The sequence below is a fragment of the Pseudomonas sp. Eqa60 genome, assembly GCF_018326405.1.
Classification (GTDB): Bacteria; Pseudomonadota; Gammaproteobacteria; order Pseudomonadales; family Pseudomonadaceae; genus Aquipseudomonas; species Aquipseudomonas protegens.
Genome location: NZ_AP024342.1, coordinates 240,344 through 296,211, shown reverse-complemented (window position 1 = coordinate 296,211; position 55,868 = coordinate 240,344). Strand labels below are relative to the sequence as shown.

At 64.9% G+C, this 55,868-nt stretch carries 52 protein-coding genes and 1 pseudogene (2 of these 53 running past the window's edge); 31 read left to right on the top strand and 22 right to left on the bottom strand.

All coding sequences use genetic code 11. From position 1 onward, the window contains the following. A protein-coding gene (locus KI242_RS01325) for a LysR family transcriptional regulator (protein ID WP_011058633.1) crosses the window boundary here: on the bottom strand, positions 1 to 693 show its 5' portion. The gene continues 198 nt to the left of window position 1, outside the view; only the first 693 of its 891 coding nucleotides appear in the window; the start codon lies at positions 691 to 693; the stop codon falls past the left edge of the window. A 132-nt stretch (positions 694 to 825) separates the two neighbouring features. On the opposite strand from KI242_RS01325, the gene KI242_RS01320 reads away from it, so the two are divergent. Together KI242_RS01320 and KI242_RS01315 are read left to right on the top strand one after the other, a co-directional pair. Next, positions 826 to 1,566, top strand: a complete 741-nt coding sequence (locus KI242_RS01320) for an SDR family oxidoreductase (protein ID WP_019094920.1) — start codon at positions 826 to 828, stop codon at positions 1,564 to 1,566. Positions 1,567 to 1,618: 52 nt separating this feature from the next. Then, positions 1,619 to 1,876, top strand: a complete 258-nt coding sequence (locus KI242_RS01315; RefSeq protein ID WP_015633747.1) for a hypothetical protein — start codon at positions 1,619 to 1,621, stop codon at positions 1,874 to 1,876. Positions 1,877 to 1,885: 9 nt separating this feature from the next. On the opposite strand, the gene betT is transcribed toward KI242_RS01315, so the two are convergent. After that, positions 1,886 to 3,847: a choline transporter BetT gene (betT, locus tag KI242_RS01310; protein ID WP_161466434.1), complete on the bottom strand. Its 1,962-nt coding sequence runs from the start codon at positions 3,845 to 3,847 to the stop codon at positions 1,886 to 1,888. Between the two features lie 493 nt (positions 3,848 to 4,340). Beyond that, entirely contained in the window at positions 4,341 to 5,267 is a 927-nt protein-coding gene (gene epsC / locus KI242_RS01305; RefSeq protein WP_011058630.1) for a serine O-acetyltransferase EpsC, read from the bottom strand. 189 nt (positions 5,268 to 5,456) lie between these two features. On the opposite strand from epsC, the gene KI242_RS01300 reads away from it, so the two are divergent. The 11 genes from KI242_RS01300 (at position 5,457) to KI242_RS01250 (ending at position 16,931) form a co-directional block, all read left to right on the top strand. Then, positions 5,457 to 6,452, top strand: a complete 996-nt coding sequence (locus KI242_RS01300) for a D-cysteine desulfhydrase (protein ID WP_011058629.1) — start codon at positions 5,457 to 5,459, stop codon at positions 6,450 to 6,452. Positions 6,453 to 6,791: 339 nt separating this feature from the next. Beyond that, positions 6,792 to 7,589 (top strand): cystine ABC transporter substrate-binding protein, encoded by a 798-nt coding sequence (gene tcyJ, locus KI242_RS01295; RefSeq protein ID WP_011058628.1) that lies wholly within the window; start codon positions 6,792 to 6,794, stop codon positions 7,587 to 7,589. Then, entirely contained in the window at positions 7,589 to 8,254 is a 666-nt protein-coding gene (gene tcyL / locus KI242_RS01290; RefSeq protein WP_015633746.1) for a cystine ABC transporter permease, read from the top strand. The genes tcyJ and tcyL overlap by 1 nt, the downstream gene beginning before the upstream one ends. Positions 8,255 to 8,258: 4 nt before the next feature. Next, positions 8,259 to 9,020, top strand: coding sequence for an L-cystine ABC transporter ATP-binding protein TcyN (gene tcyN / locus KI242_RS01285; protein WP_011058626.1), 762 nt, complete (start codon positions 8,259 to 8,261; stop codon positions 9,018 to 9,020). 591 nt (positions 9,021 to 9,611) lie between these two features. Then, positions 9,612 to 10,853 carry an SfnB family sulfur acquisition oxidoreductase gene (locus KI242_RS01280; RefSeq protein ID WP_053148467.1) on the top strand — a complete coding sequence of 414 codons (1,242 nt, stop codon included), beginning with the start codon at positions 9,612 to 9,614 and terminating at the stop codon, positions 10,851 to 10,853. A gap of 39 nt (positions 10,854 to 10,892) precedes the next feature. After that, positions 10,893 to 12,092 carry an SfnB family sulfur acquisition oxidoreductase gene (locus KI242_RS01275; RefSeq protein WP_103290581.1) on the top strand — a complete coding sequence of 400 codons (1,200 nt, stop codon included), beginning with the start codon at positions 10,893 to 10,895 and terminating at the stop codon, positions 12,090 to 12,092. Then, the gene (locus KI242_RS01270; RefSeq protein ID WP_212805850.1) at positions 12,092 to 13,459 is read left to right on the top strand and encodes an LLM class flavin-dependent oxidoreductase; all 1,368 of its coding nucleotides are present in this window, start codon (positions 12,092 to 12,094) and stop codon (positions 13,457 to 13,459) included. The genes KI242_RS01275 and KI242_RS01270 overlap by 1 nt, the downstream gene beginning before the upstream one ends. A gap of 112 nt (positions 13,460 to 13,571) precedes the next feature. Continuing rightward, positions 13,572 to 14,381, top strand: coding sequence for a MetQ/NlpA family ABC transporter substrate-binding protein (locus KI242_RS01265; protein WP_123473119.1), 810 nt, complete (start codon positions 13,572 to 13,574; stop codon positions 14,379 to 14,381). A gap of 1 nt (position 14,382) precedes the next feature. Beyond that, positions 14,383 to 15,507, top strand: coding sequence for an ATP-binding cassette domain-containing protein (locus KI242_RS01260; protein WP_123473120.1), 1,125 nt, complete (start codon positions 14,383 to 14,385; stop codon positions 15,505 to 15,507). Further along, positions 15,497 to 16,141 (top strand): methionine ABC transporter permease, encoded by a 645-nt coding sequence (locus KI242_RS01255; RefSeq protein WP_047300926.1) that lies wholly within the window; start codon positions 15,497 to 15,499, stop codon positions 16,139 to 16,141. The genes KI242_RS01260 and KI242_RS01255 overlap by 11 nt, the downstream gene beginning before the upstream one ends. 163 nt (positions 16,142 to 16,304) lie before the next feature. Beyond that, positions 16,305 to 16,931 carry a class I SAM-dependent methyltransferase gene (locus tag KI242_RS01250; RefSeq protein WP_212805849.1) on the top strand — a complete coding sequence of 209 codons (627 nt, stop codon included), beginning with the start codon at positions 16,305 to 16,307 and terminating at the stop codon, positions 16,929 to 16,931. A gap of 174 nt (positions 16,932 to 17,105) precedes the next feature. Here the strand turns inward: KI242_RS01250 and KI242_RS01245 are convergent, their stop codons facing one another. The 3 genes from KI242_RS01245 to KI242_RS01235 are packed head-to-tail and all read right to left on the bottom strand — an operon-like array spanning position 17,106 to position 22,350. Further along, positions 17,106 to 20,192 carry an efflux RND transporter permease subunit gene (locus KI242_RS01245; protein WP_015633736.1) on the bottom strand — a complete coding sequence of 1,029 codons (3,087 nt, stop codon included), beginning with the start codon at positions 20,190 to 20,192 and terminating at the stop codon, positions 17,106 to 17,108. Next, on the bottom strand, positions 20,189 to 21,259 hold the full coding sequence (locus KI242_RS01240; protein WP_019095356.1) for an efflux RND transporter periplasmic adaptor subunit: 1,071 nt from the start codon (positions 21,257 to 21,259) through the stop codon (positions 20,189 to 20,191). Before KI242_RS01240 ends, KI242_RS01245 begins: the two co-directional genes overlap by 4 nt. Then, positions 21,256 to 22,350, bottom strand: coding sequence for an efflux RND transporter periplasmic adaptor subunit (locus KI242_RS01235; protein ID WP_212805848.1), 1,095 nt, complete (start codon positions 22,348 to 22,350; stop codon positions 21,256 to 21,258). Before KI242_RS01235 ends, KI242_RS01240 begins: the two co-directional genes overlap by 4 nt. Positions 22,351 to 22,624: 274 nt before the next feature. On the opposite strand from KI242_RS01235, the gene KI242_RS01230 reads away from it, so the two are divergent. Then, complete coding sequence (locus tag KI242_RS01230) at positions 22,625 to 23,821, top strand: AAA family ATPase (RefSeq protein WP_011058615.1); 1,197 nt, start codon at positions 22,625 to 22,627, stop codon at positions 23,819 to 23,821. A gap of 132 nt (positions 23,822 to 23,953) precedes the next feature. Here the strand turns inward: KI242_RS01230 and KI242_RS01225 are convergent, their stop codons facing one another. The 11 genes from KI242_RS01225 to KI242_RS01175 form a co-directional block, all read right to left on the bottom strand. Then, a complete protein-coding gene (locus KI242_RS01225; RefSeq protein WP_011058614.1) occupies positions 23,954 to 24,838 on the bottom strand; it encodes a transporter substrate-binding domain-containing protein in 885 nt (294 codons plus the stop codon). Beyond that, the gene (locus KI242_RS01220) at positions 24,835 to 25,617 is read right to left on the bottom strand and encodes an amino acid ABC transporter ATP-binding protein (RefSeq protein WP_212805847.1); all 783 of its coding nucleotides are present in this window, start codon (positions 25,615 to 25,617) and stop codon (positions 24,835 to 24,837) included. The genes KI242_RS01225 and KI242_RS01220 overlap by 4 nt, the downstream gene beginning before the upstream one ends. Continuing rightward, complete coding sequence (locus tag KI242_RS01215) at positions 25,614 to 26,273, bottom strand: amino acid ABC transporter permease (RefSeq protein ID WP_053148446.1); 660 nt, start codon at positions 26,271 to 26,273, stop codon at positions 25,614 to 25,616. The genes KI242_RS01220 and KI242_RS01215 overlap by 4 nt, the downstream gene beginning before the upstream one ends. Next, positions 26,254 to 26,919: an amino acid ABC transporter permease gene (locus KI242_RS01210; protein ID WP_212805846.1), complete on the bottom strand. Its 666-nt coding sequence runs from the start codon at positions 26,917 to 26,919 to the stop codon at positions 26,254 to 26,256. Before KI242_RS01210 ends, KI242_RS01215 begins: the two co-directional genes overlap by 20 nt. A gap of 471 nt (positions 26,920 to 27,390) precedes the next feature. Further along, entirely contained in the window at positions 27,391 to 28,173 is a 783-nt protein-coding gene (locus tag KI242_RS01205) for a MetQ/NlpA family ABC transporter substrate-binding protein (protein WP_011058610.1), read from the bottom strand. A 302-nt stretch (positions 28,174 to 28,475) separates the two neighbouring features. Further along, complete coding sequence (locus tag KI242_RS01200; protein WP_212805845.1) at positions 28,476 to 29,408, bottom strand: sigma 54-interacting transcriptional regulator; 933 nt, start codon at positions 29,406 to 29,408, stop codon at positions 28,476 to 28,478. Positions 29,409 to 29,465: 57 nt separating this feature from the next. Next, positions 29,466 to 30,047: an alpha/beta hydrolase gene (locus KI242_RS01195; protein ID WP_011058608.1), complete on the bottom strand. Its 582-nt coding sequence runs from the start codon at positions 30,045 to 30,047 to the stop codon at positions 29,466 to 29,468. A gap of 422 nt (positions 30,048 to 30,469) precedes the next feature. Then, positions 30,470 to 30,871, bottom strand: coding sequence for a biopolymer transporter ExbD (locus KI242_RS01190; protein WP_011058607.1), 402 nt, complete (start codon positions 30,869 to 30,871; stop codon positions 30,470 to 30,472). Between the two features lies 1 nt (position 30,872). Beyond that, positions 30,873 to 31,598: a MotA/TolQ/ExbB proton channel family protein gene (locus KI242_RS01185; protein WP_011058606.1), complete on the bottom strand. Its 726-nt coding sequence runs from the start codon at positions 31,596 to 31,598 to the stop codon at positions 30,873 to 30,875. Positions 31,599 to 31,653: 55 nt separating this feature from the next. Next, positions 31,654 to 32,469: an energy transducer TonB gene (locus KI242_RS01180; RefSeq protein WP_123431256.1), complete on the bottom strand. Its 816-nt coding sequence runs from the start codon at positions 32,467 to 32,469 to the stop codon at positions 31,654 to 31,656. A gap of 511 nt (positions 32,470 to 32,980) precedes the next feature. After that, complete coding sequence (locus KI242_RS01175; RefSeq protein ID WP_011058604.1) at positions 32,981 to 33,844, bottom strand: LysR substrate-binding domain-containing protein; 864 nt, start codon at positions 33,842 to 33,844, stop codon at positions 32,981 to 32,983. Between the two features lie 108 nt (positions 33,845 to 33,952). On the opposite strand from KI242_RS01175, the gene KI242_RS01170 reads away from it, so the two are divergent. The 9 genes from KI242_RS01170 to KI242_RS01130 all read left to right on the top strand — a co-directional run bounded on the left by KI242_RS01170 (position 33,953) and on the right by KI242_RS01130 (position 39,874). After that, the gene (locus KI242_RS01170; RefSeq protein ID WP_019095363.1) at positions 33,953 to 34,615 is read left to right on the top strand and encodes an ankyrin repeat domain-containing protein; all 663 of its coding nucleotides are present in this window, start codon (positions 33,953 to 33,955) and stop codon (positions 34,613 to 34,615) included. Between the two features lie 28 nt (positions 34,616 to 34,643). After that, entirely contained in the window at positions 34,644 to 35,105 is a 462-nt protein-coding gene (locus KI242_RS01165) for a nucleoside deaminase (protein ID WP_015633729.1), read from the top strand. Continuing rightward, a complete protein-coding gene (locus KI242_RS01160) occupies positions 35,092 to 36,297 on the top strand; it encodes a CynX/NimT family MFS transporter (RefSeq protein ID WP_053155863.1) in 1,206 nt (401 codons plus the stop codon). The genes KI242_RS01165 and KI242_RS01160 overlap by 14 nt, the downstream gene beginning before the upstream one ends. Before the next feature lie 150 nt (positions 36,298 to 36,447). Beyond that, on the top strand, positions 36,448 to 36,924 hold the full coding sequence (locus tag KI242_RS01155) for a DUF6392 family protein (protein ID WP_015633728.1): 477 nt from the start codon (positions 36,448 to 36,450) through the stop codon (positions 36,922 to 36,924). Between the two features lie 540 nt (positions 36,925 to 37,464). Beyond that, a complete protein-coding gene (locus KI242_RS01150; protein WP_015633727.1) occupies positions 37,465 to 38,043 on the top strand; it encodes a hypothetical protein in 579 nt (192 codons plus the stop codon). Between the two features lie 9 nt (positions 38,044 to 38,052). Further along, a complete protein-coding gene (locus KI242_RS01145; protein ID WP_011058598.1) occupies positions 38,053 to 38,268 on the top strand; it encodes a helix-turn-helix transcriptional regulator in 216 nt (71 codons plus the stop codon). A 75-nt stretch (positions 38,269 to 38,343) separates the two neighbouring features. Continuing rightward, the gene (locus tag KI242_RS01140; protein ID WP_047335383.1) at positions 38,344 to 39,015 is read left to right on the top strand and encodes a hypothetical protein; all 672 of its coding nucleotides are present in this window, start codon (positions 38,344 to 38,346) and stop codon (positions 39,013 to 39,015) included. Between the two features lie 95 nt (positions 39,016 to 39,110). Continuing rightward, positions 39,111 to 39,548, top strand: coding sequence for an SMI1/KNR4 family protein (locus KI242_RS01135; RefSeq protein ID WP_212805844.1), 438 nt, complete (start codon positions 39,111 to 39,113; stop codon positions 39,546 to 39,548). Next, on the top strand, positions 39,545 to 39,874 hold the full coding sequence (locus KI242_RS01130) for a hypothetical protein (RefSeq protein WP_186355307.1): 330 nt from the start codon (positions 39,545 to 39,547) through the stop codon (positions 39,872 to 39,874). Before KI242_RS01135 ends, KI242_RS01130 begins: the two co-directional genes overlap by 4 nt. Positions 39,875 to 39,938: 64 nt before the next feature. Here KI242_RS01130 and KI242_RS01125 read toward each other — a convergent pair whose 3' ends face one another. Together KI242_RS01125 and KI242_RS01120 are read right to left on the bottom strand one after the other, a co-directional pair. Continuing rightward, positions 39,939 to 41,276: an aryl-sulfate sulfotransferase gene (locus KI242_RS01125; RefSeq protein ID WP_212805843.1), complete on the bottom strand. Its 1,338-nt coding sequence runs from the start codon at positions 41,274 to 41,276 to the stop codon at positions 39,939 to 39,941. A 66-nt stretch (positions 41,277 to 41,342) separates the two neighbouring features. Next, entirely contained in the window at positions 41,343 to 43,715 is a 2,373-nt protein-coding gene (locus tag KI242_RS01120) for a TonB-dependent receptor (RefSeq protein WP_212805842.1), read from the bottom strand. A 154-nt stretch (positions 43,716 to 43,869) separates the two neighbouring features. On the opposite strand from KI242_RS01120, the gene KI242_RS01115 reads away from it, so the two are divergent. Both KI242_RS01115 and KI242_RS01110 read left to right on the top strand, forming a co-directional pair. Further along, a complete protein-coding gene (locus tag KI242_RS01115; RefSeq protein WP_047283431.1) occupies positions 43,870 to 44,814 on the top strand; it encodes a LysR family transcriptional regulator in 945 nt (314 codons plus the stop codon). 233 nt (positions 44,815 to 45,047) lie between these two features. Continuing rightward, complete coding sequence (locus KI242_RS01110; RefSeq protein ID WP_015633721.1) at positions 45,048 to 46,664, top strand: alkaline phosphatase family protein; 1,617 nt, start codon at positions 45,048 to 45,050, stop codon at positions 46,662 to 46,664. Between the two features lie 158 nt (positions 46,665 to 46,822). On the opposite strand, the gene KI242_RS01105 is transcribed toward KI242_RS01110, so the two are convergent. Further along, positions 46,823 to 47,728, bottom strand: coding sequence for a TauD/TfdA family dioxygenase (locus KI242_RS01105; protein WP_015633720.1), 906 nt, complete (start codon positions 47,726 to 47,728; stop codon positions 46,823 to 46,825). Between the two features lie 168 nt (positions 47,729 to 47,896). Between KI242_RS01105 and KI242_RS31635 the strand changes: the two are divergent. Next, positions 47,897 to 48,439: pseudogene (locus KI242_RS31635) on the top strand (LysR family transcriptional regulator); the annotation flags it as partial. After that, on the top strand, positions 48,337 to 48,831 hold the full coding sequence (locus KI242_RS31630; RefSeq protein ID WP_348532656.1) for a LysR substrate-binding domain-containing protein: 495 nt from the start codon (positions 48,337 to 48,339) through the stop codon (positions 48,829 to 48,831). The pseudogene KI242_RS31635 and the gene KI242_RS31630, both read left to right, overlap by 103 nt. Positions 48,832 to 48,991: 160 nt before the next feature. Here the strand turns inward: KI242_RS31630 and KI242_RS01095 are convergent, their stop codons facing one another. Beyond that, positions 48,992 to 50,014, bottom strand: coding sequence for an ABC transporter substrate-binding protein (locus tag KI242_RS01095; protein ID WP_041115133.1), 1,023 nt, complete (start codon positions 50,012 to 50,014; stop codon positions 48,992 to 48,994). A gap of 368 nt (positions 50,015 to 50,382) precedes the next feature. On the opposite strand from KI242_RS01095, the gene KI242_RS01090 reads away from it, so the two are divergent. Genes KI242_RS01090 through KI242_RS01080 form a run of 3 tightly spaced genes read left to right on the top strand, consistent with a single transcriptional unit; the run spans position 50,383 to position 54,415 of the window. Further along, on the top strand, positions 50,383 to 51,978 hold the full coding sequence (locus tag KI242_RS01090) for an ABC transporter permease subunit (protein WP_212805841.1): 1,596 nt from the start codon (positions 50,383 to 50,385) through the stop codon (positions 51,976 to 51,978). After that, the gene (locus KI242_RS01085) at positions 51,975 to 52,790 is read left to right on the top strand and encodes an ABC transporter ATP-binding protein (protein ID WP_011058586.1); all 816 of its coding nucleotides are present in this window, start codon (positions 51,975 to 51,977) and stop codon (positions 52,788 to 52,790) included. The genes KI242_RS01090 and KI242_RS01085 overlap by 4 nt, the downstream gene beginning before the upstream one ends. 14 nt (positions 52,791 to 52,804) lie before the next feature. Next, the gene (locus KI242_RS01080; RefSeq protein ID WP_212805840.1) at positions 52,805 to 54,415 is read left to right on the top strand and encodes an arylsulfatase; all 1,611 of its coding nucleotides are present in this window, start codon (positions 52,805 to 52,807) and stop codon (positions 54,413 to 54,415) included. 41 nt (positions 54,416 to 54,456) lie between these two features. Here the strand turns inward: KI242_RS01080 and KI242_RS01075 are convergent, their stop codons facing one another. Continuing rightward, complete coding sequence (locus KI242_RS01075) at positions 54,457 to 55,530, bottom strand: fatty acid desaturase (RefSeq protein ID WP_041751903.1); 1,074 nt, start codon at positions 55,528 to 55,530, stop codon at positions 54,457 to 54,459. A 99-nt stretch (positions 55,531 to 55,629) separates the two neighbouring features. On the opposite strand from KI242_RS01075, the gene KI242_RS01070 reads away from it, so the two are divergent. Beyond that, positions 55,630 to 55,868: the 5' end (the start) of an AraC family transcriptional regulator gene (locus tag KI242_RS01070; protein WP_011058582.1), read on the top strand. 766 nt of this gene lie beyond the right edge of the window; only the first 239 of its 1,005 coding nucleotides appear in the window; it begins with the start codon at positions 55,630 to 55,632; its stop codon lies beyond the right edge, outside the window.

Here is a 55,868-nt window from a genome sequence, read left to right as displayed (position 1 = left end):
CAGGGCCGAGGCGCCGTAGATCTGCGCACCGAACACCGACAAGGCGCCATCGATGGCCACTTCGCGCACCTGCCCCTCGACCAGGAACTCGAAGGGGAACGAGCGGGTGGCGGTACGCGAAACGTAGTTCACCGCCCGATGCGCGCCGAGTTCGTCCAGGCTCTGCGGTTCGCCGTATCGCGCCAGGTAGGCGGGGCTGGCGCAGGTCACCTGCTGCAGGTTCGCCACCCGCCGGGCAATCAGCGAGGAGCCTTCCAGGTTGCCGGCACGCAGCACGCAGTCCACGCCCTCGGCGACCAGGTCGACAAAGTGGTCGGCCTCGCTGATGGCCAGTTCGATCTGTGGATAACGTTGCATGAACTCCCCCAGCCGCGGGATCACGAAGTGCTTGGCCAGGGTGCCGTGCATGTCCACCCGCAAGCGCCCATGGGGCTCCACAGTGCGAAACGCCAGTTCAGCCTCTTCCAGCTCCGCCAGCAGTTGCACGCAACGGGGGTAATAGGCCTGGCCATCCAGAGTCGGGCGTACCCGGCGGGTGCTGCGCTCCAGCAGCCGGGTGCCGAGCCAGGCCTCGAACTGGTTGAGGGTGTGGGTCAGGGTCGCCCGGGGCAGGTTCAGGTCATCGGCGGCTAGAGTGAAGCTGCTGCGCTCGTAGATCCTTACGAACACTTTCATCCCTTTGACTTGGTCCACAGAAGGCTCCAGAAGCTCGATTGTTGGCGAATATTGAACAGTCAAGGCAACTCTGGCGCATTTATCCAGCACGGTAAATCCGTGAACCTGTTGCCCAGACAAGCCGTTCAACCTCCATGAAGGACTGACCCCATGACCGCTCAAGCCGCAAAAGTCGCCATTGTCACCGGAGCCTCCCGAGGCATAGGCGCAGTGATCGCCCGCCAGTTGGCCAAGGAGGGTTACGCCGTGGCGATCAACTACGCCAGCAGCAGCGAGGAAGCTTCCCGGCTGGTGGTGGAACTGCGCCAGGCCGGGCACCGGGCCATAGCGGTCAAGGCCGACGTGGCCAGCGCCAGCGATGTGCGCCGGCTGTTCGAAGAGACCGAGACCCAACTGGGCAAGGTCGATGTGCTGATCAACAACGCCGGCATCCTCAAGGTGCTGCCCCTGGCCGAGCACAGCGACGAGCTCTATGAGCAGACCTTCGCCATCAACACTCGCGGTACCTTCAACACCCTGCGCGAAGCCGCCGGGCGCCTGAATGACGGCGGCCGTATCGTCAATTTCTCCAGCAGCACCGTCGGCCTCAACCTGCCGGGCTACGCGGTGTACATCGCCAGCAAGGCGGCGGTGGAATCCCTGACCCAGGTGTTTGCCAAGGAGCTGCGCGGGCGCCAGATCACGGTCAATGCCGTGGCGCCGGGGCCGGTGGCCACCGAACTGTTCCTCAAGGACAAGACTGCCGAGCAGGTGGCCAGCTTCGCCAGGATGCCGCCCCTGGAACGCCTGGGGCAGCCGGAGGATATCGCCAGCATCATCAGCTTCCTGGCGAGCCCGGCGGCGGCCTGGGTCAACGGGCAGATCCTGCGAGCCAATGGCGGGCTGGTTTGACGCCTATGCTCGATACATGCGCCGGCACACCGGCTCCCGGGGAGTACCCATCATGCACACCACCATCATCATCACCTTTGGCCTGATCCTGCTGGCACTGGTGCTGTTTATCGGCGAGCGGCTGGGTTTCAGCCGCCAGACCCTGGGCTATGGCTTCTCGGGGCTGTGGCTGGCGTTGACGGTCATCAACGGTGCGGTGGGCATGGTCACCGCCCACCAGCCCCTGCGTTCGGAGCTGGCGGTCGGCAGCCTGGTGTTTGCCGTGCCGGTGCTGGCCCTGGTGTTCTACCTGTTGCTCACCAAGGCCTGAGCGAACGGCTCAGCGCACCAGATGCAGGAACTGCATATGGCGTTCGTACTGGTCGAGGATGTCGTTGATGATCTGTTCCTTGGTGTAGCCCATCAGGTCGTAATCCTGACTGCCCTCGGCCAGATGCACCTCGGCCCGGTAGTAACGGCGGTTGCGCAGCTCCTTGGGCCCCATGCCGCCACGGGCGAAGGACGGGGTGAAGTAACCGCGCATCTGCACCTGATAGATGAACGGGTGCTGGTCGCCATGGCCGATTTCCAGGCTCACGCTGTCGTTGGCCGGGTCGGGCTGGGTCACCACGTTCAAGCCCTTCTCGACGAACACCGCGGTCACCTCTTCGATGGCCGGGCGCACTGTCTGGTCGAGGAAGCGATACACCTCATCCCGTGACGGGAAATGCACCGCCTGGCTCAGGCGCTGGCGCCAGCCGCCCTTGCCCCGCCGCGAAGGCGCAACCGGCGCCAGGGAATGCAACTGGGCGATGCGCCGCTGGGATTCCAGGTAGAACGCCTTGTGCAGCCCCCACATCATCAACAGCAGGATCAGCGAGAACGGCAGCGAGGTCAGCACCACCGCCGACTTCAGCGAGTCGATGCTGCCGGCGAACAACAGCGCACTGGTGACCAGCGCCGTCATCGCGCCCCAGAACACCCGCAGCCATTTCGGCCCATCCTCATCGGCGTTGCCACCCTTGGCCGACAGGGTCGAGAGCACCACGGTGCCGGAATCCGCCGAGGTGACGAAGAACACGAAGCTGATGAACACCGTGACCGCGATCACGGTCTTGCTCCAGGGGTAGGTTTCCAGCAGCAGGTAGAGGGTCATCGACGGGTTGTCGATGGCCGACATGCCCAGGGCGCTCATACCGTGGTTGAGCACCTGGTCGATGGCGCTGTTACCGAAGATCGACATCCACGCCAGGGTGAAGCCCAGGGGAATCAACAGCACGCCGAAGACGAACTCACGAATGGTCCGGCCACGGGAAATCCGCGCGATGAACAGGCCCACGAACGGCGACCATGCAATCCACCAGGCCCAGTAGAACACCGTCCAGCCGCCCAGCCAGTCGCTGGGCTTGTTGTAGGCGTAGACGTCGAAGCTCTTGGTGGGCAAGGCGCCCAGGTAGTCGCCCAGGTTCTGGATCAGGGTGTTGAGCAGGTGCTGGGTGGGCCCGGCGAACAGCACGAACAGCAGCAGCGCCACCGCCAGCAGCATGTTGATGTCGGACATCACCCGCACGCCCTTGTCGACCCCGGACACCGCGACAATGATCGCCGCGCCCATCATCAGGGTGATCAGGCCAACCTGGATCCACTGGGTGTGGGCGATGCCGAACAGGTAGTCGAGGCCGGAGTTCAGGTGCAGTACGCCAAAGCCCATGTCGGCGCCCAGGCCGAACACCGTGGCGATGATGCCGAAGCCATCCACCGCGTAGCCGATAGGGCCGTTGATGCGCTTGCCGATCAGCGGGTACAGCGCCGAACGCAGGGCCAGCGGCAGGTTGTGCCGATAGGCGAAGTACGCCAGGGCCATGCCGACGAAGGCGAACACGCCCCAGCCGTGCAGGCCCCAGTGCAGGAACAGCAGCTGCATGCCCTGGCGCGCCGCCTCGGCGGTGCCGGCCTCGCCCTGGGGCGGTTGCAGCATGTGGGTCAGGGGCTCGGAAACGCAGAAGAAGAACAGCGTGATGCTGATCCCGGCGGCGAACAGCATGCCGGCCCAGGACAGGTAACTGAACTCGGGTTCGTCGTGGTCGGCACCGAGCTTGATCTTGCCGTAGCCGGACAAGGCGGTGACCACCACGAAGACCAGGTACAGGGTCATCGCCAGCATGTAGTACCAGCCGACCGTATTGGCCGCCCAGTTTTGCGCCGCCAGCAGCCAGGCGCCGGCCTGTTCCGGCATGGAAATGACCACCACGCCGAAGATCAGGATAAAGCTCGCGGCGAAGTAGAACACCGGAGGGTTCATGCGAATCAGAGCATTCGCGGAGGTGGATGGTGCACTCATGAACGGTGCACCTCGAAGGGATGAAACATGGCTGAAATAGACGGACTCAGCAAAGGCAAGCCTCCTGTTGTGAGCGGGCAGCGAACCACCGGTTTAACTTGAACAAGCGTTCAAGTTAAACATGGATAGGGGGCTCAGGACTAATCGCAGGGCTCAGCGGTACCTTTTGTACGCTAGCTCAGGGAAGGGTATGACGTGTGTCGGACGCAATCGTTCAGCAGAAAAAGCCCCTTGCCGGGCCGGCCTCTCTCCCGTAGGAGCCAGCTTGCCGGCAAAGAGGCCCGCAAGCCCTGCATCGCCCTCAGGGACGCCTTCGCTGGCAAGCCAGCGCCTACAACAGGCGGGCGTACACCTTCTTCCGTAGGAGCCGGCTTGCCGGCGAATAGGCCGGCAAGTCCTGCATCGCTCTCAGAGACGCCTTCGCTGGCAAGCCAGCGCCTACACAAGCCAGCGCCTACTTCTGCGAGCCGTCGTCGTGCTGCAGGTTGGCCTGGGTCAGGTTGCAGCCGGCCGGCACGCTGCGGGTCAGCCAGACGTTGCCGCCAATGGTCGAGCCCTTGCCGATGGTGATGCGCCCCAGGATGGTCGCGCCGGCGTAGATCACCACGTCGTCCTCGACGATCGGGTGGCGCGGGTGGCCCTTCTGCAACTGGCCGTCCTCGTCCGCCGGGAAGCGCTTGGCGCCCAGGGTCACCGCCTGATAGATGCGCACCCGCTCGCCGATGATCGCGGTCTCGCCGATCACCACGCCGGTACCGTGGTCGATGAAGAAGCTGCGGCCGATCTGCGCACCCGGGTGGATGTCGATGCCGGTGGCCGAGTGGGCGATTTCCGAGCTGATCCGCGCCAGCAGCGGCAGGCCGGCGCGATACAGATGGTGCGCCAGGCGGTGGTGGATCACCGCCAGGATGCCGGGGTAGCACAGCAGCACCTCATCCACGCTGCGGGCCGCAGGGTCGCCGTGATAGGCCGCCAGCACATCGGTGTCCAGCAGCACCCGCAGGCCGGGCAGGGCCAGGGCGAAATCCTGGATCAGGCGGATCGCCCGGGCGTTGACTTCAGCATCGGCCTCGCCGCTCTGCCGGGCCACATAGCGCAGCTCCAGGCGCGCCTGGGCCAGCAAGGCGTTGAGCGCCGCGTCCAGGGTGTGGCCCACGTAGAAATCCTCGCTCTCTTCGCGCAGGTCCACCGGCCCCAGGCGCATGGGAAACAGGGCACCGCACAGGGCCTCGAGGATTTCCGCCATGGCCGCCCGCGACGGCAGCTCACGCCCGCCCTGCTCGCCGCTGACCCGACCGTTGCGGGTACGCCACTGGTCACGGGCATCACGCAGTTGGCCAACGATGGTCTGCAATTGCCAATGGCTGGAACGCTCGCTCACGATAAGACTCCTTACTCGGGCGGCCGGACAATCGGGCCGCGCAAACGGCGATCACTTTACGCCCGGCGACGGCGGCGCTTAAGAACTAATTGTCTGGCTTCAAGCACTTTTTCGCATAAGCGATTGGCGGTTGCCCGGGCAAAAAGGGCTGCCTATAGTCCTTGCACCTTCCCTGTTCCGTGCGGCCCCATGATCAAACAACAGCTCGCCCGCTTTAACCGTCTCGACCTGCTCAGGTCTACCACCGCCCTGGAAAAACTCGAACGGCTGTCGGCCTGGATCGGTCGCGATGTCTACGTCAAGCGTGACGACAGCACCCCCCTGGCCATGGGCGGCAACAAGCTGCGCAAGCTCGAATACCTGGCCGCTGATGCCCTGGCCCAGGGCGCCGACACCCTGATCACCGCCGGTGCCATCCAGTCCAACCATGTGCGCCAGACCGCAGCCCTGGCCGCCAAGTTGGGGCTGGGCTGCGTGGCCCTGCTGGAAAACCCCACCGGCACCCAAGACCCCAACTACCTGGGCAATGGCAACCGCCTGCTGCTGGACCTGTTCGACGCCAAGGTGGAGCTGGTGGAAAACCTCGACCAGGCCGACGAGCAACTGCACGCCCTGGCCGCGCGCCTGCGCAGCAACGGCAAGAAACCCTACCTGGTGCCCATCGGCGGCTCCAACGCCCTGGGGGCCCTGGGCTACGTGCGCGCCGGCCTGGAGCTGGCGCAGCAGATCGAAGACAGCGGCCTGGAGTTTGCCGCCGTGGTCCTGGCCTCCGGCAGCGCCGGCACCCACAGCGGCCTGGCCCTGGCCTTGAGCGAAGTGCTGCCGCAACTGCCGGTGATCGGGGTCACCGTGTCGCGCAGCGAAGAAGACCAGCGGCCCAAGGTCCAGGGCCTGGCCGAGCGCACCGCTGAGTTGCTGGGAGTGAAGCTGCCCGACGCTTTCAACGTGCAGTTGTGGGACGAGTACTTCGCCCCGCGCTACGGTGAACCCAATGCCGGGACGCTGGCGGCGGTCAAGCTGCTGGCCAGCCAGGAAGGCCTGTTGCTGGACCCGGTATACACCGGCAAGGCCATGGCCGGCCTGCTGGACGGGGTCGGCCGCCAGCGCTTCGACGATGGCCCGCTGATTTTCCTGCACACCGGCGGCGCCCCGGCCCTGTTCGCCTACGCCGGCGCCTTCTCGTAGGAGGTGAAGTTTTGTGTAGGAGCCGGCTTGCCGGCGAACAGGCCGCAAGCCATGCGCCGCCCTCGACGGCGCCTTCGCTGGCAAGCCAGCTCCTACGGGTTGAGTGCCGTGAAGTTTTTGTAGGAGATGGTGGCGCAACAAAACCAAACAAAAAGGAATAACAAAGTAAATTTATATTATTTTTAAACCTATAAATGCCGTCTTATAGTCGCGCCGCAGGCCCAATTGCCACGAGACGCGCCGCGCGCATTTAAGGCAGGATAAAGCACAGTTCGCGCCTCACCGATTGACCTGCAACTCCACCCGCATCGTGCATAAGAAAACACACAGGGGCTTGTCATGAATTTTTCCGTACTGCGTCGCAATCTGCTGATTGGCACACTGGGCCTGGCCTTGGGTGCCGGACTGATGGGGCAAGCGGTTGCCGGCGAGCAACTGCAGAAAATCAAGGATGCCGGAGTCATCAACGTCGGCCTGGAAGGCACCTACCCACCGTTCAGCTATGTGGACGAAAACGGCAAGCTGACCGGCTTCGAGGTGGAATTCTCCGAAGCCCTGGCGAACAAGCTCGGGGTCAAGGTCAAGCTGCAGCCGACCAAGTGGGACGGCATTCTCGCCGCCCTGGAGTCCAAGCGCCTGGACGCCGTGGTGAACCAGGTGACCATCTCTGAAGAGCGCAAGAAAAAGTACGATTTCTCCATCCCCTATACCGTCTCCGGCATCCAGGCCCTGACCCAGAAGAAGGACGAAGGCAAGTTCAAGACCGCCGCCGACCTGGGTGGGCACAAGGTCGGCGTGGGCCTGGGCACCAACTACGAGCAGTGGCTCAAGGACAACGTGCCCACCGCCATCATCAAGACCTACGACGACGATCCGACCAAGTACCAGGACCTGCGCGTAGGCCGTATCGAAGCCATCCTGGTGGACCGCCTGGCGGCCTTCGAGCTGATCAAGAAAACCAAGGACACCCTGGTGGTTTCCGGCGAACCCTTCTCCCGCCAGGAAGCCGGCGTGGCCCTGCGCAAGGGCGAACCTGAGCTGTTGGCGGCGGTGAACAAGGCCATCGAGGAACTGCGGGCCGATGGCACGCTGAAAAAGCTCTCGGAAAAATACTTCAACGCTGACGTCACCCAATAATGGAAGCAGGCCTGCAACTGGCGCTGGAATCAGCGCCATTTCTTCTCAAAGGCGCGTACTACACGGTCATCCTCAGCCTCGGCGGCATGTTCTTCGGACTGCTGCTGGGCTTTGGCCTGGCCTTGATGCGCCTGTCGCGCCTGGCCCTGGTGAGCTGGATCGCCCGCATCTACGTGTCGTTCTTTCGCGGCACGCCGCTCTTGGTGCAGCTCTTCGTGATCTATTACGGCCTGCCGCAACTGGGGCTGGAACTGGACCCGCTGCCCGCGGCACTGATCGGTTTCTCCCTGAACATGGCGGCCTATGCCTGTGAAATCCTCAGGGCTGCCATCGGCTCCATCGAGCGTGGCCAATGGGAAGCCGCCGCCAGCATCGGCATGACCCGCGCGCAGACCCTGCGCCGGGCGATCCTGCCCCAAGCCATGCGCACGGCCCTGCCGCCGCTGGGCAACAGCTTCATTTCCCTGGTCAAGGATACGGCCCTGGCCGCCACCATCCAGGTGCCTGAACTGTTCCGCCAGGCGCAGCTGATCACCGCCCGCACCTTCGAAATCTTCACCATGTATCTTGCCGCCGCCCTGATCTACTGGATTCTCGCCAGCGTGCTCGCGCACCTGCAGAACCGGCTTGAAGAGCGGGTCAATCGGCACGACCAGGAGTCCTGAAGCCATGATCGTGGTGGAAAAACTGACCAAGCAGTTCAAGGGCCAGACGGTGCTCAATGGCATCGACCTGGAGGTCAAGGAAGGCGAAGTGGTCGCCATCATCGGCCCCAGCGGCTCGGGCAAGACCACCTTCCTGCGCTGCCTGAATTTTCTCGAAGAACCCACCAGCGGCCGCATCCGCATCGGTGACATCAGCATCGACAGCAGCATCCCCCTGAGCCATCAGCAGGGCCGGATCCGCCAGTTGCGCCAGCAAGTGGGCTTCGTGTTCCAGAACTTCAACCTGTTCCCCCACCGCACCGCCCTGGAGAACGTCATCGAAGGCCCGCTGGTGGTGAAGAAGACCCCGCGGGAGCAAGCCGTCGCCCTGGGTCGCGCGCTGCTGGCCAAGGTCGGGCTGGCAGGCAAGGAAGATGCCTACCCCAGGCGCCTGTCCGGCGGCCAGCAACAGCGGGTAGCGATTGCCCGGGCCCTGGCCATGGAACCGCGGGTGATCCTGTTCGACGAACCCACCTCGGCCCTGGACCCGGAGCTGGTGGGCGAAGTACTGGCCACCATCCGCAGCCTGGCCGAAGAGAAACGCACCATGGTCATCGTCACCCACGAGATGGGCTTTGCCCGGGACGTGGCCAACCGGGTGATCTTCTTCGACAAGGGGGTGATCGTCGAACAGGGCGAAGCCAAGGCGCTGTTCGCCAACCCCCAGCACGAACGCACCCGACAGTTTCTCAGCAAGTTCCTCGGCGCAAGCCACGCCCCCTTGTAGGAGCCGGCTTACCGGCGAAAAGGCCCTCAAGCCTTGCACCACCCTCGCGGACGCCTTCGCTGGCAAGCCAGCTCCTACAGCAGATCACGCCCCCTCCCCCCGTAGGAGCCGGCTTGCCGGCGAAAAGGCCCTCGAGCCCTGCATCGCCCTCAAGGACGCCTTCGCTGGCAAGCCAGCTCCTACAGCAGATCACGCCCCCTCCCCCGTAGGAGCCGGCTTGCCGGCGAAAAGGCCCTCGAGCCCTGCATCGCCCTCGCGGACGCCTTCGCTGGCAAACCAGCGCCTACGTGCAGGTACGGGGTGGTTCTGGGGGACATTCGTCGCGAGAACCACAGCCGTGGAAGCACGCTAAGGCCTTGATCCATAACGCCTGCGGGCTTCGATTCAACCCTTCTATTCATATTCCTAAAAGTTAGTTTATTTAATTTTTATACGCGCATAGGGTATATGCACCGGACCACCGGACATTCTTGATTCTGATTTCGCCGCATGACGCGGCCTATCCAAAAGATGTGAGGTAGGTATGGTCCGGAACACAATCACCCCAGTGCAGATCGCCAGGGCATTGCGTGCAGCCAAGGAGTGGCACTGATGTCCAGTCTGATCGAAGCCCAGGTCCAAAGTGACCTGGATATCGCTCCCCTTTTGCTGCCCGCTCGGGTTCTGCGCAACGACGCCGAAGCCCTTCAGGCTGCCCATGAATTGGCCGACGCGGCCCGCCAGCAGGCCGCCCAGCGCGACCGCCAGCGCAAGCTGCCCTGGGCGCAGATCGAACAATTCACCCGCAGCGGCCTGGGCAGTATTTCCGTGCCCCGGGCCTACGGCGGGCCACAGGTTTCCTTCGTCACCCTGGCCGAAGTCTTCGCCATCATTTCCGCGGCCGACCCGGCCCTGGGGCAGATCCCGCAGAACCAGTTCGGCATCCTCGGCCTGATTCTCGGCTGCGGCACCGAGCGGCAGAAGAAACAGCTGCTGCAGAGCGTCCTGGAAGGCTGGCGCATCGGCAATGCCGGCCCGGAACGCGGCACCAAGAACACCCTGGAACTCAAGGCACGGATCACCGCCGACGCCGACGGCCACGTGATCAATGGCCAGAAGTTCTACTCCACCGGCGCCCTGTTCGCTCACTGGGTGGCGGTCAAGGCACTCAACGAGGAAGGCCGCCAGGTGCTGGCCTTCGTCCGTCGTGGCACCCCGGGGCTGCGCATCGTCGACGACTGGTCGGGCTTCGGCCAGCGCACCACCGCCAGCGGCACCATCCTGCTCAACGATGTGCGGGTGGACGCCGAGCTGGTGCTGGACAACTGGCGGATCAACGAAACACCGAATATCCAGGGCGCGGTATCCCAGCTGATCCAGGCCGCCATTGACGCCGGCATCGCCCGGGAAGCCGTGGCCGACGCCATCCGTTTCGTTCGTGAACGAGCACGCCCGTGGATCGATGCCAACGTCGAGCGGGCCGGCGATGACCTGTATGTGATCGCCGACATCGGCAAGCTGCAGATCGAACTGCACGCCGCCGAAGCCCTGCTGCGCAAGGCCGGCCAGGTGCTGGACCAGGTCAGCGCGGCGCCGATCACTGCCGAGTCCGCGGCCCGCGCCTCCATCGCCGTGGCCGAAGCCAAGGTGCTGACCACCGAGATCTCGCTGCTGGCCAGTGAAAAGCTCTTCGAGCTGGCTGGCAGCCGCGCCACCCTCGCCGAATTCAACCTCGACCGTCACTGGCGCAACGCCCGGGTGCACACACTGCACGACCCGGTGCGCTGGAAGTACCACGCCGTGGGCACCTATCACCTGAACGGCACCTTGCCTGCCCGGCACTCCTGGATTTAACCGCGCAGAACGCTTTTGACCAGATCTCTGGAGAAACACATGTCTCTTTCCCAACACGTCGCGGTCATCACCAGCGATGAGCAAGCCCTGATTGTCGCCAGCGACCTGGCGGAAGATTTCAAGCGCGACAGCGCCCTGCGCGACCGCGAGCGGCGCCTGCCGCACCCCGAGCTGGAAGCCTTTTCCCGCTCCGGCCTGTGGGGCATCAGCGTGCCCAAGGAATACGGCGGCGCCGGGGTTTCCAACGTCACCCTGGCCAAGGTCATCGCCCTGATCGCCGAGGCCGACGCCTCCCTGGGGCAGATCCCGCAGAACCATTTCTACGCCCTGGAAGTGCTGCGGGTGAATGGCAGCGAGCCGCAGAAGCAGCGGCTGTATGCCGAAGTCCTGGCCGGCCGGCGTTTCGGCAACGCCCTGGCCGAGCTGGGCACCAAGACCGCCCACGACCGCACCACCCGCCTGAGCCGCGACAGCAACGGCCCGGGCTACCGCATCGACGGGCGCAAGTTCTACGCCACCGGCGCCCTCTACGCCCAGCGCATCCCCACCTCGGTGGTGGATGAACACGGCGTGCAGCAACTGGCCTTCGTCCCCGCCGACGCCCAGGGCCTGGACGTGATCGACGACTGGAGCGGCTTCGGCCAGCGCACCACCGGCAGCGGCTCGGTGCAATTCGACAACGTGTGGGTGGACGAGGCCGACGTGGTGCCGTTCCAGAGCGCCTTCGAGCGCCCGACCCCAGTCGGCCCGCTGGCGCAGATCCTCCACGCCGCCATCGACACCGGCATCGCCCGCGCCGCCTATGAAGACGCCCTGCGCTTTGTGCGCACCAAGACCCGGCCGTGGATCGACTCCGGCAACGACAAGGCCACCGACGACCCGCTGACCATCAAGAGCTTCGGCCACCTGAGCATCCGCCTGCACGCCACCGAGGCCCTGCTGGAGCGCGCCGGTGAATTCCTCGACAAGGCCCAGACCCAGACCAACGCCGACACCGTGGCCGCCGCGTCCATCGCCGTGGCCGAGGTCCGCGCCCTGAGCACGGAAATTTCCCTGGCCGCCGGCAGCACCCTGTTCGAACTGGCGGGCAGCCAGGCGACCCTGGCCGAGCATGGCCTGGACCGCCACTGGCGCAATGCCCGGGTACACACTCTGCACGACCCGGTGCGCTGGAAGTACCACGCGGTGGGCAACTACTACCTGAACCAGCAGAACCCGCCGCTGCGGGGGACCATCTGATGGCCGCGCCACAAACCACCAAGAAGAAGATCCTGCTCAACGCCTTCAACATGAACTGCGTCGGGCACATCAACCACGGCCTGTGGACCCACCCGCGGGACAACTCGACCCAGTACAAGACCCTCGAGTACTGGACCGAGCTGGCCCAGTTGCTGGAGCGCGGGCTGTTCGACGGGCTGTTCATCGCCGACATCGTCGGGGTCTACGACGTCTACCAGAATTCGGTGGACGTGCCCCTCAAGGAGTCGATCCAGCTGCCGGTGAACGACCCGCTGCTGCTGGTCTCGGCCATGGCCGCGGTCACCAAGAACCTGGGGTTCGGCCTCACCGCCAACCTCACCTACGAGGCGCCCTACCTGTTCGCCCGGCGCCTTTCCACCCTCGACCACCTGAGCCGTGGCCGGGTCGGCTGGAACATCGTCACCGGCTACCTGGACAGCGCCGCCCAGGCCATGGGGCTCAAGGAGCAGATCGAGCACGACCGCCGCTACGACCAGGCCGACGAGTACCTGGAGGTGCTGTACAAACTCTGGGAAGGCAGTTGGGAGGACGACGCGGTCCTCAATGACCGCGAGCAACGCATCTATGCCCAGCCGGAAAAAGTGCACAAGGTCGAGCACCAGGGCGAGTTCTACCAGGTCAGTGGTTACCACCTGTGCGAACCGTCGCCGCAACGCACCCCGGTGCTGTTCCAGGCCGGCAGCTCGGATCGCGGCCTGCTGTTCGCTGGGCGCCACGCCGAGTGCGTGTTCATCAGCGGGCAGAACAAGGCCGCGACCAAGGCCCAGGTGGACAAGGTCCGCGCCAGCGCCGTGGCCGCCGGGCGCAACCCCGGAGACATCAAGGTGTTCATGGGCCTCAACGTGATAGTTGGCGAGACCGAGGAACTGGCCTGGAAGAAACACGCCGAATACCGCAGCCATGCCAGCGCCGAAGCCGGCGTGGCGCATTTTTCCGCGTCCACCGGGATTGATTTTTCCCAGTACGAGATCGACGAGCCGATCCAGTACGTGAAGAGCAATGCCATCCAGTCGGCCACCAAGAACCTGCAGAACAACGACTGGACCCGACGCAAGCTGCTGGACCAGCACGCCCTGGGCGGCCGCTACTTCACCGTGGTCGGCTCGCCGCAGCAGGTGGCCGACGACCTGGAATCCTGGATCGCCGAAACCGGCCTGGACGGCTTCAACCTGACCCGCATCGTCACCCCGGAAAGCTACGTCGACTTCATCGACCTGGTGATCCCCGAACTGCAGCGCCGCGGCTCCTACAAGACCACCTACGACGACGGCACCCTGCGGGAAAAGCTCTTCCGCCAGGGCTGCAAGCTGCCCGAACAACACACCGGCGCGGCCTATCGCCGCTAAACGCTTCGCCGGCAAGCCGGCTCCTGCACACCTCACTGTAGGCGCTGGCTAGCCAGCGAAGAGGCCCGCAACCACACCCCATTCCCTGGCCCCGACTCGGACCCTGACCCCTATGAAAACCAAACGCCTGCGCCACCCGCTCAAAGCCCTGGCCCTCGCCCTCGGCCTGTTCAGCAGCGCCGTCTTCGCCGCCGACGCGCCGCTCAAGGTCGGCACCACCGCCGCCTTCGCCATTCCCCTGGAGGCCGCCGTGGAAGAGGCCGGCAAGCAGGGCCTGAAAGTGGAGCTGGTGGAGTTCACCGACTGGATCGCGCCCAACGTCAGCCTGGCCGCCGGCGATATCGACGTGAACTACTTCCAGCACATCCCGTTCCTGGAAAACGCCAAGGCCGCCGCCGGTTTCGACCTGGTGCCCTTCGCCCCGGGCATCATCAACAACGTCGGCCTGTACTCGAAGAAATACAAAAGCTTCGACGAACTGCCACAAGGCGCCAGCGTGGCCATCGCCAACGACCCGATCAACAGCGGGCGCGGCCTGCAACTGCTGGCCAAGGCCGGGCTGATCACCCTCAAGCCGGGCGTTGGCTACAAGGCCACCGAAGAAGACATCGTCAGCAACCCGAAGAAGATCAAGATCCTCCAGGTCGAAGCCGTGCAACTGGTGCGCGCCTATGACGACGCTGACCTGGTCCAGGGCTACCCGGCCTACATCCGCCTGGCCAAGACCTTCGATGCCGGCTCGGCGCTGCTGTTCGACGGCCTGGACCACAAGGAATACGTGATCCAGTTCGTGATCCAGCCCAAGAGCAAGAACGACCCGCGGCTGATCAAGTTCGTCGATATCTACCAGCACTCGCCTGCCGTTCGCGCCGCTCTGGACAAAGCCCACGGCAAGCTCTACCAAGCCGGCTGGGAAGGTTGAGATGAGTGTCGCGACGCTACAGCGCAAGCTGCCGGAAGCGGCGCCCCGGCGCGCCGGGCAGACCGAGCTGCACCCCGAACTGAATCGCGCCCAGGTGCGCTTTATCGGCCTGGGCAAGACCTACCAGGGCCAGCAGGGTCCGGTGCAGGCCTTGCACGATATCGACCTGTCGATCCAGCGCGGCGAGGTGTTCGGCATCATCGGCCGCAGCGGCGCCGGCAAGTCGTCGCTGATCCGCACCATCAACCGCCTGGAGCAGCCCAGCAGCGGCCGGGTGCTGATCGACCAGGTGGACATCGGCGACTTCGACGAAGACCGCCTGGTGGCCCTGCGCCGGCGCATCGGCATGATCTTCCAGCACTTCAACCTGATGTCGGCCAAGACCGTGTGGCACAACGTCGAGCTGCCGCTGAAGGTGGCCGGGGTACCCAAGGCCGAGCGCCAGCGCAAGGTGCGCGAGCTGCTGGAGCTGGTGGGCCTCAAGGACAAGCACCGGGCCTACCCGGCGCAGTTGTCCGGCGGCCAGAAGCAGCGGGTGGGGATCGCCCGGGCCCTGGTCCACGATCCCGAGATCCTGCTGTGCGACGAGGCCACTTCGGCCCTGGACCCGGAAACCACCCAGTCGATCCTCGGCCTGCTGAAAGAGATCAACCAGCGCCTGGGACTGACCATCATCCTGATCACCCACGAGATGGCGGTGATCCGCGATATCTGCGACCGGGTGGTGGTACTGGAGCACGGGCGCATCGTCGAGCAGGGGCCGGTCTGGGAAGTCTTCGGCAACCCGCAGCACGAGGTCAGCAAGACCCTGCTGGCGCCCCTGCAGCACGGCCTGCCGGAAGAACTGCAGAACCGCCTGCAAAGCCATCCGACGTCTTCCGATGCGGCGCTGGTGCTGAGCCTGCGCTTCACCGGCAGCAGCCATGAGGAACCGGACCTGGCGGCGCTGTTCGGCGCCCTGGGCGGCCGCGTACGCCTGCTGCAAGGCGGCGTGGAACGCATCCAGGGCCACGCCCTGGGGCAACTGCTGCTGGCGGTCCAGGGCTCGTCCCTGGAGGCTGCGCAACTGCGCCAGCGCGCCGGGCAATGGGCACAGCAAGTGGAGGTACTGGGCTATGTGGTTTGATCGCTTGTTGCAGGGCGTCCTCGACACCCTGCTGATGGTCGGCGTGTCCTCGCTGATTGCCCTGCTGGCGGGGATTCCCCTGGCGGTGATCCTGGTCACCAGCGGCAAGGGCGGGATCTACGAGGCGCCGAACCTGAACCGGGCGCTGGGGGCCTTTGTGAACCTGTTCCGCTCGATCCCGTTCCTGATCCTGATGGTGGCGCTGATCCCCTTTACCCGGCTGATCGTCGGCACCACCTACGGCGTGTGGGCCGCCGTGGTGCCGCTGACCATCGCCGCCACGCCGTTCTTTGCGCGGATCGCCGAAGTCAGCCTGCGTGAGGTCGACCACGGCCTGATCGAGGCCGCCCAGGCCATGGGTTGCCGGCGCTGGCATATCGTCTGGCACGTGCTGCTGCCCGAGGCGCTGCCGGGCATCGTTGGTGGCTTCACCATCACTTTGGTGACCATGATCAACTCCTCGGCCATGGCCGGGGCGATTGGCGCGGGCGGCCTGGGGGACATTGCCTACCGCTACGGTTATCAGCGTTTCGACAGCCAGATCATGCTCACGGTGATCGTGCTGCTGGTGATTCTGGTAGCCGCGATCCAGCTGGGCGGCGACCGCCTGGCGCGGGTGCTGAACAAGCGCTAGCGGCATCCCGTGTAGCCGCTGCCGCAGACTGCGACAAGGTCCGCAGGACCTTCCGAGGCCCTCAAGAGCGGCGTCTCCTGCGGAGCCGTTCGCAGCCTTCGGCAGCGGCTACAGGGTGCATGGGGTATATTCGGGCCATTCCCTTAACGCCATGCGACCCGCCATGAAACTCGCCCCCGACGATCTCGACAGCATCACCGCCACCACCCTCGGCCACTACCAGCAGGTGGCCGAGGACTTTCGTGAAGGCACCCGCGACCACGACGTCAGCCAGAACATCGACGCGCTGCTGCGGCACATTCAGGGCTCGGCGCCATTCACCGTGCTGGATTTTGGCTGCGGACCCGGCCGCGACCTGCAGGCCTTTACCCGCCTGGGCCATGTCGCCGTCGGCCTCGACGGCTGCGAGCGCTTTGCCCAGATGGCCCGGGAAGACAGCGGCTGCGAGGTCTGGCAGCAGGACTTCCTCAAGCTCGACCTGCCGGCTGAACGCTTCGACGGGATCTTCGCCAACGCGGTGCTGTTCCACATTCCCCGCCAGGAACTGCCGCGGGTGCTCAAGCAACTGCATGCCAGCCTCAAGGACGGTGGCGTACTGTTCAGCTCCAATCCCCGGGGTGACAACCAGGAAGGCTGGAACGGCCCGCGCTATGGTGCCTACCACGACCTGGCGGCCTGGCAGGCGTTGCTGACGGATGCCGGGTTCGTCGAACTGGAACACTACTACCGCCCCGTCGGCCTGCCTCGGGAACAGCAACCGTGGCTGGCCAGCGTCTGGCGCAAGGCCTGATCCCCCTGCGAGGAGCCGGCTCGCCAGCTCCTACGAGGCCGTGGGGGGCCTACGCCCTCTGCAACGCCGCATACCCCGTAGGAGCCGGCTTGCCGGCGAAGGCACTTGCGAGTCAGGCGCCTGTTTCTCGGGCCTCTTCGCTGGCAAGCCAGCTCCTACGGAAATAGCCAGCGCCTACGAGGCCGTGGGCCGGGTGCGCTCGGTGTCCTTGCTCGGTTCCTTGATCTTGTACCAGGCCACGTACAGCGCCGGGAGGAACAGCAGGGTGAGCAAGGTGGCAACGATGATGCCGCCGATCATGGCGTATGCCATCGGCCCCCAGAACACTTCCCGGGCAATCGGGATCATCCCCAGGCTGGCCGCCGCCGCGGTCAGCAGGATCGGCCGCCGTCGATGGTGGGTGGCTTCCAGCACCGCGTCCCAGGGGTGATAGCCCTCACGCTCGTATTCGTCGATCTGGGTCACCAGGATCACCGAGTTGCGGATGATGATGCCGATCAGCGCCAGGATCCCGAGGATCGCCACAAAGCCCATGGGCGTGCCCGTGGGCACCAGGGCCAGGACCACGCCGATCAGCCCCAGGGGCGCGACGCTGGCCACCAGGAACAGCTTCTGCACGCTGTGCAGCTGGATCATCAGGAAGGTCGCCATCAGGAACAGCATCAGCGGCACCACCTTGGCGATCGGACCCTGGGCCTTGCCGCTTTCCTCCACAGTGCCACCGGTGGCCACCGAGTAGCCGGCGGGCAGTTGCGCGGCGAAATGGTCGATGTCCGGCTTCAGTTGCTTGACCAGGTCGGTGGGCTGGATCGCATCGCGCACCGCGGCCTTGATGGTGATGGTCGGCTTGCGGTCGCGACGCCACACCAGCGGCTGCTCCAGTTCGTAGCGCACCGTGGCGAAGGCCAGCAGCGGAATCGAAGTGCCGTTGGGGGTGACGATCTGCAGGTTCTGCAGGGTTTCCGGGGAGCCGCGCTCGTTGTCGTCGGCGCGACCGACCACGTTGATCAGGTAGATGTCGTCATGCACCTGGGTCACGGTGGAGCCGCTGACGATGCTGTTCATCAACTGCGCCACGTCTTCGGAGGACAGCCCCAGTTGCCGCGCCTTGTCCTGGGCGATGTCGATGCGCAGCACTTTGCCGGGCTCGTTCCAGTCATAGATGATCTCGCCAATGTGCGGGTTCTTGTCCAGCTCGGTGGCCAGTTCGATGGCGTGCTTGCGCACCTGGTCGATGTCCTTGCCACTGACCCGGTACTGAATCGGCCGCCCCACCGGCGGGCCCATTTCCAGGGCCTGCACATAGCTGCCGATGCCGACGAAATCTTCCCGCAGGCGTTTCTGCAAGCGCTGGGTCAGGGCCGTGCGCTGCTCCAGGCCCTTGCTGACGATCACCAGCTGGGCGTAGTACGGGTTCTGCAATTGCTGGTCCAGGGGCAGGTAGAAACGGATCGCGCCCTCGCCGATATAGGTGCTCCAGCGCTCGATGTCCGGGTCGTCCTTGAGGGTGGCCTCCAGGCGGTCCACGGCCTGGCGGGTCTCGTTGATCGAAGCGTTCTGCGGCAGGTTGAGGTCAACGAGGATCTCCGGCCGGTCCGATGACGGGAAGAACTGGTTCTGCACGAAACGCATGCAGAACACCGAAGCCACGAACAGCAGCACGGTGATGCCGATGGCCCACCAGCGGTTGCGCATGGCCCAGAGCAAACCGCCATTGAAGGCGCGACCGATGCGCCCCGGCTCATCGGAATGGGGTTTGACGTTGGTGCTGAGGATGTGGATGCCGATCACCGGGGCAAACAGCACCGCGACTATCCACGACACCAGCATGGCCACCGCGATCACCGCGAACAGGGTAAAGGTGTACTCACCGGCAGAACTGGCGTTGAGGCCGATGGGCACGAAGCCGGCCACGGTCACCAGGGTCCCGGTGAGCATGGGAAAGGCGGTGGAGGTGTAGGCGAAGGTCGCTGCCTGCTCCTTGCTCTCGCCCTTCTCCAGCCGCGTGACCATCATTTCCACGGTGATCATCGCGTCATCCACCAGCAGCCCCAGGGCGATGATCAGCGCCCCCAGGGAGATCCGCTGCATGGTGATGCCGCTGTACTCCATGAACACGAAGACCATGGCCAGCACCAGCGGAATCGAGCAGGCCACCACCAGCCCGGCGCGGACCCCGAGGCTGATGAAACTCACCACCAGCACGATGATCACCGCCTCGAACAGGGCACTGGTGAAACCGCCCACTGCCTCTTCCACCACCTCGGCCTGGTCGGAAACCTTGTGCACCCCGACGCCCACCGGCAGGTCGGCGGTGAGCTGGTCCATGCGGGCGTGCAAGGCCTTGCCGAAGTCCTGGATGTTGCCGCCCTTCTTCATGGCGATCGCCAGGCCGATGGCCGGCTTGCCATTGAAGCGGAACAGCGGCGTGGAAGGGTCGACATAGCCGCGGCTGATCTCGGCGATGTCCGCCAGCCGGTAGAAGCGGTCGTTGAGCCGCAGGTTGACCGTGGCCAGGTCCTTCTCCGAGGCGAACTGCCCGGACGTGCGCACCGAGATGCGCTCCGGCCCAGCCTCGATCACCCCGGCCGGAGTCACCGCGTTCTGCGATTGCAGGCTCTGCAGGACCTGGCGCTGGTCGATGCCCAGGGCCGCCAGCTTGCGGGTGGAGAAGTTCAGGTAGATGACTTCATCCTGCTCGCCGACCATCTCCACCTTGCCCAGGTTCGGCACTTCGCGGATCTGCGCCCGTACCTGTTCCACGTAGTCGCGCAGCTGGCGCATGCTCAGGCCATCGGCGGTGAAGGCGTAGATCGAGCCGAACACATCGCCGAACTCATCGTTGAACCCCGGGCCCTGCAGGCCCTGGGGAAAGTCGCCGCGGATGTCGTTGATCTTCTTGCGCACCTGGTACCAGATCTCGGGAATGTCCTTGGCACTGGTGGTGTCGCGCAGGTAGACGAAAACCGTCGATTCGCCGGGGCGGGTGTAGCTTTTCACGTAGTCGAGCGAGTCCAGCTCTTCGAGTTTCTTCTCGATGCGGTCGGTGACCTGCTTCAGGGTTTCTTCCTGGGTCGCACCGGGCCAGCGGGTCTGGATGACCATGGTCTTGATGGTGAAGGAGGGGTCTTCCTCGCGCCCCAAATTCATGTAGGAAAACACGCCCATCAGCAGCGCAACGAACATCAGGTACCAGACGAAGGACTGATGCTTGATCGCCCACTCGGACAGGTTGAAGCTCCCTTTGCTGTCGGGCGTCATTGTGCGCGGTCCTCATCGATTTTGACTTTCTGCCCCGGCTTGAGGCTGTTGACGCCGGCACTGACCACCCGCTCGCCGGACTTGACGCCCTGGCTGATCAACGCCGAAGCGCTGTCGCGGCTGAGCACCGTGACCTCGCGCGGAGCCACCGTCTGGCTCTGGGGGTCGACGACCCAGATCCGGGTCTTGCCCTGCACCTCTTGCAGGGCGGTCAGCGGCACCTCGGTGCGCGGCTCGATGGCCGAGCTCAGGGTCACGCTGATGGCGGTGCCCAGGCGAAAGGCCTCGGGCGTGTCCTTGAGGGTCAGGCGGGCGCGTCGGGTACGGGTTGCACTCTGGGCCTGGGGTTCGATCTCACGCACCGTGGCGGTGGTGCTGATGCTCGGATCCAGCTGTGCCGCGACCTTGAATTCCACACCGGCCGGCAACTGGTCCACCAGGCTGGCCGGCAGGTCGATCACCGCTTCCTTGATCTCCGGCCGGGCCAGGGTCACCACTTGCTGGCCGGCGGTCACCACCTGCCCGGCCTCGGCGTTCCAGGCGGTGATCACGCCGCCGTGATCGCTGCGCAGTTCGCTGTAGTTGAGCTGGTCCCGGGCCTGGCGTACCGAGGCCTTGGCCTGGTCCAGGGAGGCACCGGTGGTCTTCAGGTCGGTCTGGGCGATGTCCAGTTGCGCCTGGGCGCCCACGCCGCGATCGAACAGTTCCTGCTGGCGCCGGGCATTGGCCTGGGCGTTGATCCACTGCGCCTCGACCTTGGCCAGGTCGCCCTGGGCGGCCCGCAGCTGGTTCTGCTGGTCGGTGGGGTCCAGAGTGGCCAGCAAGTCCCCGGGGCCCACTTCGGCACCGACATCGACATTGCGGTTGGCAATGCGCCCCGGCACCCGGAAGCCCAGGTTGGTCTCGTAGCGGGCCTGGATGGTGCCGGCAAAACGCCCCAGGCTTTCCTCGGCCTGGGGCGCCACCCGGAACGACAGCACCGGGCGCACCGGCTCCGGCGCCGGCTCTTCCCTGGAGCAGCCCAGCAACAAGGCGCTGGCACACAACAACGGCAGCAGGCGCTTCATGGCTGTGCTCCCTGGTCGCTCGTTTGCGAGGCGATCTCCACGAACATCCCCGGGTGCAGCAACTGCCCACCCGCCACCACCACTTTCTCGCCGCCCTTGAGGCCGTCGCTGATGATCACCTTGCCGGTGAGGTAGCGCCCGACCTTCACCGTGTGCAGGGCCGTCTTGCCGTCCTCGCCCACCAGCCACACGGCAGGCTCGCTGAGATTCTTGGTCAGGGCCGACCAGGGCAGCACCACACTGGCCTTGCCATGGGCCCGGGCGGTGGCGCTGACCACCGAGCCCAGGTCCATGCCCGCCGGCAACGAATCGAGCACCACCTTGACCTGCACCGTGCCGCTCTGGGCCGAGACCACCGGCGTCACCTCGCGCACCTTGCCGGTGGTGGTCACCTTGGGGTTGTCCAGCAGGCTGATGTGAATGGTTTCCTGGCCCGGTGGCTGCATCAGCAGCGACTCGTAGACGTTGAACACCGCATCGCGCTCGCCATCCCGGGCCAGGCTGAAGATCGGCACCGTGGCCTGCACCACCTGGCCGACCTCGGCCTGGCGCGCGGTGATCACCCCCGGAGCCTCGGCCACCAGCTCGGTGTAGCTCAGTTGCTCGCGGGCGTTGGCCAGTTGCGCCTGGGCCGCGCTCAGGGCGCTCTGGCTGCTGCGCAGGGCGGCCTGGGCCGAATCGTATTCGCTCTGGCTGGTGTAGCCCTTGGGCAAGAGCTTCTGCTGGCGGACAAACGCCGCGCCGGCCTGCTTGACCCGGGCCTGCTCGGCGAACACCGAGGCGGCGGCAGAATCGACATTGGTCTGCAGGTCCTTGGGATCGAGCTTGGCCAGTACCTGTTGCGCGGTAACCCGATCGCCGACATCGACCATGCGCTGGATGATCTTGCCGCCGACGCGGAACGACAGTTCGGTCTGCACCCGGGCCTGGACGTCACCGGTCAGGGTCACCGAAGGGGCGAAGTCACTGCTCTGCACCTCCAGGATGCGCACCCGCGGGCGCTCCTTTTCCCCGGGCTTTTCCGCCCCGCAGCCGCCAAGCAGCAGCAACAGGGTCAATCCCACTCTCCACTTCGAATTGAACGCAGCCATGCAGGCTCCTTTTGCGTGATGCTGTCTCGCCAGTGACGTTACGACTGTGAGCTTAGAACAGGGTTCAACCGCTGCACGCCAGTCTCATCAGAGAGGGTTTCGGTGGCGCGGAGCTTGCTCCCACTGGCCGGCCGGCACCCCGGGGCGCAGCAGCCGCAACGGCCCTCGACGCGCTCTATCCTGGCAAGCACAACGTCGGTTTCGAGGGCCGCCGCAAGCAAGCTGCGGCTTCACAAATCAGGCACACTGCGCACCACGCAACAGGAGACCCGGCATGCTCAAGACCCTGGCGGTGGCCAACTACCGCTCCATCAACAAACTGGTAATTCCCCTGGGTCGGCTGAACCTGGTCACCGGCGCCAACGGCAGCGGCAAGTCCAACCTGTACCGCGCCCTGCGCCTGCTGGCGGAGACCGCCCAGGGCGGCGTGGTCAACGCCCTGGCCAAGGAAGGCGGGCTGGAATCGACGTATTGGGCCGGGCCGGAACAGATCAGCCGACGCATGAGCCAGGGCGAGGTGCCGATCCAGGGCGGGCCGCGCAAGGCCGCCAGACGCCTGCAACTGGGCTTTGCCGGTGAGGACTTCGGGTACGCGATCAGCCTGGGGCTGCCGGATTCCAGCGGCCATTTCATGTTGCCCGGGCACAGCTCGCCGATTGCCTCGCGCTTCACTCTCGACCCGTGGATCAAGCGCGAGAGCATCTGGGGCGGGCCCCTGTACCGCTCGGCCAGTGCCCTGGTGGACCGCCAGGGCCCGATGATACGAGCCCGTGCGGGCCGCCAATGGGAGGTGCTGGCGCAGCACACGAGCAGCGGCGACAGCCTGTTCGACCGGGTGGGCAACCTGAGTTCATCACCCGAGGTCCTGCATCTGCGCGAGCAGATCCGTGGCTGGCGTTTTTATGACCACTTGCGCACCGACAGCCAGGCACCCGCGCGCCGACCACAACTGGGCACCCGCACCCCGGTGCTGCACCATGATGGCCGGGACCTGGCCGCCGCGTTGCAGACCATCATCGAAGTGGGCGATCAGCAGGCATTGCACGAAACCATCAGCGATGCCTTCCCGGAGTCGCGGCTGGAGATCGATGCCGTTCCGGGGGGGCTGTTCGGGGTGCAGTTCTATCAGGAAGGCCTGTTGCGACCGTTGTCGGCCGCGGAACTGTCCGACGGCACCTTGCGCTACCTGTTGCTGGTAGCGGCCCTGCTGACCCCACGACCACCGACCCTGATGGTGCTCAACGAACCGGAGACCAGCCTGCACCCGGACCTGTTGCCGGCCCTGGCGCGCCTGATCATTCGCGCCTCGCAGCAGTGCCAGGTGTGGGTGGTGTCCCACGCCCGGCGGCTGATCGCAGCCTTGCAGCAAGACCCCGAATGCAACTGCATCGTGCTGGAGAAACAACTGGGCCAGACCGGCATCGTCGGCCAGCGCATGCTGGACGAACCGGCGTGGAACTGGCCCGATTGACCCCTCCCCGCCGGCCCCGACTGCCATGCCCCCCGTAGGAGCCAGCTTGCTGGCGAAGAGGCCCTCAAGCCCTGCACCGCCCTCGCGGGCGCCTTCGCTGGCAAGCCAGCTCCTACGCGGAGGGAGAAGGGCTCAGCCCTGCCATTTGCCGCCTTCGACAATCACGCTCTCAGGCTTGGTGTCGTCGCTCAGCTCTTTGCGCACGTACTGGTCATACAGCTTGAGCAGGTATTTCTCTTCGCCCAGTTTGGCCAGTTCGGCATTCACCCAGTCCCGCAGTTCGATGTTGCCTTTCTTCACCGCCGGGGCAATCGGCGCCTGTTCGCCCAGGGTCTGAGGCAATACGCGGTAGCCCGGGTTCTGCTTGGACCAACTGAACAGAATCAGGTTGTCCTGGGCATAGGCGTCACCGCGACCGTTGGCCAGGGCTTGCAGGGACTCGGTGTTCTTCTCGAACTTGAGCAGTTTCCAGTCCGGGTGGTTCTGGGTCAGCCAGATGTCCGCGGTGGTGCCGGTGGTGACGATGGTGGTGCGGCTCGCCAGGTCATCCAGGCTCTTCACTGCACTGCCTTCAGGCACCAGGGCCTGGACCGCCACCTTGAGGTTGGGGTTGGTGAACTCCACCGCTTCCTTGCGCTCCGGGGTCACGGTCATGTTGGCCAGGATCAGGTCGACCTTGTCGCTCTGCAAGAAGGGAATGCGGCTGGCCGGTTCCACGGCGACGAATTCAACCTTGTTCTCGTCCCCCAACAGGTCCTTGGCGAATTGCCGGCCGATGTCGGTATCGAAGCCCACGTAGCGCCCGGTTTCATCGACGAAACCGAACGGCGGCTTGTCGGTGAATACACCGACGATCAGCTTGTCCCGGGCCTTGATCTTGTCCAGGTAGCCGGCCGCCGGCGCGGCGCTGGCAGCGGTGGCCGCAGGCTTGGGTGCATCATTGGATTTATCGCAGCCGGCCAGCAGGGCCAGACCGAACAGCGGCAGTAACAACAGCGAAGACTTGGCAGTTTTCATAAGAGCTCCAGTTCCTTTTTAGGGGCTTTCTTGGGCAGTGCTTCAACGAAGGAGAACTTCTCCAGGAACTGCTGCGCGCGTGCGCTCTGCGGGTTCGTGAAGAAAGCCTCGGGGGTGTTCTGTTCCACGATGCGCCCGCCGTCCATGAACACGACACGGTCGGCCACGGCCCGGGCGAAGGCCATTTCATGGGTGACAATCAACAGGGTCATGCCGTCGCGGGCCAGGCCCTGGATCACTTGCAGCACTTCCTTGACCATCTCCGGGTCCAGCGCCGCGGTGACCTCGTCGAACAGCATCACCTGGGGGTTCATGCACAACGAACGGACGATGGCGATGCGTTGCTGCTGGCCGCCGGAAAGCTGCCGGGGAAAGGCCTCGCGCTTGTCCAGCAGGCCCACTCGTTCCAGCAGCGCCTCGGCCTGGGCCCGGGCTTCCCGGGGCTCGCGCTTCTGTACCTTGAGCGGCCCCAGGAGGATGTTGTCCAGCACGTTCATGTGGGGAAACAGGTGATAGCTCTGGAACACCATGCCGATCTGCTGGCGCACCTGGCGCCAGTCGGTGGCGGGGCTCAGCAGTTCGCGCCCGGCAAAACGCAGGTGGCCGCTGTGGGCGGTTTCCAGGCCGTTGAGGCAGCGCAACAGGGTGCTCTTGCCGCAGCCGCTGGGGCCGAGGATGACGATCACCTCGCCCGCCGCCACGCAGAGGTCGACCTCCTTGAGCACCTGCTGCGAGCCGAAGAACTTGTTGAAACCCTGGAACTCGATCAATGCGCTCATGCTTGCGTCCAGCGCCGTTCCAGCACGCGGGAGGCGGCCGACAACGGGTAGCAGATAAAGAAGAAAAACAGGAACAGCACGCCGTAGATCAGCACCGATTCGTAGGTGCGCTCGATGATCTGCTGGCCGACCTTGATCACGTCCACCACGCCGATCAGCACCGCCAGGGAACTGGTCTTGATGATCCGCGTGTAAACGTTGATGGTCGGTGGCGTCATGCGTTTCAGCGCCTGGGGCAGCAACACGTAGCCGTACAACTGGGTACCGGAAAGGCCGATGGACAGCCCTGCCTCACGCTGGCCTCGAGGCAGGGACTGCAGCGCCCCGCGCACCACCTCGCCGACCTCGCTGGCGCCCCACAGCGACAGCACCAGCACCGCGCAGGTGAAGCTGGGAATGCTAATGCCGAAGAAGATCGGAAAACCGAAGAACAGCAGGTACAGCCAGACCAGCACCGGAATCGCCCGGAACAGCTCCAGGTAGATCCGCAGCGGCACGTCCAGCACCTTGCGCTGCAGGCTGCGCAGCACGCCATAGAGCACGCCGCCCAGGGTGCTGAAGGCAATGCTCAGCAAGGAAATCGACAAGGTCTGCGCAGCGCCCCTGGCCAGTTGCGGCAGGGACACCAGCAACAGCTCAAGACCCGAACTGGCCATGCTGCAACCTCCTTTCCAGACGGCTGAGCAACAGCGACAGGGGCAGGAACAACAGCACGCAGATCAGCGTCAGCACCGCGAGCATTTCGTAGGTCTTGTAGTACAGGGCGATGTAGCTCTTGGTGGTGTAGAGAATTTCCGGCACCGCCACCGCCGAGACCACGGTGGTTTCCTTGAGCAGGAAAATGAAATTGGCGAACAGCGATGGCAGGCTGAGGATCCCGGCCTGTGGCAGGATCACGTAGCGCAGCAACTGCCACTGCGACAGGCCGATGGAACGCCCCGACTCCAACTGCGCCTGGGGCACGGCTTCCACCCCGGCCCGCAGCACTTCGGTGAGGTAGGCGCCACCGAGGAAGGTCATGGTGATGATCGCCGCGGCAAAACCCGAGACCTTGATCCCCAGGGCCGGCAAGGCGAAGTAGACGAAGAACAGCTGGATCAACAGCGGTGTATTGCGCGCCAGTTCCACGTACAGGCCGATCAGCCGGTGCAGGTAAGGGGTGCGAAATACCAGGAGCGTGGCGTTGATCAGGGCCACCAGCAGGGAAGTGCCGATGGCGATCAGGCCGACCTGCAGGGTTACCCCAACGGCTTTGAGAAAGGCCGGCAGGGTGCTGAGGATAAAGGCGTAGTCGAGGGTCATTGAAAGTCCTGGACGCCGCTGGGATACAGCGGCGGTGGTGCAGTCCATGGGGCGATGGGTAACCGCCCGGCTGCCGCGACTTTATAGCTATAAAAAGCAGAATTTAAATACCGTTAAGGCATATTGATATCACCCAAAAACCTAACCCGCGGATTTGCCGGGCTGGCGCCCAGCTACTACCTTCTCTGCCGGGCCTGCCGGGTTCTTTCGCGCTCGAACAGCCCCACTGGACGCTGCACTTCTCAAGGACGACCACCATGGCCGATGCAAAGACCCCGCAACCCCTGGACCCCCATGAACTGATGAAATGGCTGGCGGCCCTGCGCCGGGCCACCCAGCCCACTGCCAAAAACGCCCCTGTGTAGGCGCCGGCTCCTACGGTTTTTTCCGGCGCAATAAAAAACGCCGACGCTGCGCTAGCCGTCGGCGTTTAAACCTTGAAGGGGTTTGTCGCGTCAGTAGCCTAGTTCATCAGAACGCCGGCAGTACTGCGCCGCTGTATTTTTTCTCGATGAAGGCTTTGACTTCCGGGCTGGTCAGGGCCTTGGCCAACTTCTGTATGGCCGGGCTGTCCTTGTTGTCCGGGCGGGCCACCAGGTAGTTCACGTAAGGCGAATCGGAACCTTCGATGATCAGCGCATCCTTCGCCGGGTTCAGGCCGGCTTCCAGGGCGTAGTTGGTGTTGATCATGTCCAGGTCAACCTGGTCCAGGACCCGCGGCAGCATGGCCGACTCAAGTTCCTTGAACTTGAAGTTGTGCGGGTTCTTGGCGATGTCCTTGGGCGTGGCCACGGCGTTCTTCGGGTCCTTGAGCTCGATCAGGCCGGCCTTCTGCAGCAGGATCAGGGCGCGGCCACTGTTGCTGCCTTCGTTGGGGATGGCGATGGTTGCGCCATCTTTCAGCTCGGCCAGGGTCTTGACCTTCTTCGAGTAACCGCCGAAAGGTTCGACGTGCACGCCGATCACGGTTTCCAGGTGGGTGCCTTTGCCTTCGTTGAAGCTTTTCAGGTAGGGCAGGGTCTGGAAGTAGTTGGCGTCCAGGCGCTTCTGGTCGACCTGCACGTTGGGCTGCACGTAGTCGGTGAAGACCTTGATCTCCAGGTCCACGCCTTCCTTGGCCAGGGTCGGCTTGATCAGCTCGAGGATCTCGGCGTGGGGCACCGGGGTCGCAGCGACCACCAGCTTCTCGCCAGCCTGGGCGATACCTGCGCTCAGGGCTGCCGCCAGTGCGGTGAACAACAGAACTTTTTTCATGCAAGGTCCTTAGGTGTCGAGGTCGACGACGGCTTCAAATAGGGAACTGATTGAGGTGCCAGTGAAGTGCCACTGCTGGCGTGAGGCGGACAATACCGAGATTTTTTATTCCCGAACAATATCTTTTATTCACGTTCATATTCCATTTTGTTCATACAGCCTCCCGGCGCTCTAGCCTGCGATTTCCCACCTGCCAGGCCAGCCTTGGTAGTAGCCGGCTTGCCGGCGAAGAGGCCCTCAGGCCTTGCATCGCCCTTGTGCACGCCTTCGCTGGCAAGCCAGCTCCTACGGTGGCCGGGGTTTCAGGTCAGGGCGGTGCGTTGCAGCAACTGGTGCAGCGCCTGGCGCTCGACAGCGGATCCGATCTCGGCGATCTGCTGCAACAACTGCTGGATCTGCTCCAGCGGCGAGGGCGTCGGCGGCAGGTTGAGGTGCTCGGGAAGAATTTCCTCGCCGCTGCTGACCAGCAGCGCAAAGTGAATGACGTTCTCCAGCTCCCGGGTGTTGCCCGGCCAGCTGTGGCGATTCAGGGCCTGCTGCGCGGCTTCGCTGATCAGCGGCACCGGCAGGTCCAGGCGCTGGCTGTAGATCCCCAGGAAGTACTCGGCCAGGGATTCGATATCCCCGACCCGCTCGCGCAGCGCCGGCAATTCCAGCTGGCCCTCTCTGAGGTAGCGGTACAGGCGCTCGTGAAACTTGCCCGCCGCCACCGCCTGGGCCAGGTCGATGCTGGTGGCCGCCACCAGGCGCACGTCTACCGGGCTCGGTTGCTGGGCGCCAACCCGGGTCACTTCGTGGTTCTCCAGGGCGGCCAGCAGCTTGGTCTGGATCGGCAGCGGCAGGTCGCCGATTTCATCCAGGTACAGGGTCCCGCCGTTGGCCGAGCCGAACCAGCCGGCGCGGCTGCTGGCCGAACCGCTGAAACTGCCGGCGGCATAACCGAACAGTTCGGCGTCGGCGTAGGTCGGGCTGATGGCGCCGCAGTTCACCGAGACGAACAGGCCACTGCGATCGCTGGCACGGTGGATGTGCCGGGCCAGCAGTTCCTTGCCGGTGCCGGTTTCGCCACGGATCAGTACCGAAACCGAACGCGGCGCCAGTTGCTCCAGCTCTTCGCGCAACTGCCGCGAGCGCGGGTCGACGAACACCAGCGCCTTGGCGCGGATGCTCAGGGGGCTTTTCTCGGCATCGGGGAAGGTCAGCAACGGCTGACCGAATGGGGTATGGGCACTCATGGCAGGCTCCCGCCCCAGACCGCCGGGGGACGGGGCGTTTAAACGAAAAAAGGACGATCAGGCACGACGCAGGGCGTGTTGTTCCATGCGGTTCTGCAAGCGATACAGATAGGCGAAACCCTGCTCCCAGCGATGGTGGCCGGACTTGACGTTGATATGGCCGGCGCCGGCCAGGATCCCGGCTTCGGCGCCCCAGTCACGGGCCAGCTCCAGGGCCCGCGGCGCGCTCACGGCACTGTCGTTATCCGAGCTGACCACTTGGCTGGGGAACGGCAGCAGGTGCCGGGGGATCGGCGCGAAATTGCGCAGCGCCGGGGCACAGGCCGGGCGCTCGACGTCCGCCGGGGCCACCAGCAACGCACCGCGCACCTGGCGCAGGGCCGCTACGGGCGCGCGCGCGGCCCAATGAGCCACGGTAATGCAACCCAGGCTGTGGGCAATCAGGATCACCGGAGTGTCGTCGGCGGCAATGGCCTCGGCCAGGGCCGCCACCCAATCTTCGCGGCGCGGCGTCAGCCAGTCGGCCTGCTCCACCCGCGCGCTGTTGGGCAGGCTGTTCTGCCAGTGGGTTTGCCAATGATCTTCTGGCGATCCTTGCCAGCCCGGCACAATCAAGTAGCGAATGGATTCGTTGCGCATGGGGAACTCTCCTGCTGCGTGTCTGTTCCCGGACGAGTATAGGGAGGGGATTTATATTCGTTAAGGAATAAGAAGCTATTTATTAATACCTTAAACGAATATAAAACTTCCCCCGGCCTCCATAGGAGCCGGCTTGCCGGCGAAACGGCCCGCAAGCCTTGCACCGCACTCAAGGACGTCTTCGCTGGCAAGCCAGCGCCTACATCTGGCGCGATTACGGCGGTGTTCTTGTAGGAGCCGGCTTGCCGGCGAAGGGGCCCGCAAGCCTTGCACCGTGCTCAAGGACGCCTTTGCTGGCAAGCCAGCGCCTACGGCTGGCGCGATTACGGTGGTGTTCTTGCGGGGGCTTTTTCGCCAGGCAAAAAAAAGGCCGCACCCTGCCAAGGAGACGGCCTGAAAAGTCGTGGCGTTGTTGCTCGGTCTCAGCGCGCGGTAATCACCGACAGTTTGGTGATGCCCGCACGCTCGATGGACGCCATGGCTCGGGCCACTTCGCCGTAGTTGACGCCATCGTCGGCCTGCAGCTGGACCCGCACTTGCGGGTCCTTGGCCTTGGCCGCTTGCAAGTTGGTTTCCAGCAGGTCCGGCTGGATCTCGTCCTTGTTGATAAAGAGTTTGCCGGCACCGTCGATGCTCACCACCAGCGGGTCTTTCTGCTCCACCGGGGCCACGGCCTCGGTCTTGGGCAGGTTGATCGGAATGGCGTTGGTCAGCAGCGGCGCGGTGACGATGAACACCACCAGCAGCACCAGCATCACGTCCACCAGCGGCGTGACGTTGATCTCGCTCAGCACTTCATCGCTGTCTTGGGTGGAAAAGGCCATGTCAGGACGCCTCCTTCACTTTTTGCGGGCTGCCCTGGGCCGCGGCCTTGTGCACGCTCGGGTGGATCAGCACGCGGAAGGAGTTCTTCTGCGCCAGGCTGTAGAAGTCGTGGGCGAAGTCGTCCAGGTCCGCGGCCGTGAGCTTCAGGCGCCGCAGGAAGTAGTTGTAGACCAGCACCGCCGGCACTGCGACGGCGATCCCCACCCCCGTCGCCACCAGGGCTGCGCCAATGGGACCGGCCACGGTTTCCAGGCTCGCCGAACCAGCAGCGCTGATGCCTTTCAAGGCTTCCATGATCCCCCACACGGTGCCGAACAGGCCGATGAAGGGCGAGGTGCTGCCGATACTGGCAACCACCGCCAGGCCGGTTTCCAGGGAACGACGCTCACGCACGATCTGCTGGCGCAGGGCACGTTCGAGACGGTCCTGGTGGTTGATTGCCTGGCTCAGGTCCGCCGCGTGGGGCGCTTCGCCAACCTGGATCGCCGCATAGCCGGCCTGGGCCACCCGGGCCGCCGCGCCGGGCTGGGTTTCACTCAACGAGGCAGCGGAGTCGAGGCTGGACGCTGCCCAGAACTGATTGTGGAACTTGCGATCCTGGGACTTGAGGCGGGCGAACTGCACGCCCTTGACCAGGGCCAGGCCCCAAGTGGCGACGGAGAAGACCACCAACAGCCAGATCACCGCGCTTTCGATGGATTCCAGTGGAGATGCCAGTAACGTCATGATGTATTCCCTCTGTGTAAGCGTTTAGCGCGTGTTGGTTGATCGGCCTTGCGGCTCAATGAATCTTGAAATCTATGGGTACGCTGACCCAGCCGTCCTGGGCCACGTCGCCCTGCTTGGCAGGGACGAAACTCCAGCGCTTGACCGCGGCCAGGGCGGCGTCATCGAGTTGCTGGCGACCACTGCTCTTCTGGATCTGGATCTCGCCCGGCTTGCCGCTGGCCAGTACATGCACCCGCAGCAGCACCGTGCCTTCCCAACCGCGACGCTGGGCCAGCGACGGATATTCCGGCGCCGGGTTCTTCAAGTACGCGGCATTCGCCGAAGCCGGGGTCACGGGCGCCGGGACCGGTGGCGCGGGCGGAGCCGGAGCGGCTACCGGGGCCGCGGGCTGTGGCGGCGCCGGAGTCTGCTGCACCGGTTTGGGCGCAGGTTTCGGCTCGGGCTTGGGCACCGGCTTGGGTTTGGGTTTGGGCACCGGCTTGGGCGGTGGCGGCTTCACGGCCAGCTCGTCCTCCACTGGCGGTGGCGGCTCCACCACCGGCTGTACCGGCTGTGGCGGTGGGGGCTCGACCACCGGCGGCGCCGGGCGCGAGAACTCGATGGTCATGGGCGGGATTTCCGGCGGTACGATCGGCAGCACCGGGGTCGGCTTCTGGCTCAGCCAGTAGATCACTGCCGCGTGCAGTACCAGGGCCGCGGCGCCGAGGATGATGGCCTCACGGCGACGCAATATCCCCTTGGGCGTGCGTTGCAAACGCAATTGGCCCAGCGGCAAGCGGTGAGGCCGGCCGAGGTCGACCAACTCGCCGCTCGGTGCCTGGCGCCACAGCACCTCGTGTGCACTGGCGGCGGTCTGGACATTGCCCATGGATTCACTCCCTACGATCTTTTGAAAAACCCGGCACCGGCGTTTGAACTGCCCCCACGCAACGGTGCCGCGGGGTCAATGATCAGTGCCCCGTGCTTATCTCTTAAAGTAATCTTTCAAGTTATAGATAGATCGAAATCGAATACATGATTTCGCGAAAAAGCCCCAGGCCCCGTGGTTCAAGGGCTGCAGCCAAGAGGGAAAAACACCATGCCTTGCGGGCATCGAAAATATTCCTGCAAAGCATCGAAACAAGACGCTTGGCGGGGGATGGAACAGCTCTCCAAGCAGCAGCGCCCCCTCAAGATCAGCCCTTGCGCTGCTGAACAATCTTGTGAAGGGGCATTCCAGGGCCGCTGGGGCACTGTGCTACCGGCATGAGGCGACGAGATCCCGGCGGCCGCCTGTTATCGAACGCGCGACGGCTAGACGAAGCTGTTCCGCAACTCGCCCCCCGGATGATCGGCCTGTACAGCCCTGGTGCAGACGAACCTGGCCAACCAGCAGACAGTCATCGCCTGGCCACTTGCGGCTTGACGCTTGCCACTGCCCGCAACTGTTCCTGTAGCTCCTTGCCGGCCCGGCTCAAGCCACTGCCGGCGTACAACGCCAGGCGCACGCCCTGGATGTCCGGCAAACCGCTGTCGGCGTCGAGCACGCGATGCCCCTTGCCCAGCACCCGTACCGGCAACAGGCTGATGCCCAGGCCCGCCGCCACCGCCGAACAGACGCTGGCCAGGCTGGCGCTGGAATAGGCGATGCGCCACGGCCAGCCTCCGACCTCCAGGTGATGGAGCATTTCCTGGCGGTACAGGCCGCCCACCGGGAACGCCACCAAAGGCAACGGATCGCGGCCAAAGGCGGGCTGGCGAACGCTATCGACCCAGCACAGCGGCTCGGGCCAGGAGTCCACGCAGTCATCGCTGTGGCCCATCTGCTTGACCAGCAGCAGGTCGAACTCACCCCGCCGGTACTGGCGCAACAGCTCAGGGCCCAGGCCGCTGCTGACCTCCAGGCGCACCGCCGGGTAGTCCAGGCCAAAGCGCGAGAGCATGGGCATCAGGCGCTCGGCGGCGAAATCTTCCGGCACCCCGAGGCGCAGGACTTCTTCGCCGCGCTGGTTGACCAGCATATCGCTGGCCTCTTCATGCAGCGCCAGGATGCGCCGGGCGTAGGCCAGCAGCCGCTCGCCCTCCACCGTGGCCACCACCCGGCGCTGGTCACGGTCCAGCAACTGGCAGCCCAGGCTCTCTTCCAGGCGCCGCACCTGCTGGCTCACAGTGGACTGGGTGAGGTGCAGGCGCTCGGCGGCGCGGGTGAAGTTCTGGCTGTCGGCGACCGCGACAAAACTGCGTAACAACACCGGATCCAACATGTTGACCTACCATCCTGACTGCCACTGGTTGGCATGATTATATTTAATTTCAGAATACCCAGGGCCGTCACCATACTTCCCTTTCATCAGCCGGAACGGGAGGTTCTCATGCAACTCAAGCGTTTTCTCAAACGCGGCCTGATCGCCGCCGGCCTGTTCACTGCGGGGGTGGTCATGGCCAGCGATGGCGCGTTGCTGGAAGCGGTACGCAAGGGGCAACTGCAACAGGTGCAACAGTTGCTTGAGCAAGGCGCGGCGCTCGATGGCCGTGGCCTGGACGGCAGCAGCCCGCTACTGGTGGCCACCCGGGACAACCGCATCGACATCGCCCGGGCGCTGATCGAGGCCGGGGCCGACGTCAACCGCAAGAACCTGATCCAGGACAGCCCCTACCTGCTGGCCGGCGCCAGCGGTCACAACGAAATCCTCACGCTGACCCTGGCCCACGGCGCCGACCTCAAGAGCACCAACCGCTACGGCGGCACCGCGCTGATCCCGGCCTGCGAACGCGGCCACGTGGAAACCGTGCGCCTGCTGATCGAGGCTGGCGTCGAGCTGGACCACGTCAACCACCTGGGCTGGACCTGCCTGATGGAAGCCATAGTGCTGTCCGACGGCGGCCCGGCGCACCAACAGATCGTCGCCCAACTGATTGCCGCCGGCGCCAACCTGAACCTGCCGGACCGTGCCGGCCTCAGCCCGTTGCAACAGGCCGAGCGCCGTGGCCAGGGCGCCATCGCCAAGCTGCTGCGCGATGCCGGCGCTGCCTGAGCCCGCCCCTCTTTTGAAGGAACCTTGCATGCACGACGATCAACACTACCTGCAACAGGCCGTGGCACTGGCCCGGCGCAATGTCGAACAGGGCGGCCGCCCGTTCGGCGCATTGCTGGTGCGCAACGGCCGGGTACTGGCCGAGGCGGTGAATGAAATCCACCTCAGCCAGGACCCCACCGCCCACGCCGAGATGCTGGCCATCCGCGCCGCCAGCAGGCAATTGGGCCCGCGCCTGGATGGTTGCGTGATCTACGCCAGCGGCCAGCCCTGCCCCATGTGCCTGGCCGCCATGTACCTGTGCGGCGTGTCCCGCGCGGTATTCGCTGCCAGCAATGAGCAAGCTGAGCCGTTCGGCCTGTCCACCGCGGCCATCTACCAGCAACTGAGCAAGCCCCTGGAAGCCCAGCGCCTGCCGGTGCTGCACCTGCCCCAGGCAGCGATGAGCGCCCTCTACCAGGATTGGCAGGAGCGTCATGCAGCGAACTGAATCCACCTTCCAGCGCTGGGCCGGCTGGGCCCTGCTGGTGTGCCTGGGGCTGAACCTGCGGCCCATCCTCAGCTCGGTCAGCCCGCTGCTCAACGAGATCCGCGGCGCCACCGGCATGAGCTTCCAGAGCAGCGCCTGGCTCACCAGCCTGCCGGTGATCTGCATGGGCCTGGTGGCCTTGCTCGGTGTACGCATCGAAGCCCGCCTGGGCGAGCGTCGGGGCGTTTCCCTGGGCTTGCTGCTGGTGCTGCTGGCCTGCCTGGTGCGGCTGTTCTTCGGCCAGGCCGCGGCCTTGCTCGCCACCGCCCTGCTCGGCGGCGCCGGGGTGGCCTTGATCCAGGCCCTGGTGCCGGCGTTGATCAAGCGCCAGTTCCAGCACCGGGTGGCCCTGGCCATGGGCGTCTACTCGGCCTCGCTGATGGGCGGTGGCGGCATTGCCGCCCTGCTCAGCCCGCAGGTGGCCAGCCACTTCGCCAACTGGCAGGCGGGGCTTGGCGTCTGGCTGCTACCGGCCATGGCGGCGCTGCTGCTCTGGGCCTGCCTGCCCCTGGGCGCCGGCCGCCGCAACGGTAGCCCGGCTCCCCTGGCCGGGCTCTGGAACAACCGCCGCGCCTGGCTGCTGGCGTTGTATTTCGGCCTGGTGAACTGCGGCTACATGAGCATGGTCGCCTGGCTGCCGGCCTACTACCTGCAAATGGGCTGGAGCGCCAGCCAGAGCGGTTCGCTGCTGGCCTTCATGACCCTGTTCCAAGTCAGCGCCTCCCTGCTGATGCCGGCCCTGGCCCAGCGCAGCAGCGACCGCCGCCCGCTGCTGGGCATCAGCCTCGCGGCCCAGGCCGCGGGTTTTCTCGGGCTGGTGCTGTGGCCCTTGCAGAGCCCGCACCTGTGGGTGGCGCTGATCGGCTTCGGCCTCGGAGCGTGCTTTGCCCTGAGCCTGATCCTCACCCTGGATCACCGGCGCGACCCTCGGGAAGCCGGGCAACTGGCGGCTTTTGTCCAGGGCGTGGGCTTTCTGATCAACGCCGTCTCGCCATGGCTCAGCGGCTGGCTGCGGCAAGTCACCGGCAGCTTTGTCAGCGCCTGGTGGGTGCTGATCGTGGGTGTCCTGGCGATGCTGTTCCTGACCCGGATCTTCAGCCCCGCCAGCTATCAGGCCCGGGCCCAGCTCGATACCGCGCCCCAACCGGCCTGACACCGGCCCTCCAACCCACCGCCTGCCAGCACGGCAGGCGGCGTTCTTCATGTCGCCACAGCACCACTATCCTTCTCGACCGGCTAAGATCGGCCGCCAACGCCACTCGCGACAACGGGCACACACTCAACTCAGGACACAGGAATAGCGATGGACGCTGCAACGATCGGCCGCTGGGTAAGCAGCCTGGGGCTCAGCCATGAAGAACTGATCGCCCGGGGAGAACGCATCGAGACCCCGACGGACAAGATCTACGACGAATTCGATTGGCTGACCGTGATCGTCGAGCCCGGCCTGATGCTGGACTTCTGGGAAGACAGCCTGGCCCTGGAAAAGGTGCTGATCGAGCTCATGCCCCTTGAACAGGGGCGCTCCTTCTACAGGGGCGAGCTGCCCGCCCCGTTCTCGCGCAGCATGACCCACGCCGACATCCGCAACCTGCTGGGTACGCCCCTGCGATCGGGGGAGCGCAGGCCATCAGCAGATGGGCAATACACGCTCAACGCCTGGGAGAGCTACCGCCTGCCGGAGCACCTGCATCCCGGTGCGCGGGTTGGGTTCGTCTATAGCGCCGACCGGCAGATCAAGGTCCTGTCGTTCGACTTGCTGGAGCCGCAGCGCGACTGATTCGACCACACAGAGTGGCTCGTGGAAACTCGCGGCGATCCGCCAGGCATCAGAGGACCGGCGCGAGATCGCCAAGCAAGGCCCTGCAGTCCCTTTCGCAGCCTCGCAGGCTCGGCAGCGGCTACAGGAAACGTGGAGGACGACAGAGATAGGCCGGCAGGCAGGCCGCCGGCAGATTTTGATCTTGCTCTGGCTTTTGATCTTCCTGCCCCCTTAGACACGATGGCCGAGCCTAGGCGAGGCACCGAGTGGAGGGGCAGGTGCCTTTGGTTACTTTGGGCTGGCCGGCATTCCGGGCTTCAAAGTGACTCGCTGCAAGAGCGAAACCATAAGTGGCCGTGACCGCAGCAATGGATAGGTACACCAATAAGACCCCAACCTCAGGTTTTACGGCCACTACGCGCCCGAGCGGGAACAAGCTCCCTCGCCACAGCATGATTCCTGGCCTGGAGTCGTGACGATTATTGAAAATAAATTATTGTAATTCGATAATTTTTTATCAATAATTTGCCACCCCCAAAGTTTTGCAAGGAATAACGCATGAACTCCCAAATCAACGGCTCGGCCCAGTACCGCTTACGACGGGTCGGCCTGCTGGCCGCGATCCTGGCCTGGGTCATGGGCGTGGTGGAGCTGGGCGGCAATGCCGGGCTCTGGATCTACAGCAAGGACCAGGTCCTGGGCGCCCTGCTCGGCGTATTCGCCGAACACTCGCCGCGCCTGCTGGAAGCGGACTTCAAGCTCTCGTCGCTGAGCTTCGCCCTGCTGGTGATCCTCGACTTCCTGCCACTGCTGCTGTCGAGCTTCGCCCTGTACCTGACCGGCGTGTTCTTCCTGCGCCTGTCCCGTGGCGAAACCTGGAGCGATCGCAACATCCGCATCCTCTGGCGCGTGGGCATGCTGTGGATAGTCGCCCCGGCCACGTTCCCGATGATGGAAACCCTGCAAGGCCTGGCCCTGTCCATCGACCTGCCGCCCGGCCAGCGCATCCTGCAGATTTCCGCGGGCTTCTCGTCCTACGCGGCCTACGAGGTGGTCAAAGGAATCTTGCTCTGCTCGTTTTCCATTATCATGCGCGACGCCAAAGTCCTCAGTGATGAGCACAGTCACTACATATAGAACAATGAGATGACCATTATCGTTCGGCTTGACGTTGTCATGGCTAAAAACAAGATTCGCTCGAAAGAGTTGGCCGCCATCCTGGGCATTACCGAGGCCAATCTGTCGTTGCTGAAAAATGGCAAGGTCAAGGGGATGAAAATCGAGACCCTGGACAAACTCTGCGCCGCACTCGACTGCCAGCCCGGCGACCTGCTGGAATATCAGGCCACCGAGCCCGCGTGACACCCCCGCGTTTGTTTGATCCGAGTCCCGATCGTTAAAGCCTTACCACTCCTCACGTTGCACATTGGCTTATTCATGACTCGCTACCTGCTCTGCCCGCTGCTTTTGCTCGCCTGTCTTTTGACCGGCTGCGCCAACAAACTCGAAGTGGCGATTGCCGCCACTCCGGCCCCGGACTACTACTTCGACCCTCAGGCCCCGGTGCTGGTAAGCATCAACGGAGCCAACGATGCCCACGGCCTCAACGCCAGCTACTACCTGCGCGACATGGTCGCCGCCCTGCATGGCATGGGTTTCAAGCAGGTCTACACCGATACGTCGCTGCCCAAGAACCATCCGCCGTTCCGAATGAACTTCACCCTCGACGTGGGCAGCGAAAAGGTCAGCTACCGCTACACCGCCACCGACTACGGCCAGGTGCCCAGCAGCACCAAGACGGTGTGCAAGCAGAGCACCCATAAAGACAAGAACCTGGTGTGCAACAGCACCCCGACCACCACCTGGGGCCCGGTGGGTTCCTCGGAGCGCACCGGCTACACCACCCTCAGTACCTTCAACATCAAGGCCAAGGACGAGCAGAGCAGGCGCACGGTATTCCTGCTGCGGGCCTCGTCCTATAACGAGGACTGCCAGGACGCCAAGGTCGAGGATTTCCTGGTGCAGGAAAGCCTGGACAACCTGGACTTCCGCAACCGGGTGCAGCGCAAATACACCGTCACCCTGCCCGAAGGCCATAGCTGCAAATAAGCGCCTACCCCGCACCGGGCGACACGCCTACAATCGCCCCTCGACGCCCGCCCGATCCTCCATCGGGCGGGCGCGGTCCCTCAACGACAAGGCGCATGTCGAGCATGACCCTGGATTGGAATGCCTGGGAAATAGAACCCGGATCTATCGTGGACGAACAGCTGATCGCCCAGGTGCAGCATCGCCTCGGCGTCGAGTTTCCGTCGCTGTACCTGGAGCTGGTGCAGTACGCCGAGGCCGCCACGCCGGGGATCGGCGGCTTCGCCTATGACGGCGGCTACACCTGCATCAGCGAGTTCTTCGAATTCGGCCTGAGCAGCCAGCCCTGGACCCTGCTCTGGTACGCCAGCCCTGGCCGTGTGCCGGGGCTCGCCGCAGGCTGCCTGCCGATTGCCCGGGATGCCGGCGGCCTGCTGATCTGCCTGGACTTCAACAGCTCGGCCGTGGCGGTGGAAATCTTCGATCCCGAGAGCGCCAGCCGTTACCCGGTGGCCGCCGATTTCAAGGCCTTTGTCGAGCTGTGGCAGCCATGAAGTGGATAGTCGTGCCCACCAGCAAAGACGCCCAGCAACGCCTGGACCTGGACCAGTGCCTGCCGGGCGACCTGGAAGAACTGGCCCTGTCCCCGGAGCAGTGGGCAACCCTGTCCCGCAGCGACCTGCTGCCCAGCTTGAACCGTGCCCTGGGCACCCTGATCGATGACTACGAGGACGCCTCGATCCAGGGCCAGGCCGCCCTGGCCACGGCCCTGTCGATCCTGACCCGGGCCGCTACGGCGCAAGACAAACTGCTCCCCAAGCTGATCGCCTTGAATCGACTGGCCCTGGAACGCGACACCGGCCTGTTTTTCTACTTCTGAAGCCATCCCCAGGGCTGCTCCCGCACCTGATTTGTGGCGAGGCCGCCCGCCCCCGGGAACCTGCTCAAATCCCCGCCTGTTTGAGCCCCGAGCCCGGCACGCTCACTGCCGTTTCCGAACGTGGCGTGCCCTGGGGCACCCAGTCGTAACTCACCGGCAGAGCCCGGTACACCCAGTTGCTGATGGCCTCGCTGCCCGGTGCCTTGCCCAGATAGGGGCTGACGTATTCCCAGACGATTTCACCGCCGGCCGTCACCTGGAAGAAGCGCCCGTTCATGCCTTCATCGATCAGGGTATTGCCGTTGGGCAGGCGCCGCGCACTGCTGATGAACGAGCTGTAGAAAGCCCAGCCCGGCTGCCGGGAACTGGCGGCGCTGTACTGCCAGACGATCTGGTTCTTGATCGGGTCGATCTCCAGCACCCGGGAGCCGGCGATCAGCCCCAGGGGCACCGAGGGGTAACCGGCGGTGCCCTGGTTGTCGAACACCAGCAGATGCCCGGCCCCTGGCAAGCCGGCGGGAATGATGTGGGCGTCATGCTGGCCGACGAACTGGTCCACCGGGCGCGGCACCTTGGCGGCGGTCTTCGGGTTGATCGGCGACAGGTTCGGCCCCAGGTGCCAGACCACCTTGCCGCTGTGCTTGTCGAGGATGGCGATGAAGTTGGCGTTGCGCGAGTCGATCAGCAGGTTGTCCGGGGCGAAGCGTTTATCACCAGCGTCGAACCACTGGTTGGGGCCCACCACGCTGAGGTTGTTGATGTGCAGGTAGTCCGGGTTGTCGGTGCCGTACACCAGCTTCAGTTGCGCCGGGGTAAAGCCGAATTCCTTGAGGTGTTCGGAGGCCAGCCACTGCCATTTGACCTGGCCCTCGGGGCTGACTTCATAGATCGCGTCGTCGATCACCTGGGGCACCTTGAACCCCGCCACCTTGTGCACCTTGTTGGCCAGCACCAGGGTGTTGCCGTTGCTCAGCCGGCGCTGGTCATGATGCTGCTGGGCCGCACCGCCCGGGGCCTGGTCGCCCCACTGCCAGACCAGCTTGCCGTTCCAGTCCAGCTCGCCGACGCTCTGGTTGCCCAGGCCGTTGCCCGCCGAACCCAGGGGCCCGGGCTCCTTGTCCTTGAGCTGCAACAGCACCCGGCCACGCTCGCCGCCCACCAGTTGCGGGTCGATGATGGCCGAGGGGAAACCGGCCTGGGGCCAGTTCTTCACTTCGTTGCCGTTCATGTCGATCAGGTGGGTCTGCTTATCGGCACCACTGAAGATCACGTACTGGTTATAGGCCCTGGCCGGGTCGTAGCGAGTGACGCCGGTGGGGTAGACGCTGGGCGCGGCCTGCACCGCCGAGGCCAGCAGGGCGATGGACAGCAGCAGGGGCAAAGCGGTGGTGAGGCGCAACATGACAAGCACTCCTGTTCAAGTCGAAAGGCGCCGGAGAACCCGGCGCAAGGTGCGAAAAGCCGGGTATCAGAAATCGTAGCGACCGGTCACGCCCAAGGTCCGCGGGGTGCCCAGCAGGCCTTCGTAACCGCCGTTGCCGCCGGTCCAGAGGGTGGTGTAGTAGGTCTTGTCGAAGGCGTTCTTCAGCCACAGCGAAACGTCCCACTGGCCCTGCTCGTAGTTGCCGCGCAAGCCGGTGGAAAGGTTGACCACGGCGTAGCTGGGGATCTGCCCGTACTCGGAATCCTCCACGGTGCCCACCGCCTTGGAACGGAACGCATAGCTGGCGGTGACGTACTCTTCCAGGCCGTTGTCCAGGTTCCACTTGTATTCGCCGTTGGCGTTGCCGATCCATTTCGAGGCGCCCACTACCTGGTGGCCGCTGAGATCGCACGAGGCCGGGGCACCGGGGCGCAGGCTGACTTCCGGCGGGCACGGCGCATCCTTGTAGGAGAGGTAGCGCACGTCGTTGTAGGAACCGTTGAGGTTCAGGGTCAGGCCACGGATCGGCACCAGGGTGCTTTCCACTTCCACCCCGCGCGAGCGCACCGAACCGGCGTTGGTCAGGTACTGCACGCGGTTGGCGTCGTCGTAGGCGTTGGTCTGGTAGCCGTTGACCTGGGTCCAGAACAGGTTGGCGTTGAGTTGCAGGCGGCGGTCCCACAGGGTGCTCTTGAAACCCAGCTCGGCGTTGTTGGCGCGCTCGGTGCCGATCAGCAGCGAATCGGCCCCGGCGGTAGGCGCCGACCCCACCGTCAGGTTGACCCCACCGGACTTCTCGCCGTGGGACAGGGTGGCGTAGCCCAGCAGGTCGTCGGTGATGCGGTAGCTGAGGTTGAGCAGGCCCGAGGGGCTGGTGCTGTACTGATTGAGGTCGCCGGAGTCATAGGCTCCGGTGCGCCCGCGCCGCGCGTTGGCGGCGGCGCCGGCCACCGCCACGCCGCCCACCGGGGCGTTGCGGGTCACCCAGGCGCTTTTCTCCTCGTAGGTGCCGCGCAGGCCGGCGGTGAAATCCAGGCGCTCGGTGAGGTGCCAGGTGCCCTGGGCAAACAGGGCGAAACTGTTGGTCTGGATATGCCCGTTGCCGATGCTGGTGACGTTGCTCAGGGCGCCGGCCGGGGTGCCATTCCAGATGTCCGCCTTGGGCCCGTAATAGGCGAAGGATTTGTTGTCCAGGTCGGAGCCGAAGTAGTAGGCGCCCAGCACGTAGTCGAAGAAGCCGCCGGTGGGCGAGGCCAGGCGAAATTCCTGGGACCACTGCTTGTCTTGCACCGAAACCCCGGCGTTGTAGCTGGCCGGAACGTTGAGGCCATCGTCGTTGCGCGGGGTGAAATTCCACCAGCGGTAGGAGCTGACCGAGGTCAGGGTGAAGTCGCTGGGCAGGGTCCAGTTGGCCTCAAGCGAAGTGCCGCCCTGGAACACCGTCACGTGCTGGTCGTTGTCCAGGTTGACCTTGCGGTGCGAACCATTGACCAGGGTCGCGCCGGCCGCCGCCGCGCGCGACTCGTAGACATTGGTGCCGTTGATGGTCGGCCCGGTGCTGTACAGCACTCGGGTGCCGGCGCTGGAATCCTCTTCGTTGTAGTCGCCGATCCAGCGCAGGTTGAAGCTCTCATTGGGCTTGTACAGCAACTGCCCGCGAAAGCCCTGGCGTGATCCGCCGTTGAGGTCATGGCCGTCGAATTCGTTCTTGATGTCGCCGTCGCTGCGGGTGCGATAGGCGGAAAAACGCCCCGCCAGCTCATCGGTCAGCGGCCCGGAAATCGTGCCCTTGGTCTGGAAGTATCCATCCTCGCCGAGGGAGGTTTCGATGCTGCGCTCCGGGGTGAAGCTCGGCGCCCGGGTGCTGATGTTGATCACCCCGGCGGTGGTGTTCTTGCCGAACAGGGTGCCCTGGGGGCCGCGCAGCACTTCCAGCTGCTCGATGTCCATCAGGTCGAACACCGCCATCCCCGGCCTTCCGAGGTAGACGTTGTCGATGTACAGCCCGACGCTGCCTTCCAGGCCGTCGCTGGCCGGGTTGTTGCCCAGGCCACGGATCGACACGCTGGACTGGCGCGCATGCATGTAGGCGACGTTGACGCTGGGCACCAGTTGCTGCAGATCCTGGATGCGGTACACCCGCTGGCTCTCCAGGGCCTGGCCGCTGACCACGCTCATGGGGGTGGGCACGCTCTGGGAGCTTTCCTCGCGTCGACGGGCAGTGACGGTCACCGTCTGCAACTGGCCATCATCGGCCTTGGCCTTGCTGGCACTGCTCTTGGCCGGGGTGGCTTGCGGCGCCGGGGCCTCTTCGGCCCAGGTCGGTGTCCAACTGGCACTGCCGGCCAGCAACAGCGCCAGGGGCAGGCGCTTGAGCCGCCGGGGCGAGAGGGGTGAAGCGAGGGACAACGGGCTCATGGGCGGCTCCTGGTCAGAAAATATACAGCCTTGTATATTCCTTAAAGTTATTTATTTATGTTTTTACAAAGATTTACTGCATAAGAGATTGCCTTTATAAGGAGTCGACCTAATGCATAGCCAATGCATTTCCCCGATATTTTTTATGTGAAAAATGCATATCGACCTGCGCCAGCTCCGCCACTTCATCGCCCTCGCCGAACAGCGCAGCTTTGTCGCGGCCGCAGCGGCGGTGAACCTCTCGCAATCGGCCTTCAGCCGCAGCATCCAGGCCCTGGAACACAGCGTCGGCTGCCAGCTGGTGGATCGCGGGCGCAAGGACCTGGCGCCGACCAAGCAGGGCCAGTTGCTGCTGGAGCACGCGCGCCGGCTGGTCAGCGGCGCCCAGCAGATGGCCAACGAGATCAGCCAGTTCAATGGGCTGGAAGCGGGAGAGTTGCGCTTCGGCTGTGGCCCGGCGCCAGCCGCCGGGCTGATCCCCCGGGCCATCGGCAGCTTTATCGGGCGTTACCCCAAGGCCCGGGTGCAGTTCCAGGTGGATGACTGGCAAAGCCTGAGCAAGCGCCTGCTCAGCGAAGAGTTCGAATTCTTCGTTGCCGACACCCGGCACTTCGAGGCCGATCCGGACTACCTGACCCAGCGCCTGCGCCCGCGCAAATGGCATTTCTGCTGCCGCGCCGGGCACCCCCTGGCCCAGCGCGAAAGTGTCAGCGCCAGCGAACTGATGAGCTACCCACTGGCGGTGACCATCCGCCCGCCCAACCTGCGCAAGGTCATTGTCGATCTGAGCGGCAAGCCGGACTTCACGCCCAATGTGGAATGCGAAAACAGCTACAGCCTGCTGGGGGTGGTCATGCGCTCGGACGCCATCGGCATCGTCGGTTCCTACAGCGACGCGTTGCACAACGCCAAGGGCGAGCTGGTGTGCCTGAAGATCGACGGCCTGGCCGACGACCTGGAAGAGCTCTACACCCGCTACGGCATCGTCAGCCGCGCCGGCTATCGCCTGTCGCCTTTGGCCGCGGCGATGATCGACGAGATCAAGCGCATCGACGAACAGGACGAAGAGGTATGCAACCTGGACAACCTCGCCGTGTGAACTGCCCCCACCCGTAGGAGCCGGCTTGCCGGCGAAGAGGCCCTTGAACCTTGCAGCGCGCTCGAGGGCGCCTTCGCTGGCAAGCCAGCTCCTACAAGACCCTGCCGTCCGCACACGACGTGGGGGGCCGGTCGGCATTGCATGAAACGCATCGAAACTATTCGGCAAATGCGCTTGCCGGAAGCCCCCGCCGGAGGCGAAAAACCTCGCCTGTCTTCCCCTCGGTGAACCCCATGTCCAATACCCATCCGCCCGTGCGCAACGTGCTCTACATCATGTGCGACCAGCTGCGCCGGGATTACCTCTCGTGCTACGGCCACCCGCACCTGCATACCCCGAACATCGACCGCCTGGCCGCCGCCGGGGTGCGCTTCAGCCGCGCCTACACCCAGGGCACCATCTGCGGCCCGTCGCGCATGTCGGCCTACACCGGGCGCTACGTCAGCAGCCACCAGGTGGCCTGGAACGCCGTGCCCCTGCCCCTTGAAGAACTGACCCTGGGGGACTACCTGCGACCCCACGGCATCCGCACCGCGCTGGTGGGCAAGACCCACGCCACGCCCAACCTCGACGCCCTGCAACGCCTGGCCATCGACCCCGGGAGTGCCCAGGCCGAGGTGCTCAACGAAGTCGGCTTCGAGCCCTATTTCCGCCATGACGGCATCTACCCCGACGACCCGGTATTCGACGACAAGCGCGAGTCGGCGCCCTACACACACTACCTGCGCGACCTCGGCTACCAAGGGCGCAACCCCTGGCACGACTGGGCCAACGCCGGGGCCGGCGAGCAGGGAGAAATCCGCAGCGGCTGGAAAATGCGCAACGCCCACCTGCCGGCCCGGGTCGCGCAAGAGCATTCGGAAACCGTCTACACCACCGACCGCGCCATCGACTTCATCAGCGAACAAGGCGAGCAGCCCTGGTGCCTGCACCTGTCCTACATCAAACCGCACTGGCCCTATATCGCGCCTGCCCCGTACCACGCCCTGTATGGCCCGGAGCAGGTGATCCCGGCGGTGCGCGCCGCGCCAGGGCAGCTCAGCGATCACCCGGTCTACGCCGCCTTCCGCCAGCATGAAGAAAGCCTGAATTTTTCCCGGGATGAGGTGCGCCTGAACGTGGTGCCCACCTACATGGGCCTGATCAAGCAGGTGGATGACCAGCTCGGCCGGCTGTTTGACTTCCTGCAGAGCAACGGCCGCTGGGACGACACCCTGATCGTCTTCACCAGCGACCACGGCGACTTCCTTGGCGACCACTACCTGGGGGAAAAGGAATTTCTGCTGGAACCGGCGGTGGGCGTGCCGTTGATCGTCCGCGACCCGCGCACGGCGGCAGACAGCAGCCGCGGCACCGTGGACGAACGCCTGGTGGAAACCATCGACGCCCTGCCGACCTTTCTCGAGGCCCTGGGCCTGCCGGGGGCCGAGCATCGCCTGGAAGGCCGCTCGCTGATCCCCCTGCTGCACGGCGCCGAACCGGCCTGGCGCCGCTACGCCATCAGCGAATACGACTACGCCTTCCAGGCCCCGGCGCGAGAGCGCCTGGGCCAGCCCATCGACCGCTGCCGCATGACCATGGTGCGCAGCGAGCGCTGGAAGTACCTGGCCTACGATGGCTTGCGCCCGCAGTTGTTCGACCTGCACAACGACCCCCAGGAGTTGCACGACCTGGGGACCGATCCGGCCTATGCCGCGGTGCGCGAAGAACACCTGGGATATGTGCTGGAATGGCTGCGCGGCCTGAAACGCCGTACCACCATCAGCCATCAAGAAATCGACCTGCGCGGCCAGCGTTTTCGCTACGGCGAGCCGGAAAGCGAAAAGCTGGTACAGATCGGCGTGTGGTAACCCCCACCCGTACCTGCACCTTCCCCCGTAGGAGCCGGCTTGCCGGCGAAGAGGCCCTTGGACCTTGCAGCGCTCTCGAGGGCGCCTTCGCTGGCAAGCCAGCTCCTACAGTGGGCAGGTTCATCGGGTAAATGCCCGTAGGGGCTTGAGGGGGCGGGTCAGAGGCCTTTGGTGGTCTGGCTGCGCTGGCCGTGGACGCCCACCGGGACGTCGCCCTTGAGGGTCACGCGGCGCACGATGCGGTCCTGGGTGCCGTAGTCGTCCACGGCATAGTGCTGGGTCGAGCGGTTGTCCCAGATCGCCACGTCCCCTGCGCTCCAGCGCCAGCGCACGGTGTTTTCCAGACGGGTGACGTGGCTTTGCAGCAAGCCGAACAGATGCGCCGAGTCCGCCTGGGAATAGCCCTTGATGCGCTTCACGAAGTGCCCCAGTACCAGGCTCTTTTCACCGCTCTCGGGGTGCACGCGAACGATCGGGTGCTCGGTCTCGAACACCGTGGAGGTGAACACCTTGCGGTAACGCTCCAGCTTCTCCGCCGAAACGTCCGGCTTGGCCCCGGCGTAGTCGTATTCATTGCTGTGCACCGCCCAGAGCTTGTCCGCCAGCTCCCGCAGTTCCGCCGACAGTTCGTTGTAGGCCGTGGCGGTGTTGGCCCAGACGGTGTCGCCACCGGAGGCCGGGGCCACCACCGAGCGCAGGATCGAGGCCTTGGGGTAGGCGTCGACGAAGGTCACGTCGGTGTGCCAGGAGTTGGCCCGCTGGCCCTCGGCACCGTCCAGTTCCAGCAGGTAGCGGGTGCCGTCGCGTACCGGCACGGTGGGGTGGGCCACCGGTTCGCCCAGCAGGTGCGAGAAGGCTTCCTGGCTCTGGTCGTCGAGGTGGGTCTGGCCACGGAAGAAAATCACCTTGTACTGCACCAGCGCTTGTTGGATCGCTTCCACGGTGGCGGCGTCGAGATCGCCGGACAGTTGCACGCCACGGATCTCGGCGCCGATACGGCCGGCCACCGGGTGAATATCAAGGGCATGAACAGCAGGTTGAACGGCTAAGGCGGCATTGCTCATCAGGTACACCCTCATCGGACTGCTTACAGTGGAACCGCCGCGAAACAACGCTCTATCTATATTCAATTTAGATCTAATAGATAACTACATGCTTCGTTGACGGAATAAGAGCTTGCATTTAAAACCTCATTCCTCACTCGTCGCAAATGCCTTCGAGCTATTTTTCGGATGCCGGGAAAGCATATGGATCTTCGCCAATTGCGTTACTTCATCGCCCTCAATGAACACCGCAGTTTTGTCCGCGCCGCCGACGCCATGGGTATCACGCAGCCGGCCTTCAGCCGCAGTATCCAGGGCCTGGAACAGGAGTTCGGCTGCGTGCTGGTGGACCGCGGCAACAAGGATCTGCGCCCCACCCCGGAAGGCCAGGTGGTGCTGCAGCACGCCTTGAGCCTGGTGCAGGGGGCGGCCTTGCTCAGCAGCGAAGTGACCCAGATGACCAAGCTCGACGCCGGCGAAGTGCGCTTCGGCTGCGGCCCGGCCCCGGCGGTGAAGTTGGTGCCCGATGCGGTGGCGCAATTCACCAGTGCCCACCCGAAGGTGCGCACCTGCTTTGCCGTGGATAACTGGGAAAAACTCAGCCGCAGCCTGAACCGCGAAGAGATCGAATTCTTTATTGCCGATATCCGCCATTTCGAAGCCGACCCGAACTACCAGACCCAGCCCCTGACGCCCAAGCGCGGGGTGTTCTTCTGCCGCCCCGGGCACCCGCTGCTGGCCAAGGAGAGCCTGTCCACCAACGACATGTTCGATTACCCCCTGGCCACCACCCTGATCCCCCGGGGATTCGCAAGCTGCTGGCCAACCTCAGCGGACGCATCGATTTTTCCCCGACCATCGAGACCGAGCACTTTCCGGCGCTGGTGAAGATCGTCCGCCAGTCCAATGCCATCGGCGTGGGCACCGCCGAGGCCTTTGCCGAAGACATCGCCCAGGGTTCGCTGGCGCTGCTGCACTGGCGCAACCTGCCGCAGAACATCGACAGCCTGAATGCCCGTTGCGGCATCGTCAGCCGCAGCGGTTTTCGCCTGTCGCCGGCGGCGCGCAAGATGATCGAAGTGCTGGTGGCGGTGGATCGGCAGGGGCACGCCATCGCCGTGTAGAACAGCTTCGCCGGCAAGCCGGCTCCTACAAGATCCCGCACGATATCCCCGTCGACCGTAGGAGCTGGCTTGCCAGCGAAGAGGCCCTCAAGACCGCCCTCGCCGACAAGCCGGCTCCAGGGTTACGCAAGAGCCGGCTTGCCGGCGAATGGTGCCGACCTCAAAGACCGGCAGCGGCCAACTGCGGGGCGACCCAGGCATCCACCTTGAACGGCTTGCGAATCAAGCGTTCCTTGGCCGCCAGGTCTACCGAATCCTGCAGTTTGCCGAGGAACACCGGGTCCAGGGTCGAGGGGAAGATCTCGCTCAGGCGCTGGTCCTTGAGGTCATCCTGCAAGATCACCGGCGGGTAGCTGGCCAGCCCCGAAACCAGCTGGATGTAGGCTTCCTTGTTGCTGTCCTGGGTCAGCCACTCTACGGCCTGCTGCTGGGCCTTGAGCAGTTTTGCCACGGCCTCGGGATGTTCGTCGACAAACTTGCCGGCGCCCACCAGCACGCTCTGCACGCTGCCGGCGCCGCCCAGGTCCTTGGTGCTCAGGGGCAGTTCGGCCAGGCCTTTGCTGCGCAGGGCCGAGAGCCCGGTGCTGCCCCAGGAGGCGTCGATCTGCTTGGCCGCCAATGCAGCCACCGCCGCGTTGAAGTCAAGGTTGACCACCTTCAGGTCCTTCTCGCTCAGGCCCCGGCTGGCCAGGGCCGCGTCGAACGACAGCTGGGTGGCGGTGCCACGGAACACCGCTACGCGCTTGCCCTTGAGGTCTTCCAGGGTCTTGATCCCCGAACCCGGCACCACCCCCAGATAGTGCTTGACCCCACGGGCCGAGGCGCTGAGCAGGCGGGTATCCAGGCCGTTGGACTTGCCGATGATGGCGGCCAGGTCCCCCAGGTACGCCAGGTCCACCTGGCCGTTGGCGAAGGCCTCGTTGATCACCGGGCCTGCGCCCTTGAAGAAATTCCACTGGATCTTGATGCCCTGGTCGGCGAAGGCCTTTTCGAAGATCTGTTGCTGGCGCAGCACATCCACCACCCCACCGCCGCTGTGCTGGGTGCCGGCACTGAGGTCGGGCACGGCAATGCGGATTTCCTTGAGTTCGTCGGCCTGGGCCAGCAGCGGCAGGCAGCCCAGGAGCCCCGCCAGGGCCGGGGCGGCGAACAGGCTGATGACGCGTTTGAAGGGAAGGTTCATGGGTGCGGCTCCTGGTGGCAAAGGCTGAGAGGAGCAAAAGGTAGGCACGGAATCGTTCAACATTTAAATACTATAAATTCACATTTTAATAACCATATCGAATAAATCAGCTGCCACGGGCGTCCCCGGGGATATGCATGAAATGCATGAAAAATATTCTTCAAATGCATTGGATGCGTGTCGGCGAGAAGCCTTAAATGGCCTTTCTTATCTCTTAATAGAATCGATAAGAATTTTAATAGATCACAAATGCATAAAACGTAGAAACCGCCTTGCCAGCGAAGAGGCCCTCAAACGCTGATTCGCCGACAAGCCAGCCCCTACGGCATCGACCCACGCCATGCAGTACCCGACGACGGAGGTCATCCATGGCCCGTGTTTCCCTGCTCAGCCTGCCCCTGGCGGCGCCGTCCGACGGACGCCCGGGCTGGCCCCTGATCAACCAGCGGCTGCTGCCCTGGCTGTTGCCCATCAGCCTGTTCGCCCTGTGGTGGCTGGCCAGCCGCAATCAATGGATGAGCGAACAGATCCTGCCGGCCCCGGCCCTGGTCTGGAGCAGTGCCCTGGAGCTGGCCCATGGCGAGCTGTGGAGCCATCTGGCGATCAGCCTGCAACGGCTGTTCTGGGGCCTGCTGGCGGGTATCGCCGCCGGCGCCCTGCTGGGGGGTGCCCTGGGCTTCAGCCGACGCCTGGAGCGCCTGGTGTTTCCCACCTTCGGCGCCCTGTCGCAGATCCCCACCCTGGCCTGGATCCCGTTGTTCATGGTGTTTTTCGGCATCGGCGAAGTGCTCAAGCTGGTGGTGCTGATCAAGGCGGTGGTGGTGCCCGTGACCCTGCACACCCTGGTGGGCGTGCGCGATGCCCAGCCCCGGCTGCGGGAAGCCGCCGCGGTGCTGCGCCTGCCGCCGGCGCTGCTGGTGCGCCGCCTGGTGCTGCCCGCTGCGCTGCCGGCCTTCATGGCCGGGGTGCGCCTGGCGCTGGCCACCGGCTGGACCTCGCTGCTGGCAGTGGAACTGCTGGCCTCCAGCGAAGGCATCGGCTACCTGATGGTCTGGGCACGCCAGCTGTTCATGCTGGACATCGTCTTCGTGTGCATCCTGGTGATCGGCCTGCTGGGGGTGTGCATGGACCGCGGCATCGGCTGGCTCGACCGCCGGCTGGTGCACTGGCCGCACCCGGCCACCGCCGAATTCCGTCGCGGCCCGCGCTACCAGGGCTGGCAGCGCCTGCAACCCTGGCTGCTGCCCCTGGCGCTGCTGGCCCTGTGGCAAGTGGCGAGCGACCAGCAGTGGGTCGACCCGAACATCCTGCCCAGCCCCCTGGCGGTACTCGCCACCACCGGCAACGGCCTGCTCGATGGCAGCCTGCTGGGGGGCATGGGCCTGAGCCTGGGCCGCACCCTCGGCGGCCTGCTGCTGGGCGGCGGCCTGGGCTTTGCCTTTGGCCTGCTGCTGGGCCTGTCGCGGTTCAGTGAACGCCTGCTGGGCCCGACCCTGGCCGCCATCCGCCAGATCGCCATCTTCGCCTGGGTGCCGCTGCTCACCGCCTGGTTCGGCCTGGGGGAACTGGCCAAGTGGGTGTTCGTCGCCCTGGCCGCATTCTTCCCGCTGTTCATCGCCACCCAGCGCAGCGTCGCCCAGCTCTCGCCGCAACTGGCGGAAGCCGCCCAGGTACTGCGCCTGAACCTCTGGCAACGGCTGCGCCGGCTGGTGCTGCCCGGCGCCGCGCCGGGGATTTTCGCCGGCCTGCGCATCAGCCTGATCTACGCCTGGCTGGGCACCATCGGCGCGGAATACTTCATGCCGTCCAACGGCGGCATCGGCAGCCAGATGATCAGCGCCCAGCAACTGCTGCGCATGGACCTGATCATGGCCGGCATGCTCCTGGTGGGCCTTACCGGGGCCCTGCTCAACCTGATCGGGCAACAACTCGAACTTCGCGCCACCCGCTGGAGACACGCATGAACGCACCCCTGGTCAGTTTCACTCACGTGGGCAAGACCTTCGCCGTCGCCGGTGGCGAGGTGGAGGCGATCCGCGAATTCAACCTGGACATCGCCGAAGGCGAGTTCGTCGCCATCGTCGGTTCCAGCGGTTGCGGCAAGTCCACCCTGCTGCGCCTGCTGATCGGCCTGGACACCGAGTTTCGTGGCCAGATCCGGGTCGACGGCAAGGCCGTCAGCGGCATCGGCGGCGAGCGCGGCATCGTGTTCCAGGAACACCGCCTGTTCCCCTGGCTGACGGTGGCCGAGAACATCGGCCTGGGCCTGGTCAACGAGCCCCTGAGCGCCGCCGAGCGCCAGCAGCGGGTCGGCGAATTCATCGAACTGGTGGGCCTCAAGGATTTCACCCGGGCCTATCCCCATCAGCTCTCCGGCGGCATGGCGCAACGGGTGGCCATTGCCCGTGGGCTGGTGGCCAGCCCGCGGATCCTGCTGCTGGACGAACCCTTCGGCGCCCTCGACGCCCTGACCCGCCAACAGATGCAGGACGAACTGCTGGCGATCCGCGAGCGGGCCAAGATCACCACGGTGCTGGTGACCCACGATGTCGAGGAAGCGATCTTCCTCGCCGACCGGGTGGTGGTCATGGAACCGCGCCCGGGGCGGATCAAGCGCGTGGTCGAGGTGGCCCTGCCCCACCCGCGCCAGCGCAGCAGTTTCGACTTCCACCAACTGCGTGAGGAGCTGCTTCACGAACTGACCCGCGACGAGCTCTACCAGGCGCCTTCGCCGGTACAGATCCGCGACCTGCCCCTGACCTTCATTGCTTGCTGAACAGGAGTGACTCGATGCCGCAACGTCCCAACTTCCTGGTGATCCTGGCCGACGACCTGGGCTTCTCCGACCTCGGCGCCTTCGGCGGTGAGATCGCCACGCCGAACCTCGACGCCCTGGCCGCAGGTGGCCTGCGCCTGACCGATTTCCATACCGCCCCCACCTGCTCGCCGACCCGCTCCATGCTGCTCACCGGCACCGACCACCACATTGCCGGGGTCGGCACCATGGCCGAAGCCCTGACCCCCGAACTGATCGGCAAGCCGGGCTACGAGGGTTACCTCAACGACCGCGTGGTGGCCCTGCCGGAACTGCTGCGCGAGGCCGGCTACCAGACCCTGATGAGCGGCAAATGGCACCTGGGGCTGACTGCCGAACGCGCGCCCCATGCCCGGGGCTTCGAGCGCTCGTTCTCGCTGTTGCCGGGGGCGGCCAACCACTACGGCTTCGAGCCGACCTACGACGAGCACCCCCCCGGGCTGCTCAAATCCACGCCGGCGCTGTACATCGAGGACGACCGCTTCATCGATGAACTGCCAGCGGATTTCTATTCCTCCGATGCCTTCGGCGACAAGCTCTTGCAGTACCTGAAAGAGCGCGACCAGAGCCGGCCGTTCTTCGCCTACCTGCCGTTCTCGGCGCCCCATTGGCCGCTGCAGGCTCCGGAGGAAATCGTCGCCAAGTACCGGGGCCGCTATGACGCCGGCCCCGAAGTGCTGCGCCGCGAACGCCTGGAAAAACTCCAGGCCCTGGGCCTGGTGGACCCGCAGGTCGAGCCCCATCCGCTGATCAACCTGAACGCCGAATGGAACGCCCTCAGCGAAGAACAGCGCCAGGTGTCGGCACGGGCCATGGAGGTGTATGCGGCGATGGTCGAGCGCATGGACTGGAACATCGGCCGGGTGGTGGACTACCTGCGCCAGCAGGGCCAGCTGGACAACACCCTGATCCTGTTCATGTCCGACAACGGTGCCGAGGGCGCGCTGCTGGAAGCCTTCCCCAAGTTCGGCCCGGAGCTTTTGACCTACCTCAACCGCAACTACGACAACCGCCTGGAGAACATCGGCCGGGCCAACTCCTACGTCTGGTACGGCCCGGCCTGGGCCCAGGCGGCCACTGCGCCATCGCGGCTGTTCAAGGCCTTCACCACCCAGGGCGGAATTCGCGTGCCGGCGCTGCTGCACTACCCGCAACTGCCGCTCAAGGGGCAGATCAGCCACGGCTTCGGCACGGTGATGGACATTACTCCGACCCTGCTCGACCTGGCCGGCGTGCGCCACCCGGGCAAGCGCTGGCGCGGGCGCGATGTGGCGCCGCTGCGGGGCAAGTCCTGGCTGGGCTTTCTCTCCGGCGAAACCGCCCGGGTGCATGACGAACAAACGGTAACCGGCTGGGAGCTGTTCGGCCGCCGGGCAATTCGCCAGGGCCAGTGGAAGGCGGTGTACATCCCCGGCCCCGTGGGCCCGGCGACGTGGCAGCTGTACGACCTGGGCCAGGACCCGGGGGAGATTCACGACCTGGCCCACAGCCAGCCGGAAAAACTGCGCACCCTGCTGGAAGAATGGCAGCGCTACGTGGATGAAACCGGAGTGATCCTCAGCGAATCACCGTTCCAGCCGGATTGAGCTTGTAGGAGCTGGCTATCGGACCGTGTAAAAGCCGGCTCCTACGCTCGCACAGCCTCCCCCGCATCCCCCTGCGCCTGTTCCACAGGATGAAAACGGTTGGCCCGGGCAAAGGTGCCGAAATCGTTGAAGCGCACGCCCATCTCGGCCATCACTTTATGCGCCACCGATGCCGTCATCTGGCGGATGTAGAACGGCTCCCTGACCACGAAATGGTGGATGCCGTGGGTGCTGCCGAAGTTGCAGCAGAAGGCCTGTAGCGGCCACATCCACCAGGGGTTGAGCACCTGGGTCTGCTGGATCACGTTGCCCGGTTCGATATCGCCGTAGTAGTGCATGTTGGAGCTGACGAAGTGCAGGCAGAAGGTGCGCAGCACGTTGGGGCCGATGATCACCACCACGGCGATATCGACGTAGTGCATCAGCGACACGGTGTCTTGCGACCACTGGATCGGGCTGCCCAACAGGGCGGCCACGCCGTTGGCCCCATGAAAGCCCAGGAACACATACCAGGCGCCCCAATGCAGCAATGCCAGCGGCGCGTACACCGCCAGGGTACGAACGAGGATGCCCAGCTTGCGCCTGGCCCCCGGCGCCCGCAGCAGGCGGATGAAGGCCGCCATCATGTTGTCCCCCACCATCAGCAGGCGGGCGATGCCCCAGGGCTCGCCGTTGGTGATGGCGCGCTCCTCGATGTCGCTCTCGCTGCCGGACACCTTGTGATGATTCAGGTGCAGGTGGCGGCGCACCCAGGGGTTGATGGTGCTCGGCCGCGCCAGCCACACCAGCCCCAGCATCAGGTTGTGGGGCAGGCGCTGCTTGCGAAAGTACATGCTGTGGATCAGGTCGTGCTCCAGCTCGTGGGTCAGGGAGGCGAAAAAGGCATTGAGCAGCAGGCACGCCCACCAGGCCAGGTGACCCGTGACATAGAGCAGCGCTGACCCCAGCATCCCCGACAGAGCGAACGCAAGGATCCCCGCGCCCAGCGCGTCCTGGTGCCGCAGCAAAGGAAAACGCTGGCGCAGTTCATCACCCCGGGCCAGGACCACCTGGCGTATATGCGCCGCCCGCTGCTGTGCGTTCATCCGTTCGGGGCTTGCAGAAATACCCTGCATGATTCCATCCTCTGGTCAGTGATGTGTGCATCCTGCCCCGAGCCCCGGCTCCGGGCGCTAGCCGTAAACGCCAACCTGTTGACCGGACGCGCCAATCGCATGACCGAAGCCACCTCCCTTGCCAGCTGGACCCGCGCCTTGCGCAAGCAACTGGACGCTCTGGACCTCGACAGCGCCGCACTGTGCCGCGAAGCCGGGCTCGACCCGCAATTGATGGACGACCCCAACGCCCGCTACCCGCTGTCGGCCACCACCCGCCTGTGGCATCTCGCCGTGCAGGCCAGCGGCGACCCGGCCATCGGCCTGCGGGTGTCGCGCTTTGTCAGCCCCACCACCTT

Bases quoted from the DNA above. Each gene is read 5' to 3' on its own strand.
- KI242_RS01220 (WP_212805847.1), bottom strand. From the start codon at position 25,617: ATGAGCGCATTGATCGAGTTCCAGGGTTTCAACAAGTTCTTCGGCTCG.
- betT (WP_161466434.1), bottom strand. From the start codon at position 3,847: ATGAACCCTCCGGTGTTCTACTTCGCCGCGAGCTTTATCCTGATCTTC.
- KI242_RS01255 (WP_047300926.1), top strand. From the start codon at position 15,497: ATGTGGTTTGATCGCTTGTTGCAGGGCGTCCTCGACACCCTGCTGATG.
- KI242_RS01085 (WP_011058586.1), top strand. From the start codon at position 51,975: ATGAACGCACCCCTGGTCAGTTTCACTCACGTGGGCAAGACCTTCGCC.
- KI242_RS01130 (WP_186355307.1), top strand. From the start codon at position 39,545: ATGAAGTGGATAGTCGTGCCCACCAGCAAAGACGCCCAGCAACGCCTG.
- KI242_RS01140 (WP_047335383.1), top strand. From the start codon at position 38,344: ATGACTCGCTACCTGCTCTGCCCGCTGCTTTTGCTCGCCTGTCTTTTG.
- KI242_RS01110 (WP_015633721.1), top strand. From the start codon at position 45,048: ATGTCCAATACCCATCCGCCCGTGCGCAACGTGCTCTACATCATGTGC.
- KI242_RS01225 (WP_011058614.1), bottom strand. From the start codon at position 24,838: ATGAAAACTGCCAAGTCTTCGCTGTTGTTACTGCCGCTGTTCGGTCTG.
- KI242_RS01265 (WP_123473119.1), top strand. From the start codon at position 13,572: ATGAAAACCAAACGCCTGCGCCACCCGCTCAAAGCCCTGGCCCTCGCC.
- KI242_RS01135 (WP_212805844.1), top strand. From the start codon at position 39,111: ATGTCGAGCATGACCCTGGATTGGAATGCCTGGGAAATAGAACCCGGA.
- KI242_RS01095 (WP_041115133.1), bottom strand. From the start codon at position 50,014: ATGAACCTTCCCTTCAAACGCGTCATCAGCCTGTTCGCCGCCCCGGCC.
- KI242_RS01165 (WP_015633729.1), top strand. From the start codon at position 34,644: ATGCACGACGATCAACACTACCTGCAACAGGCCGTGGCACTGGCCCGG.
- tcyN (WP_011058626.1), top strand. From the start codon at position 8,259: ATGATCGTGGTGGAAAAACTGACCAAGCAGTTCAAGGGCCAGACGGTG.
- KI242_RS01200 (WP_212805845.1), bottom strand. From the start codon at position 29,408: ATGAGTGCCCATACCCCATTCGGTCAGCCGTTGCTGACCTTCCCCGAT.
- KI242_RS01300 (WP_011058629.1), top strand. From the start codon at position 5,457: ATGATCAAACAACAGCTCGCCCGCTTTAACCGTCTCGACCTGCTCAGG.
- KI242_RS01160 (WP_053155863.1), top strand. From the start codon at position 35,092: ATGCAGCGAACTGAATCCACCTTCCAGCGCTGGGCCGGCTGGGCCCTG.
- KI242_RS01190 (WP_011058607.1), bottom strand. From the start codon at position 30,871: ATGGCCTTTTCCACCCAAGACAGCGATGAAGTGCTGAGCGAGATCAAC.
- KI242_RS01180 (WP_123431256.1), bottom strand. From the start codon at position 32,469: ATGGGCAATGTCCAGACCGCCGCCAGTGCACACGAGGTGCTGTGGCGC.
- KI242_RS01090 (WP_212805841.1), top strand. From the start codon at position 50,383: ATGGCCCGTGTTTCCCTGCTCAGCCTGCCCCTGGCGGCGCCGTCCGAC.
- KI242_RS01260 (WP_123473120.1), top strand. From the start codon at position 14,383: ATGAGTGTCGCGACGCTACAGCGCAAGCTGCCGGAAGCGGCGCCCCGG.
- KI242_RS01280 (WP_053148467.1), top strand. From the start codon at position 9,612: ATGTCCAGTCTGATCGAAGCCCAGGTCCAAAGTGACCTGGATATCGCT.
- KI242_RS01205 (WP_011058610.1), bottom strand. From the start codon at position 28,173: ATGAAAAAAGTTCTGTTGTTCACCGCACTGGCGGCAGCCCTGAGCGCA.
- KI242_RS01235 (WP_212805848.1), bottom strand. From the start codon at position 22,350: ATGGCTGCGTTCAATTCGAAGTGGAGAGTGGGATTGACCCTGTTGCTG.
- KI242_RS01210 (WP_212805846.1), bottom strand. From the start codon at position 26,919: ATGACCCTCGACTACGCCTTTATCCTCAGCACCCTGCCGGCCTTTCTC.
- KI242_RS01150 (WP_015633727.1), top strand. From the start codon at position 37,465: ATGAACTCCCAAATCAACGGCTCGGCCCAGTACCGCTTACGACGGGTC.
- KI242_RS01075 (WP_041751903.1), bottom strand. From the start codon at position 55,530: ATGCAGGGTATTTCTGCAAGCCCCGAACGGATGAACGCACAGCAGCGG.
- KI242_RS01115 (WP_047283431.1), top strand. From the start codon at position 43,870: ATGCATATCGACCTGCGCCAGCTCCGCCACTTCATCGCCCTCGCCGAA.
- KI242_RS01275 (WP_103290581.1), top strand. From the start codon at position 10,893: ATGTCTCTTTCCCAACACGTCGCGGTCATCACCAGCGATGAGCAAGCC.
- tcyJ (WP_011058628.1), top strand. From the start codon at position 6,792: ATGAATTTTTCCGTACTGCGTCGCAATCTGCTGATTGGCACACTGGGC.
- KI242_RS01120 (WP_212805842.1), bottom strand. From the start codon at position 43,715: ATGAGCCCGTTGTCCCTCGCTTCACCCCTCTCGCCCCGGCGGCTCAAG.
- KI242_RS01155 (WP_015633728.1), top strand. From the start codon at position 36,448: ATGGACGCTGCAACGATCGGCCGCTGGGTAAGCAGCCTGGGGCTCAGC.
- KI242_RS01175 (WP_011058604.1), bottom strand. From the start codon at position 33,844: ATGTTGGATCCGGTGTTGTTACGCAGTTTTGTCGCGGTCGCCGACAGC.
- KI242_RS01215 (WP_053148446.1), bottom strand. From the start codon at position 26,273: ATGGCCAGTTCGGGTCTTGAGCTGTTGCTGGTGTCCCTGCCGCAACTG.
- KI242_RS01250 (WP_212805849.1), top strand. From the start codon at position 16,305: ATGAAACTCGCCCCCGACGATCTCGACAGCATCACCGCCACCACCCTC.
- KI242_RS01170 (WP_019095363.1), top strand. From the start codon at position 33,953: ATGCAACTCAAGCGTTTTCTCAAACGCGGCCTGATCGCCGCCGGCCTG.
- KI242_RS01125 (WP_212805843.1), bottom strand. From the start codon at position 41,276: ATGTTGCGCCTCACCACCGCTTTGCCCCTGCTGCTGTCCATCGCCCTG.
- KI242_RS01315 (WP_015633747.1), top strand. From the start codon at position 1,619: ATGCACACCACCATCATCATCACCTTTGGCCTGATCCTGCTGGCACTG.
- KI242_RS01080 (WP_212805840.1), top strand. From the start codon at position 52,805: ATGCCGCAACGTCCCAACTTCCTGGTGATCCTGGCCGACGACCTGGGC.
- KI242_RS01245 (WP_015633736.1), bottom strand. From the start codon at position 20,192: ATGACGCCCGACAGCAAAGGGAGCTTCAACCTGTCCGAGTGGGCGATC.
- KI242_RS01320 (WP_019094920.1), top strand. From the start codon at position 826: ATGACCGCTCAAGCCGCAAAAGTCGCCATTGTCACCGGAGCCTCCCGA.
- KI242_RS01240 (WP_019095356.1), bottom strand. From the start codon at position 21,259: ATGAAGCGCCTGCTGCCGTTGTTGTGTGCCAGCGCCTTGTTGCTGGGC.
- KI242_RS01105 (WP_015633720.1), bottom strand. From the start codon at position 47,728: ATGAGCAATGCCGCCTTAGCCGTTCAACCTGCTGTTCATGCCCTTGAT.
- KI242_RS01195 (WP_011058608.1), bottom strand. From the start codon at position 30,047: ATGCGCAACGAATCCATTCGCTACTTGATTGTGCCGGGCTGGCAAGGA.
- KI242_RS01270 (WP_212805850.1), top strand. From the start codon at position 12,092: ATGGCCGCGCCACAAACCACCAAGAAGAAGATCCTGCTCAACGCCTTC.
- KI242_RS01230 (WP_011058615.1), top strand. From the start codon at position 22,625: ATGCTCAAGACCCTGGCGGTGGCCAACTACCGCTCCATCAACAAACTG.
- KI242_RS01145 (WP_011058598.1), top strand. From the start codon at position 38,053: ATGACCATTATCGTTCGGCTTGACGTTGTCATGGCTAAAAACAAGATT.
- tcyL (WP_015633746.1), top strand. From the start codon at position 7,589: ATGGAAGCAGGCCTGCAACTGGCGCTGGAATCAGCGCCATTTCTTCTC.
- KI242_RS01185 (WP_011058606.1), bottom strand. From the start codon at position 31,598: ATGACGTTACTGGCATCTCCACTGGAATCCATCGAAAGCGCGGTGATC.